Raw genomic sequence first — 55571 nt, 5'->3', positions numbered from 1 at the left:
CTTGTCGTATCAGGGCTTGCCGTATCAAGGCTTTTCGTATCAAGGCTTTCGATATAGTGCGACACGTGCCTCTCCGAGCTTGTAAGGCCGTTGCTATCATGGCCGGCCTGGAGCTGCCTTGATCTGCCGCAAAGGGTTCCCGGCTAATAGTCTCCGGGATTCATGATCATCGGGCTTTTCGTGTCGGCCGGCGCGAGCGCGCTGCTGGCACTGTCACGCAGGAAGCGATCGAGCGTCGCCTGGATCTTCTGCTTGACCGCGTCGGGACCGCGGTCGCTCATATCGGTGTGCTGCGCGCCGGTGTGGACGATGTCGATGCCGAGAGCCTTTGCCTCTTCCGGCGTTGGCAATACGCCGGGGTCGGTCTGGAAGTGCGGATCCTTGGAGCGGAACGACAGGATCTTCATGTTGTCGCTGAGCACGAAGGGCACCCGCAGATTGTCGAGCGTGATCACCTTCGACACCATCTCCGGATGCTGATGGGCGACATACATCGACACGTCGCCGCCGTTGGAATGGCCGACGAGGGTGATGTGGTCGTAGTCGGCGTTCTCCTGCCGGCTCTTCAGTATGCCCAGCACGTAAAGAATGTTGGCCTCGCAGCGCATATAGACCTCGCGCCGACATATTGCTGGCCGACATGGGTCATCAGCGGTGGATCGCTGGGCAGGTCCTGCTGGATGCTGGCAACGAGATAGCCGCGCGCCGCGAGCACGTTGGCGAGGAAGGAGTACTCGGTGGCCTTGACGGTGTTGCCGTTGCTGATGATGGCAAGGGGAAGCTTCCAAAGGCCGAGATTGGCCTTGGTCTCGTAATCGCGCCGCACGGAGATCTCGACCGAGACCGGCCGCTGACGCGAGGCGTCAAACAGGGTCAAAGTCTCATGCCGGATCGCGAGCCGGCTGACGACAAAATATTCGCCGGCGCCGAGGACGCAGAGAAACGCCAGGATTGCAAACACCCTCTTCATGGTTCCGTCCCAGATCACTTTTGACTGAACATGGTCATGCGAGCGATCGTGAGCAGGCTACGGGATTAAATTTAGGCAAGTCTGTGAGCAAGCCCTCAAAAGGGCCGTATGCCGGTCGGTCGCGCGAAGGACAAGGGTTAGAGGCAGCCGGACTTGCCGCGTTCGGGGCAGAGCCGGAGCGCGCTCGACAGTGTGAACGGGAAGCGCGGGCTGCGGCGCTCATTGTCCGGCGCCTGGTAGCTCAGAGGGACGGCCACGCCGTGATCAGCCTGGAGATCCTCCCACAGAAAGAACCGTGCACCGGCTCCGGCTGATGTCAGCGACAGGTCGTCGCTTAGCCGGTAACCGTCGTTTCAGACTGCGCCAGCGTCCCCGAACGCGTAGAGCTGGTAGCCGGTCCAGTAGCGGAAATTGAGCTTCTGGTCGAAGCGCAGTTCGAGCGAGCCGTCGTTGTTGCCACTGATCTCGGCTGCGCTATCGCCCGGGCCGGTGGCGCGCCGCCGGTCGTGGCCGAGGGAATCGAGAATCGCGCCACGGCCGATTTCCTCGTCAGCATGGGATGCGAGAAAGGGCAGGGTTATTTCTTCGGCCGTCCGATGCAAGCGGAAGCATTCGAGCAGTAGTTTCTGGCGGCCGAGCGCGCCGTCGTCGACGCCGCCTGGACTGTCGCGTATCCAGTCACGAGCGCCGGCGCGCCACCGCGACGCCGAACAGGAAGGCCACGAAGAGACTGGCCAAGGGTGCCTCGCGCGTGATCGCCGCGACTGTCGCGAGTGGCCGGCCGGGCTTTCGCGCTTCCTCGATCGCGACTGTGAGACGGTCGACGGCTGCATGCAAACCGCCGGCGACTTCTCCGATCGTGCGGGATACATCCGTCGCCGCATCGATGGCGCGCTCGGCCATGCCGGGTTGGGGAGTGGGCTGCGGTATTTCCGTGCTCAAGCGCGAACTCCAGGTCAGACAATATGATGGAGGCCGGCACCTTTGGCTATCCGCGCGAGCGCTCGTTCTGAACAGCGGGTCTGACGACCTTTGGCTATCCGCTACAGGCGCCGTGGTCTTACGGCGGGTGCCGGCCTTGGATGTGCAATTCGGCGCGCGGGATTTTGTTCCTGCGGGCGGGGGGCGGAGCGATCCCCGTGCGACGACGGATGCGAATCTCTGTTAGGCTGGCTGAACCTTGCTGATCTCGGGAGACAGCCGTGACCGATCGAACCATGACGGATCGAGCCCGGCGCATCGCGTTGCTGGGCGCGCCCATCGATATGGGAGCTTCGCAGCGCGGCACCCTGATGGGCCCTGCGGCGCTGCGCACCGCCGGCCTCACGACACTGCTCGAAAGCCTGGATTTCGAAGTCGTCGACTTCGGCGATCTCTCCGTGGCCGAGATCGCAGACCTTGCTGACAGGCCGCCCGAAAAGGCCAATCACTACCGCGAAATTCAGCGCTGGACGCGCGTGCTGAGCCGCAGAGGTTATGAGATTGCGAAAACCGGCGCGCTCCCGATCTTTCTCGGCGGCGACCACACGCTGTCCATGGGCTCGGCCAATGCGATGGCGCGTCATTGGCAGGAGCGCGGGCGCGAGCTGTTCGTGCTCTGGCTCGATGCGCATGCCGATTACAATACGCCGGAGACGACGATCACCGCGAACATGCACGGCATGTCGGCGGCGTTTCTGTGCGGCGAGCCGGGCCTCGACGGCCTGCTAGGCGACGATCCGCGCTCCTCGATCGATCCTGACAGGCTCGATCTGTTCGGCGCGCGTTCGATCGACAAGCTCGAGAAGGAGTTGATGCGCACGCGCCGGATCAGGGTTGTCGACATGCGCCAGATCGACGAGTTCGGCGTCGCCGTTTTGATCCGGCGCGTCATCGAGCGGGTCAAAGCGAGCAATGGCGTGCTGCATGTCAGCTTCGACGTCGATTTTCTCGATCCATGTGTGGCGCCGGGTGTCGGCACCACGGTGCCGGGCGGGGCGACCTATCGCGAGGCGCATTTGATCATGGAGCTGCTGCACGATTCCGGGGTGGTAGGATCGGTCGACATCGTCGAGCTCAATCCGTTCCTCGACGAGCGCGGCCGCACCGCGCGCACCGCGGTCGAGCTGATCGGCAGCCTGTTCGGTCAGCAGATCACCGACCGGCCCACGCCAAGCAATGCCATCGCGCCGGGCGAGTGAAGCGCGAGCCGTTTGTGCATCGCAAAGAACAGAACTGCTGTCGTGGCCGCCGGATTTGGATCAGTCCCGATCGAAATCGCCTGCTTTTGAAATAGCTGCGAATTGCAAATCCGCTTCGCGGAGGGTTTCATGCGGGTCGAGCTTCAGCCGAGGGCCCGCAATGAGCAGCATGATCGACGCCAACCATAAATCCGCGCGAACAACACGCCGTCGCTTCCTGCAGAGTGGCACCGCGGTGGCGGGAGGCGCCGTGCTGGGCGCAAACGCCGCGGTCGCAGCGGAGACAATCTTCCGCCTGCCGTCCCTGAATGGATGAAAACGCCGGGCGAGCCCATGGGAAGCCAGCCCTACGGCACGCCGTCGCCGTTCGAGAAGGGCGTCGTCAAGAACATTTCGAAGAATCTCAAGCAATACATTTCCGCATCCGGCCGGACGCCGTTGCAGGAGCTCGACGGCATCATCACGCCGAACGGCCTGTTCTACGAGCGGCATCATGGCGGCGTCCCGACCATCGATCCGGCGCAGCACCGGCTGATGCTTCACGGTCTTGTCGAGCGGCCCCTGATCTTCAGCATGGACGATCTGCGCCGCTTTCCGTCGGAGTCGCGCGTCCACTTTCTCGAATGCTCCGGCAATCCCGGTTACGCCAAGCCCTACGGCAAGACCGCATCGGACCTCGTGGGTCTGTTGAGCTGCGCGGAATGGACGGGCGTGAGCCTGAAGCTGGTGCTTCAGGAGGCCGGGCTGAAGCCGGAGGCCAAATGGGTCATTGCCGAAGGCGCCGACGCGGCAGCTCTGACCCGAAGCATCCCAATCGAGAAGTGTCTCGAGGACGCGATGCTGGTCTACAGCCAGAACGGCGAGCGGCTGCGCCCACAGCAGGGCTATCCGCTCCGGCTGTTCCTGCCGGGCTTTGAAGGCAATATGAGCGTGAAATGGCTGCGCCGCCTGCACGTGACCGCGGAGCCGGTCTATTCGCGCGAGGAGACCTCGAAATACACCGACCTCTTGCCGGATGGAACGGCGCGCGAGTTTTCCTTCTACATGGAAGCGAAGTCGATCATCACCCGTCCCTCGGGCGGCCAGCGTCTAAGCGCGCCCGGCTTCCAGGAGATCACCGGCATCGCCTGGAGTGGCCATGGCAAGATCAAGCGCGTCGAAGTATCGGTCGATGACGGCAAGAGCTGGCAGGAGGCGCGATTGCAGGAGCCAGTGCTGACTCGCGCCTTGACGCGTTTCCGATTGCCCTGGCGATGGGACGGCAAGCCCGCCGTGATTCAGAGCCGCGCCATCGACGAGACCGGTTATGTGCAGCCGACGTTGGCCGAGCTGCTTGCAGTACGCGGCGAGAATTATTTCTACCACAACAACGCGATCTGGCCCTGGCGCATCGCAGCCGACGGCGAGGTGACAAATGCGCTGGCGTGAGACCTGCGGCGTTGCCTTTGCGATCCTGCTCGGTGCTTGGGCGAGCGGAGCGCAGGCGCAGAGTCCCTACGGCATCGGGCGGCCGGCGACGGCCGCCGAGATCGCGGGCTGGAATATCGATATCGGACGCGACGGCAGCAATCTCCCGACAGGAAGTGGTTCAGTCAGCCATGGACGCGAGGTGTTTGCGCAGCAATGTGCCTCATGCCATGGCGACAAAGGCGAGGGCGGATTGGGTGACCGGCTTGTCGGTGGTCGAGGTGCGATCGGAACGGCCAGGCCTATCCGCACCGTTGGCAGCTATTGGCCCTATGCGCCGACATTGTTCGACTACATTCGCCGCGCCATGCCGCAGAACGCGCCGCAGTCGCTGAGCGATGACGACGTCTATGCAGTGTCCGCCTATGTCCTGAACCTCAACGGGCTGGTGGCAGCGGATGCCACGCTCGACGCCAAATCGCTTGCGGGGGTCAAAATGCCGAACCGCGATGGGTTCGTCGGCGATGCACGTCCAGACGTGAAATGAATCAGAGGAGACGATCGAGTTCCGCGCGGTAGCTCGGAACTTGCTTGAGCAAAAGCGGAACTCGCGGGACGCATTTGAATTAACCCGCGAGAGGAAAAAGTGTGGGTCCTTCGATGACAACTGATCGCTTCGCAAACTCGATGTCCTCAGCGCTTCGCCATCCCGGCGTGATCGCGCTGATTGTGGCCGGCCTGACGATTGCTGCGATGTTGATCGTCGATCACGGGCCGTGGAGCCGCGCCAAGACGCAGCCGGCCCACGTCGCGATGTATGCGACGACGGGCGAGGCTGCGCACGCGGTCGGCGCCAAGGTGCTTCCGACCGAGCCGAAATCGCCGGTCGAGCCGGAGCGGCCGGGGCCAAAGACGTCCTCGACCGTCAATCCCGTGACGCCGTAGCAGGCCTCAGCTCTTGCGACCGTAGCTCAGAAGCCCGCCGCTCGTCTTCGGCGGATGCGCACGCAAGGCTTCCTCGTTCGGCTCGGTACCCCAGCCGGGCCGATCAGGAATGACCAGATGACCGTTTTGAAACACCGGCTCGTGCGTGAAGAGCTCGCGGTCCCAGGCGAGACGATCGATATCGATCTCCATGATGCGCAGGTTCGGCACCGCGGCGCAGAAATGCGCGTTCATCATCGAGCAGAGATGGCCGTAGAAATTGTGCGGGGCGACGTTGACCTCGAACGCTTCCGCGGCGGCTGCGATCTTCATCGATTGCCAAACGCCGTTCCAGGGCGTGTCGATGATCGCGACGTCCATCGCTTGCTCATGGAAATAGGGTAGAAATTCCCGCAGGCCCAATAGCGTCTCGCAGGATGAGATGGGATGCGGGCTCTGCCTGCGGATATAGCCGAGTGCTTCCGGATTGAAACTGTCGATCTCGATCCAGAACATGTCGAGATCGGCGATGGTGCGCAGGATCTTCAGATAGCCTTCGGTCTTGGCGTTGAAGTTGCAGTCGAGCAGGATATCGACGTCGGGCCCCGCGCCGTCGCGGATTGCCTCGAGATGCACGCGCAGGTCGCGCAGGATCTTGCGATCGACGTTGATCTCGGGCGCGAAAGGTGAGCCGAAGCCAGGGCGCCAGCCGGCCGGCTTGCCGTCGTCATAGGAGAAGATGTTGGTCTTGAGCGCGGTGAACTTCTTCTCGCGCACCTCGCGCCCGATCGCCTTGACGCCGTCAAGGTTTTCGATCGGTGGCTTGTACCAGGACGGGTGATTGATCCGCCACGTCGCGCAATGCGACCAGTAGACCCGGACGCGGTCGCGGATTTTGCCGCCGAGGAGTTCGTAGCAAGGCACGCCAAGGCACTTCGCCTTGACATCGAGCAGGGCATTCTCGATCGCGCCGAGCGCCTGCGCCACCACGCCGCCGGCGGCGGGCCGCGTAGCCGCGAACAACTCGGCGTAGATGCGCTCATGCTGGAAGACGTTCTGCCCGATGACCCGGGCGGACAGGCGCTGGATCGCAGCGCCAACGCCGGGCGAGCCGAAGCCCTCGTCGAACTCGCTCCAGCCGACGACGCCGTCTTCCGTCGTCAGCTTGACGAAGTGGTAGTTTCTCCAGCCGGCATCGCAGGCGAGGATTTCGAGGCTTGTTGCTTTTGATGATTTGGTCATGTCGCTCCCTGTCGTCCGGCCTTGCCTGTTTTTCTTATGGTCCGGTAGCAAGCCCGGCCCCAGCCGCAATTGTTAAGCCAACGGCACTGCTCCGTGAAGCCCGCCAAGTACCGCGGGAAGCGCCATCCGGTCTTTTGCAGCGGAAAGCTCCGTAGAATCCAGTGGGGTTAGCCAATGACGGCACTATCGCCGGTCTAATCAGCCGAACAAGGACGACCCGAGCAAGGCGAGGACAGCGAGCGCCATCAGCGCGGTGCCGAGCCAGCCCAGCGCGATCAGCCATGAGCGAGCCCTGAAGCGGCCCATGATGGCGGCGCTCGAGACGATCAGCATCATCATCGCCATGATGGGAACGGCGACAATGCCGTTGAGCACCGCGCTCCACACCAGCATGCGGATCGAGTCGATCCCGGTGAAGCCGAGACCGAAGCCAATGATCGTCGCCGCGGCGATGATGGTATAGAAGCCGACCGCCTTCTCGGGCTTGGCTTCCAGCGTGGCGCGCCAGCCGAAAATCTCCGCAACGCCGTATGCCGCCGAGCCGGCCAGCACCGGGATCGCCAGGAGGCCCGTGCCGATGATGCCGAGCGCGAACAGCGCGAAAGTGAAGTCGCCGGCGAGCGGTCGCAGCGCTTCGGCGGCTTCTGTTGCCGAATTGATGTTGGTGACGCCATTGGCGTTCAGTACCGCGGCCGTGGTCAGGATGATGAAGAAGGCAATGCAATTGGAGAGCAGCATGCCGACGATGGTATCGGCCCTGATGCGCGCGATCTCGGGATCGCCGCCGCTCTGAAGATCGCGCAGCGGCTTGTCGCGCTTGCCCTGGTTCATCTCTTCGACCTCCTGCGAGGCCTGCCAGAAGAAAAGATAGGGGCTGATGGTGGTGCCGAGCACGGCAACGACCATCATGAAATAGTCGGCGCTGACATTCACCTCCGGCCACACCGCGGCGAGTAGCGCCGTGCCCCAGGGAATCTTCACCGTGAAGGCGGTCGCGACATAGGCGAACAGCGTCAGCGTCAGGAATTTCAGCACTGGTGCGTATCGGCGGTAGGGCAGAAAGACCTGGAGCAGGGTCGAGCCGGCCGCGAAGATCAGCGCATGCTCGTGGTTGAGTCCGCCGATCACCAGCGAGAGCGATTCCGCCATCGCGGCGATGTCGGCGGCGATGTTGAAGGTATTGGCGATGACGAGCAGGGAGACCAGCGCCATCACGATCCAGCGCGGTCCGAGCTGCATGACGTTGGCGGCGAGGCCCTTGCCGGTGACCCGGCCGATCCGCGCGCTCACGAGTTGAATCGCGATCATGAACGGCAGGGTCAGAAACACCGTCCACAGCAGTCCGAAGCCGAATTGCGCGCCGGCCTGCGAATAGGTGGCGATGCCCGACGGATCGTCGTCGGCCGCGCCGGTGATGAGGCCGGGACCAAGCCGCCGCAGCAGTGGCGGCCCGGACTTCGTCGGCGCGTCGGAGCGGTCGTTCTTGGCGGTGCGGTGTTGCGATCGGTTCGACAGGGCTGATGTTCCGGAATTGCGAATTTACGCTTCAATTGCGATCATCGCTGCAAAGTTCCATCGCCGGCGAGCGTCGCGCCGTCTGCTGAAGCGGCCGGTCCGTCATGCGTTTGACACGTCGGGCAAAACACCAGTAGATTTCTATCATCACAGAACTCGTCGAGCCCGCACTGTCACTGGTCGCGTACCAGTCGCGGGCTTTTCTTTTGCAGTTGCCTCGCTCCACCTTGAAACGAGTCTCGCGCCCCTGGCGGGTGCGCGAAGCACTTGCGTGGAGCACGTTGAGATTGTAGGGAGCACCATGAGCCTTAGCGTGCCCCCCACCAAGGTCGATGCGCTGAACGCGGAAGAGGCGGCTGCCCTCGACCGCGACGGCTATCTCCTACTGCGGGGCGCAGTTCCTGCAGGGTGGCGCGATGCGCTGCGCGCCGCCTTCGATGCCGGCGTGGGGACCGGCGACCAATGGGCCGCCCCGCGCGGCGCCGGCTGGCGCCACGCCCTCGTCGATCTGGATCCGACGGTGCAGCGAACCTGCCGCCTGCAGTCGCTGCTGGCGGCGGCCACCAGCCCCTGCATCGCGATGGCGCAGGCATGAAAGCCGTCGCCGCCCTGGTCTTCCTCGACGCTTACGGGCCGGACAACGGCGCCACGCGTATCGTTCCGCGTCATCTCGACGGCGGCGAGCCGGACGAGACCCTGTCCCTGACGACGGCGGGCGAGGCGGGGGACATCCTGGTGTTCGACGCCGATCTGCCGCACGGGGCGACCTGCAATCACTCCGGCGCGCGGCGACGCTCGCTGCTGCTGAGCTTCATGCAGGAAGGCAATCGCGCAAGCATGGAGGCCTGCCGCGCCATTCGCAACGTGCGCATGGACACCGGCGAGGTGTTCATCCCCTGAGCGATCGCCTCCGTCTGCTCGGGACGATTTGCGTCGCGGGAATCGCGAAGGATTGTTGATGACAAGGCCGGTCGCGAGCGAGGCCCGTTGGGAACGGCCGGTTCATCGCGGCGTTTGTCCTGTGCAGAACGAGGAAAGCGCCATGGACAGCCTGACGAAGCGCGAGCAACCGGACCGCAGCAAGATCAACATGGACCAGGCCTTCGAGGTCAAGTACTGGACGCACGCGCTCGGCGTGTCGAAGGACGAGCTGAAAAAGGCCGTCGACAAGGTCGGCAATTCGGCCGCCGCCGTCCGCAAGGAGCTGGCTGGGCAGCGTATTTAGCTGGAGGGTATTGTGGGCCTGGAAGCGTCGTCTTCATCGGTGCCTTCATCCTGCTCGCGGCGCTGATCTATCGCATGCTGCGCAACCACTGCCGCAGCCGCACCGAACGCCATGTCGCCGAGCGCATCGTGCGCGAACGGTAAAGCAGAACGAGAGGTAGGACTTCATCGGCAGCAAGGAACGAGCAAGGCGGAGGGACGTTTGCTCGGCAGGAGGAATCACCGATGAAAGCGACAGCTCTTGTTTTGGCCGTCCTGCTCGCCATCTCCGCCGGCTACGCCTCGGCCCATAGCGCCAAGCGACACCATCATGGCTGGTGGAATTCGATGAACATGATGCGCGGCCCCGGCCGCACCGCCGCGCGAACCGATCCGAACGGGACGGCCAGCGGCCCGACGAGCGTCAGCGGTACCGGCCCGGCGAAGTTCGGCGGCCAGATTCCGGGATCGAGCGGCGCTAGCCGGCAGTAGGCCTGGCGGAAACTTGAACGATGCAGCCCGGCCTCGAGCGGGGGCCGGGCTTCGCCCTACTTGATGCTGACGAACATGCCCCAGGCGGCGGCCAGCGCCGCGCCGGAAAAGACAATCATCGGGTTTTCGCAGAACGAGCTGCCATAGGTGCACATGGTGACGCCGAACGAGCCGATCTCGTGCTGGCTCGCTGAGTAGAACAGTCCCGACAGCACCAGCAATGCAGCGGCGACGTAGTACATCGGTCATCTCTCCGAAATTGTCCCGATTGCGTCTGCGCAAGGGGGATGTCCCAGCATGGCGCGAAGAGATTTCATTTCGCCAAATCCGCGTCGCTGCATTTTAGATAAAGTTTGACCCGTCGGGCAAAACACCGGCAAGATGGCAGCATGGGAGCCTATCCCTCGCGAATGTCGGCTTCCGGTCGCTAGAAGCGGACGAAACGCTGGGCGCGTTCTATAGCTTTCGGCTCGCTTGCGAATGTGCGGCGGGCGGCGGTCAAAAGCAGCACAAGGGCGCGAGGTATGGGGACCAAGCGCCCTTGCACGCCCAATCGTCGGTTGCCCTGAGTGTGAGTTCTTGGGGATCGCGGGGCAACCCACGAACGCCGGCTACCGGAACGAATCACTACCTCACGCTGTTGTCATGATTGCGGCGCTTTTCGATTTTGGCACAAACTGCACATCACCGCGGCCCGATCGCGGAGTACTGTTCGTCCAACGGGCGAAACACCGCGTGATGGTCATTCTTCCGGGGACACTGCCAGTGATCCTCAGGGCGGTCCTCGTTCTGATGTTCTGACAGAACATGCGCGATCCGCATGCAGTTGCCACTATCGTTGATGTGTTGCGGCGGGCGTATGGCGACAGCCATGCGCGCCTGCTGCTCCGCGATGGCCTCAGCGTTGAGGCACTGATCGATGCGCTGCTGTCCGCCCCGCTGAGCGAACGTGATGTGGCGCGGCTGATAACCGCCGCGCTGGAGTCGGGCGACTTCGAGATGACGCCGGATTTCACCACGCGTCCTTCGCATCTGAAGTTTATCTACGATCCGCCAAACTCACTGCGGGTGGTCGACATCATCATGCTGACGGAATCGCGCACATTTTCGAGCGCCGATATCTGGCTGCGTCTGCGGGACGTCTAGCCCGCCGGGCCCTGCACGGAAGCGTTCACGGTCGGTGTCGAGGCAGCTACTGGCCGATGGAAGGTCCTGGCGGCGGTCTTTCCCATGGCAGCTAGTGGACCCGAAACGGACTTCAGCGGTCGGTCTCAGTCTCGGCAGTGTCCGTCCAGACTGCATTGAGCGCCAGTACGAAGACCGTTGCCCCACAGCCCAGAGTCCAGGTCGCAGCGACAGCTATCGGTCCAATTGTCGGTCGATACGGAAACCCGGCGGCGTTGCTGACGAGCGCGACGACGACGAGCATCGAGACTGAGGCGATTGGCATCCAGCGAGCGCGCGGCACTGGGCCTGTCGTGATGGCAGCGCGACGCATTGGATAGGTCGCGCCGAAGCAGAGGAATACCGTTGCTATGATTGCGCTTGAGGTACGCCAAACCGCGGTCTCAGTCAGGCCGCAAAGTGCCAACAATGGAGGCGACATGCAGAATGCCGCCGAGAAGAGTCCAGACTCCAGGTACAATCGGGTCAGAACAAGGTGGAAGCCCGATATACCGTGGCGAGTCGTTTGACGCAGGACGATGACGATTGCGCAGAAGCCGGCAAATGTCATTGCCAGAGTCGCAAGCGTGTACAGATATGCGGATCCAAGTAGTTCCATCGTTTCCACTCCCGTCTCAAGTTAGGATCGCGAAGGCAAACCGCTTGATGGGGGAGATCTCAGATGAAGACCAAGACGCCGCAACAGACGGTCACCTTCAAGGCTTCACCGCGCCAAGTGTACGACATGCTGATGGTTTCGAGGGAGCATCAGTCGTTGTCGGGTCAGCCCGCAAAATCGGCCGCAAGGTTGGCGGAAATTTACGGCCTGGGATTCGCACATCTCGGCGCTCCTCCGACATGCCCACCTCGCTCGACCTCGCGAAGTTCACGCGGCATCAAGCATTGCTGCGTGTCGAGTATAATTTCTAGAAGCTGCTTGCGAAACGTCTGCTTGGGCCCTTAGCGGACGCCGCGTCGATTCCGGTCCATCACTGCTTCTGATCTGAGCACTAGCTGGGGGCCGTCGTGCTTGGCACTATGGGATTTTGTGTTGGGGCACTTCTTGTCGATTCGCCTTTGGCATGTATCGAGCTCCTCGGTCCGGGGCTCTGACGCTGGCTCGTGGCTCGAGAGTGAACGTCGGATGCTTCTGGCATGGCCGCGTCCGGCTGCTGGCGGACCGAAGGTCGCGCGCATTGATTGCGCGTCACCGCCTCGACGAAACACGCCTGAAACATTGCTGAAACCAGATCATCCTGAACGCCCCGCCCGCTCGCCGCGACCAACGGAGCGAAAAGGAGACAAGTCATGATCCAGGTCGGTTCGAAGGAAGAAGTCGCGCTGCTGCTGGCGCTGTTCGGCAGGCAGACCACGCCGGTCAAGCAGCCGAGGCCGAAATCCTCGCGCGGGTGAGAGCCCATGCCGGGTTTGGCAGATTGCCAGAGCCTCTTGAGGCTGTTGATCGCAAGGGGAGATCCGAGAGCAATCCCGCTCGCGGAAGGCGCCATCGATCAATATCTGAACATCACGCCGGTCAGCCTCCGCGGGCGCGGCCTGCGCGTGCTCCAGCGTGATGCGCTCGACCAGCACATTGCCGCGGTCGGCGTGCAGCGATCGTTCGCCGAAACGGTGGACGCCTACATCGCGCGGAAGCTTGCGGAAGAGTGACGCCGGCGTCCTCGCCGCGGCTGTAATCCAGTTCACATGCCGATCCTGCTGGTGCCGCTAGGTTAGAACCGGATCGGGCGCCCTTCAGGCGCACGCTGGAGCTGCCGATGATGACTGCACTTGCAAAGGCAATATCCCGCGCAACGGGAGCCAACGTCGAGGTCGAAACTCTCAAAGTGCTGGTGATCTTCTGGGGGGCGGGCCTGCTGCTCTCCCTCGTGGCCGCGATGATCTACGCAACATATCTCGGGGTTGCACTGGACTGACTTCCGCGCAGCGAGCTGCTGCGCATCTGCTGGCGCTCCGCTGTTTACTCATTCTCGCCCGCTGAACCGGACGATGGCGACGAGGCCATGCGACGCGATCAGTCCGGGAGTTTCAGGTGCAGGAATTGATTGAAGGCGCTCGGCTCGTAATCGGCGAAGGCCTCGCCGTTCACGAAAACCATACTTGCGGTAGAGCGCCAGCGCCGGTTCGAACGCCGGGCCGCTTCCGGTCTCGAGGCTCAGCCGGGTCAGCCCGCGCGCTTTGGCTTCGCTTGCGATGTGGTCCAGCGGCAGCGCCGCGACGCCCCGGCGCAGATGATCGGGATGGGTCCGCATCGACTTCACCTCGGCGCTGCCGTCGCCCAGCTCCTTCAGCGCGCTGATGGCGACCACCTCGAGGCCGTAGCGTACCGACCAGACAGTGACGCCCGGCGTCGTCAGCCCGGAGAGGTCGAGCGCGAACGCGCTGCCGGGCGGCGAGCTCGCGTGCACGCCGGCAAGGTGCAGGGCGAGGAGGCGGCGGGTCGGATCGCTGGTGAGGTCGTCGACGTGGATTTCGAACATGGGTGGCTTGTGTGCGGTCTGTATCGGCATTTGGCACGGCTAAGGATCAGGCGCGGGAAGCATCCTCGTTAGAGCGAATGTGGGTGTCGCGGGCTAGCTCGGCCGGCGCTCGCTCATGAATACCTTGAGCTGTCCGAATGCCTCGATTGCGCCCGCACAATTCGAGCAAAAGTGGGACAGCATTGTCTCCGACACGACGGACAATCCGGTGTCTGCCAATAATTTCATCCAGGCGGGCTATCGGCTCTACGAACCCGAGGTGCCCTGGGCTTGGTCGCATTCGCTTTATTGGCGAAGGTCGCTTCGCTGAGCAATTCGAGCAGGTTTCCCTGATGTGGAACGTCACTTTCGCAAACTGGAACGGCGTGCGAGACGTGGCGTAGCTTCGGTAGCCCCAGAATGCCCAACGGCCCGGCAGCTTGATGGCTGCCGGGCCGTTTTTCCATTTCAGGTGAGGTTAGTGAAGCACTTGCGAAGTCGGCGGCGCCGGGCTTTAAGTTTGCTCCTTCAGGAAATTCGGCGACCATAAGCCGATGTAAGGGAGCGCTGTCGATGTCCACCAAGCCTCAATTGCCGGAACGTTCGTCGCGGGCGACGGGAGGGCCGACTGCACTCGATGGTCTTCTCGTCGTCGACTTTACGCGCGTCGTGGCGGGGCCAGCCTGCACGCAGACGCTTGCCGATTTTGGCGCGCGCGTCATCAAGATCGAAAATCCGGACGGCGGCGACGACACGCGCGCCTATGAGCATGCCGAAATCGGCGGCGAAAGCGCGGCCTATCTCAGCCTGAACCGCAACAAGCGAGGCATTGCGCTCGACCTTGCCGTGCCGGAGGCCCGCGAGATCGCGCTGGATCTGATCCGCAGGGCGGATGTGGTCGTGGAGAATTTTTCGAGCGGGGTCATGAAGAAATTCGGCCTCGACTATGAGGCTGTCGCGCCGCTCAATCCGCGTCTGGTCTATTGCTCGATCTCCGCTTATGGACGGACCGGCCCGTTCGCCTCGCGGCCCGGCTTCGATCCCATCACGCAGGCGGAAAGTGGCTTCATGTCGCTCAACGGGTTCGCCGATGGCCCCGCGGTTCGTACCGGCCCACCCATCGTGGACATGGCGACAGGGATGTCTGCCTGCAACGCCATCCTGCTGGCGCTATTGGCACGGGATCGGCTCGGCCGCGGACAGCATGTCGAAGTCGCCCTGTTCGACATCGCCATGGGGATGACCGGCTTCTACGGCATGGCCTATCTGATCAACGGCGAGAACCCTGGCCGGTTCGGCAATTCGCCGAGCGGGTCTCCCACGGTCGGCGTCTATGAGGCCTCCGATGGGCCGCTTTACATGGCCTGCGCGAACGACCGGCTCTATCGCCGGCTGGTGGTCGAGGTGCTGGACCGGCCCGACCTGATCACCGATCCGCAGTTCGCCACGCGCAAGGCGCGCTCCGAGAACAAGGAACTCTTGCGGGCGGCCATCGCGGAGGTCTTTGCGAGCGATACCCTCGAGAACTGGATGGCGAAGATGAAGCTGGCCAATATTCCAGTCGGTTATCTCCGGACGGTCGAGGAGGGCTTCAACGCGCCCGAGGCGCGTCAGCGCCACCGCCTGAGCCGGATTCCGCACCCTACGGCGGACTGGGTCCCCAATATCGAGACCCCGATTACCATGAGCCTGACCAGCGCGATTGATCCTGTTGCCGCACCTCTTCTCGGCGAGCATACCGAGAATGTCTTGCGCGACACACTTGGTTATGACGAGCGTCAGATCACGGAGCTCGCCCAAAAGGGAGTCTTTGGTTCAGGCAAGCCTTCGCCGGCTTGAACCGGAGAGGTTGATTCCGCGGCACCAAGCATCGCGCGGCTTGCGGATCGCTGCTTCGCGATGCCGGCGTTCGCGACATCGCATCCTTTTGGGCTCGGGGTACAGGGCAACCGCGGCCCGTCAACGCTGCCCCAGCTTGATTTAGCGAGGTTCCCGCCGCATAACTGTGTGAAAGCGAGGGACACAAATGGCGCCTGGTCAAGAGCCAAGCATGGGCCAGCCCACCGGTTCGGAATCCGGCGAACGCGCCTATGCGGCAATGCTCGCGAAGACCCGGGCGCTCGTGCCTCGGTTGCGAGAGCGGGCGGCCCGGACCGAAGAGCTGCGGCATCTACCGCCCGAAACCGAACGAGACATGCACGACGCCGGCCTGTTCCGGTTGCTCCAGCCGAGGCGTATTGGCGGGGCTGAGCTCGACTATGTCGCCTTGATCGATTGCACAGACCTGCTCGGACAGGCAGACGCGTCGGTGGCCTGGAATCTCGCCAATCTGGCAAGCCATCACTGGATGCTCGGTATGTTCGAGCAAAAGGCGCAGGATCTCGTCTGGGGCCGTGATCCGGATACGCTGATTGCATCCTCATTCATCTTTCCTGCCGGCCGCGCCACGAAGGTCGACGGCGGATACCGGCTACGCGGAAGCTGGCCATTCTCCTCGGGCGTCGCGTCCTGCGAATGGAACATGCTCGCAAGCGTGGTCTCCTCTGACGATGAAGCGGAAGGCATCGAGTATCGGATATTCCTGCTCCCGAAAGGCGATTACAAAGTCCTCGACACCTGGAATGTCGCGGGATTGCGCGGTACGGGATCCTGCGACGTCGAAGTGCGGGACGCCTTCGTGGCCGACCACATGACGGTCGCCGTCGGTGAGCTCATCGGTGGTCGGTCGCCGGGAAGCAAGATCAATCCCAATCCGTTGTATGCGTTACCTGTGTTCTCGCTGTTTCCTTACGTGCTGTCCGGCGTCGCGCTGGGGAATGCGCAGGCGTGTCTGAATGACTATGTCGAGGTCGTGCGGCACCGCATTTCCACCTACAACCGTGCCAAGCTGAGCGACTTCCAAAGCACGCAAATCAAGATCGCGGAGGCCTCGGCCAAGATCGACGCTGCGCGCCTGATCATGCGTTCGGCTTGTATCGATGCCATGGAAGATGCCAGGCGTGGTCATGTTCCTGATATGGCGGCCAAGACCAGATATCGACGCGACGGGGCTTTCTCAGTGAACTTGTGTACGGACGCGGTCTCGATGCTGTTTGCGGCGAGCGGGGCGCGCGGCCTGTTCACGACGGGCGTGTTGCAGCGGCAGTTCCGCGATGCTCACGCAATCAACTCGCATCTCGCGTTCAATTTCGATGCGGCCGGTACCAACTATGGACGCGTGGCGCTGGGCCTGCCGTCCGAGAATCTCACGTTGTGAGGCCGGCCGATGAACGATCTGCCGAAGCAGCCGGCCGTCCCTGATCCAGCCAACGAACTTGCGAGCGACAGCTCGCCGATCGATCCCCGTGATTTTCGCAACGCGCTCGGCACCTATGCCACCGGCGTAACGATCATCACCGCCGCGGCCCCTGATGGAAGGCCTTATGGCATCACCTGCAACTCGTTCGCGTCGGTCTCCTTGAATCCGCCTCTGGTCCTCTGGAGCCTCGGAGTTTACTCTTCGAGCCTGCCCGTGTTTCAGAACGCCAGCCATTTCACCGTCCACGTACTCGGCACTTCGCAGCAGGCGCTTGCGAACAAATTCGCAAAATCGTCCGACGACAAGTTCGCCGGAATAGAATGGGCGCCGGGCCTCGGCAACGCGCCGGTGCTCGCCGAGAGCGTTGCCAATTTTCAGTGCCGATCCGTCAACCGCTATTATGGCGGCGATCACGTGATCTTTCTCGGCGCGGTCGAGGCCTATGCCTACAATACCAAGGACGCTTTGCTGTTTGCGCGAGGGACGTACGGCCGGTTTCTTGCTGATGACGAGCGCAAGAAATCGCCGTAACGGGCTTCAGGTCGCCTCGACAGCTTTAGCGCTCTGCCGCTGAAAGCTTGTAGATCTCCAGCGCATCCGCATCCGCCCCTCGCGCGGCCTTGGCGAGCCTGAAAAGCTGTCCTGCAAGCGAGGCCATTGGCACAGGCGTGGACGTCGTCTGCGCGACATCGGCGACCGTATCGAGGTCCTTGAGCATCGTTGCGATGTGACCGAGCGGCGGTGAGTGAATCCCCTGGACCATTCGCGGCACGAAGAGCTGAAGCGGAATGGAATCCGCGAAGCCGCCGGCGAGCGCTTCAGGCAATCGATTGGCGTCGATTCCGGCGTTTACGGCAAGGCGCGTTGCCTCGGCAAGCACAGCCATCGCGCATCCGACGATCACCTGATTGCAGAGCTTTGTGGTCTGGCCGGAGCCGGTAGGACCCATATGGGTGAACCTGCGCGCCATGGCCAGCACATAAGGCCGTGCCCTCTCGATGTCGGCTGCTTCGCCGCCGGCCATGATCGCGAGCGTGCCTTCCTCGGCGCCCTTGGTGCCGCCGGACACCGGCGCATCGATCCAGCCTGCGCCGTTCGCAGTTTTCAGTCGCGTTGCAAGATCGCGCGCGGCGTCCGGATGAATCGACGAGAAGTCGACGACAAGCTTGCCTGCGCCCGGAGCCGCTGCAAGACCCTCAGGCCCGAAGATCACCTCTTCGACGGCAGCGGCATCCGTCACGCACATGAAGACGATCTCCGAGTTCGCCAACAGGTCACGAGGCGTGGCTGCGCGCTTGGCGCCGGTCTTGACGAGCGGAGCGACCTTGCCCTCCGAACGGTTCCAGACCGTGACCTGATAGCCAGCCTTGAGCAGACGCCGGGTCATGGGCGTCCCCATGAGTCCAAGGCCGAGATAGCCGAGCCTCTCGACGCCTTGCGGGTTTGCCTTGCTCACATCAGCCATAGGTTGCCTCCTTCTGCCGCGGTGTAGCGCTGCGCGACCGTTGCTCTACCATACATGGCGCATCCCACCGCGAAACCGCCCGGCTCGCATGGCTTGCCTGACTGTTTGAACCATGAAACATTTGAGGCGGTCGGGTTGGGTGGCGCCGGTCGGCGCCGGAGCAGCGGAGTGGGCACGATGCGAACCGTTTCGAAGTGGATCCTGGCTTTGGGGGCGGCAGCGGCGGTGAGCGCGGGTCCAACCTCGTCGTGGGCGCAGCAAACGATCCGCGTCGGCTGGACGATCCCGGCCGAGGAATCCAAATACTGGATGATGCGCCGCCCGGCTGAATTTCCCGATATCGGCAAGACCTACAATATCGAATGGACCCAATTCCAGGGCACCGCGCCGATGACGCAGGCGCTGGCAGCCGGTGCACTGGATTGCGCCACGCAAGCGCCGCTGTCGCTCGCCAACGGCGTGGTGGGCGGCAATCTCAAGGCCTACATCGTAGCGCAGCATGTCTTCGAGAAGCCCGGCGGCTTCTCGGTCTACTGGGCGGTGAAGGACGACTCGCCGATCAAGACGATTGCCGATCTCAAGGGCAAGACGGTCGGCATTTCCGTCATTGGCGGCGGCACGCAAGGCCCCTTCAACCTGCTACTCAAGCAGAATGGCGTCGATCCGGCCAAGGACATCAAGCTGGTCGAGGTCGGCTTTGCCGTCTCCGAAGATGCGCTGCGCCAGGGTCGCGTCGACGCGGTCAACATGAACCAGCCGTTCGCTGCGCGCGCCGAGGCGAAGGGCGGCACCCGAAAGCTGTTTTCGTTATCGCAGGCCATGCCGAACATCGTGCACATCCTGGAAGCTTGCCGCGCCGATTTCGTCGACAAGAATCCGGAGCTGGTCAAGGCTTACGTTCGCGACATTACCTTGGGCATGAAGAAGGCGCTGGCAAACCGCGAAGAGACCTTGAAGGTCGTGTCCGAAGTGCTGAAGGCGCCCGTTCCGGTGCTCGAGACCTATCTGCTCAAGGATAACGATTTTGGTCGCGAACCAGGTGCGGCGCCAAACTTTCCAGCGATCCAGAAGATGCTGGATATCTATGCGGAGACGGGCTTGCTGCCGAAGCTGGACGCCGCGCAGTTCAAGCATCCGACGATCGTCGCACCGCTGCAATAGGCGACAGAGCCAATTAATCGCAGAAGGAGACCGCGACGTCCCGGTTGGTTCGGGACGTTGCATCAAGAAGACGCACACATGAAGAAGTTGCGATCACGGGTCACGACAGACGGCCTCGACCGGGCCCCGCACCGTGCATTCATGCGCGCAATGGGTCTCGACGACGCTGCGATTGCCAAGCCGATGGTGGGCGTCGTCAGCATGAAGGGCGAACAGACGCCCTGTAACATGACTCACGACTTCCAGGTGGCCGCGGCCAAGACGGGAATCGAGGAGGCCGGCGGCACGCCGCGTGAATTCTCGACCGTGTCGGTCTCCGACGGCATCAGCATGAATCACGAGGGGATGAAGTTCTCCCTGTTTTCGCGCGAGCTGATCGCCGATTCGATCGAGGCCGTCGTCCATGGTCTCGCCTACGACGCGCTGATCGGATACGGCGGATGCGACAAGACGCTACCCGGCGTGATGATGGGCATGGTTCGCTGCAACGTGCCATCCATTTTCATCTACGGCGGCAGCTCGTTACCGGGGCGCGTGGACGGGCGGACCTTGACGGTGCTCGACTCCTACGAGGCTGTCGGCAGCTTCATGACCGGAGAGATCGACGGCGCCACGCTCGAGCGGATCGAGCGAGCCTGCCTGCCGACCATCGGCGCGTGCGCCGGCCAGTTCACCGCGAACACCATGGGGATGGTGTCGGAGGCGATGGGCCTCACCATTCCCAACGTCTCGATGGTGCCAGGTGTTTATGCCGAACGCGCGCAGATATCCCGACGCGCCGGGCGGCTGATCATGGAGATGCTGGAACGTGGCGGGCCACTGCCACGCGACATCGTGACGCGGAAATCCCTGGAGAACGGCGCAGCGATAGTCGCCGCCACGGGCGGCTCGACCAACGCCGCCCTGCATCTGCCGGCGATCGCGAACGAGGCCGGCATCGCGTTCACGATCGATGATGTCGGCGAGGTCTTTGCCAGGACGCCGCTGATCGGAAACCTGCGGCCAGGCGGCAAGTACACGGCAAAGGATGTCTACGACATCGGCGGCGCGGCCGTTGTGATCCGCGAGCTGATCCAGAGCAGGCATATCGATGGCAGCTGCTTGTCCGTCACGGGCCGCACGCTTGCCGAAGAATATGGCGCGGCCAACGCGCCCGATGGCGAGGTTGTTTACGCGGCTCGCGCACCGATCATGCCCGACGGTGGCGTGGCCGTGCTGAAGGGAAATCTCTGTCCCGATGGTGCGGTGATCAAGGTCGCAGGCCTGAAGAGCCAGTTCTTCGAAGGCGTGGCGCGCGTGTTCGAGGACGAGGAGGCTTGCGTAGCAGCGGTGCGCGGCCGCAGCTACAAGGCGGGCGAGGTGCTGGTGATCCGCAATGAAGGGCCGGTCGGTGGCCCCGGCATGCGCGAGATGCTCGGCGTGACCGCGCTGATTTACGGGCAGGGCATGGGCGAGAAGGTGGCCTTGATCACTGATGGCCGGTTCTCCGGCGCGACCCGCGGCATGTGCATTGGTTACGTGTCCCCCGAAGCGTTTGTTGGCGGTCCGCTAGCGCTTGTTCGCGACGGAGACAGGATCCGGATTGATGCCGCAAACCGGCGGATGGATGTGCTGGTCGACGAGCAGGAACTCGGTGCACGCCGGCGTGATTGGAAGCCACGGCCGCCTCGTCACCGCGCAGGTGCGCTCGCGAAATACGCGCGACTGGTCGGCCAGGCTCCGGGCGGAGCCGTTACGCATGAGGGCCCGGCAGAATGGCCCTGGTTCGAATGACGCGCCGTGCCTGTGTGGAAGCAGCCAGTGGTCTGGCAAGTTTCTTGCTAAGCTCGTGCCGCTGAAGAAGGACTTTCAGCAGGCTAACGAAGCGACGTGTGTGCGCGAGTGAAGCGAGAGACGGGATGAAGGTATTGCCTTCGAGATCGAGTGAATGGGTGAGACCGGTGGTATCGCAAAAACCGGCTTCCGCGATTATCGAGATCGACCGCGTCTCGCAGGTTTTTCAGACCTCGACGCGCAAGGATCATTTGGCGTTATCAGACATCTCGCTGACGATCGAAGAAGGAGCCTTCGTCTCCATCCTCGGCCCATCCGGTTGCGGCAAGTCGACATTGCTTTACATCGTCGGCGGCTTCGTCAGCCCAACCAGCGGCGCGGCCAAGATAAAGGGACAGGCGATCACGGGGCCGGGGCCGGATCGCGGTCCCGTGTTCCAGGAGTTCGCTCTGTTTCCGTGGAAGACCGTGCTGGGCAATGTGATGTATGGCCCGCGCCAGAAAGGTGTGCGCGCCACCGAGGCTGAAGCGCAGAGTCGGGCCTTGATCGAGATGGTCGGCCTCAAAGGCTACGAGAACTTCTATCCCAAGGAACTTTCGGGTGGCATGAAGCAGCGTGTGGCACTGGCCCGGACGCTGGCTTACCATCCTGAAGTCCTGCTGATGGACGAGCCGTTCGGAGCGCTCGACGCTCACACCCGGACGCGCCTGCAGAACGACCTCCTGAACATCTGGGAGCGTGACCGCAAGACGGTGCTGTTCGTCACCCACTCAGTCGACGAGGCCGTATTCCTGTCGGACAAGGTCGTGATGATGTCGAAATCGCCCGGCCGCATCCGGCAGGTCATCGACATCGACTTGCCGCGGCCGCGGCGCCGCAACGAGCTTTTGCTCGATCCGCGCTACCAGAAGTATGTCGTTGATATCGAGCGCATGTTCGATGAGAGCGACGAGACCGGATCTCCCTCATGATGTCGGCGGCTGCCTTGACCAGACGGGCTGCCCCGGTGCTGGCTTGCATCGGACTGCTGGCAGTGTGGCAGGTCGCGTCGCTGGCGCTGAAGAATGACAGCTTTCCAACGGCGATCGAGGCGATCCGCGCGATCCCGGACATCCTTGGTGACAAGGAATCGCTGATCAACATCCTGGCTTCGCTTCGCCGGATGGCCATCGGGTTTGGCGTCGCCGTGCTTGTTTCGGTTCCACTGGGCCTCTTGATGGGGCGGAGCCGGGCGGTCGCCGCTTTCTTCAATCCGCTGCTGATGGTGATCTATCCGGTGCCGAAGGCGGCATTGATGCCCATCATCATGCTGTGGCTGGGCGTTGGCGACATCACGAAGACGCTGGTGATCTTTCTCGGCGTCAGTCTGCCCGTGATCTATCACAGCTTCGAGGGCGCCAAGGCGGTCGAAGAGAAGATGCTGTGGTCTGGTGCAGCGATGGGACTCTCGGCTGCGCAACGCCTGGTGCGGATCGTATTGCCTGCGGCGTTGCCGGAGATCCTGACCGGGTGCCGTACCGGGCTGGTGCTGGCGCTGATCACGATGATCACCAGCGAGATGATCGCCCGCCAGTCCGGGGCCGGGAACATCCTGTTCAATGCGCTCGACATGGGCCAATACGACACCGTCTTTGCGATGATCATCATCGTGGGGGCCATGGGGATCTGCCTCGATGCGATCTTTGAGCGGATCCGAGCCAGGCTCGTCCGCTGGTCCGAGCCTCAGTTCGACATGCCGCTGAGCTTCTCATGATATCGCGACTTCTCTCAGTAAACGTCATTCTTGGGCTCGCGCCGATCGTGCTGGTGATCGCTGTGTGGCAGGGCATCGTCTCGTCAGGCCTCGCACCGGCCGTCTTGTTGCCGCCGCCCGGGTTCGTGTTCAGCCGGCTGCTCCAGCAGCTCGTGACGTGGACGTTTCAGCAGGAGATTGCGGCGACCCTGATCCGGCTGTTTGCCGGTTTTGCGATCGCGGTCGTGCTCGGCGTCGGCATGGGCATTGCGGCCGCCGCCAGCCCTGCAATCAATGCTGTGGTTCGGCCGATCGTGCGCGTCCTGGCGCCGTTGCCCAAGGTTGCGCTCTATCCGGCACTCCTGCTGTTGCTCGGTTTCGGCCACGGATCGAAAATCACGCTGGTCGCTGCGGACGCACTCTTTCCTATTCTGCTGTCCACCTATTACGGCGCGTCGACGGTCGAGCAGAAGCTGATCTGGTCGGCCATGGCGGCGGGAACACCGCGCTACGAAATCCTCTTCAAGGTGGTGTTGCCGGCGGCGATGCCGTCAATCCTGACCGGCTGCCGGATCGGCCTTGTCATTTCCTGCATCGTGGTGTTTCTGGCCGAGATGATCACGTCGACGGATGGACTGGGTCATGCCTTGGTCACGGCGGCCCGGACCTTTCAGGCCGTGGACATGTTCGTGCCACTGATTACGATCTCGCTGCTGGGCTTGATCCTGAATGGCCTGTTGGGAGCCGTGCGGTCATATCTGCTTCGGGGTTTCCCCGAGGCGTAACGAATTGAACAAGAAACCACGTACCGGGAGTGAAACATGCTGGCTGATCGCATCGAAGCAAAATGGATCGACGCGTTTTGCGAGATTTTCGAGCGATGCGCCGTCAAAGCTGGCGACACCGCGGCAATCCTCTCGGAGACGCAATCGCGCGCGTTGAATGTTCATCTGGCGGAGCTCGCGCTGCTGCGCATGGGCGCGCGGCCATTTCATGTGGTGATGCCGACCCCACGCAACCGCCACGTCGTGCCGGTTCGCTCGACAGGGGCGAGCGAGGCGATCCAGCGACTTGGTCCAGTCATCACTGCGCTTCAGCAGGCCGGCTTTGTGGTGGATTGCACCATCGAGGGCCTGATGCATGCCGTGGAAACGCCCGAGATACTGAAGGCCGGTGCGCGAATCCTGGTGATTTCCAACGAGCATCCTGAGGCGTTGGAGCGCATGGTGCCGGATCCGGCACTTGAGAAGCGTGTTCGTGCTGCGGCAAAGATGCTGCGCGGGACCAAGCGGATGCGCGTGACTTCGAAGGCCGGTACGGCGCTCGACGTGGATATGGTTGGAGCTTCAACGGTCGGCGTATGGGGCTGGACCGACAAGCCGGGCACGCTCGCGCACTGGCCGGGCGGCATCGTCGTCAGCTTTCCCAAGAGCGGAACGATAAACGGCACGCTGGTGATGGCGCCGGGCGACATCAACCTCACCTTCAAACGTTACCTGGCGTCGCCGGTGAAGATGACGCTGAAGGACGATTATGTCGTCGAGCTGGAAGGCGAGGGCACGGATGCGGCGATGATGCGCGCCTATCTCGCTGCCTGGGGCGATCGGGAAGCCTATGCGGTGTCGCATGTCGGCTTCGGCATGAATCCGGGCGCGCGCTACGAAGCGCTATCGATGTACGATCAGCGCGACACCAACGGCACAGAGATTCGTGCCGTCTCCGGCAATTTCCTGTTCTCGACCGGCGCGAACGAATTTGCCGGCCGCTACACCGCGGGGCATTTCGATCTGCCGATGATGGGAACGACGATCGAGCTCGATGGCGTCGCGGTGGTGCGGGAAGGCGTGCTGCAGGACGTCTTCGGCTAGTTGCCGTCGAGCACGGGCGGGCGAGCCAGGTCAAAGTGCCGGAGCAAGTCCACCATGGCCTGAAGCCGCTTTACCCGATAGGCATCGACGTCCATGCCCGAATAATCAAGAAAGCCTGCGCCCGTTCGCAGGCCGATCCGGCCTTCATGCATGTTGCGGGAAATGACGTCCGGCGCGCGATAGCGGTCGCTGCCAAGCGCGCCCTCGAGATAGCGGCTGGCATAGTACAGGATGTCGCCGCCACCCCAGTCGATGAACTCGAGCAGCCCAAGTACGGCGTAGCGGAAGCCGAATCCGTAGCGGATCGCCTTGTCGATCTCTTCCGCACTGGCGACGCCTTCCTCGACCATGCGCGCGGCTTCATTCATCGCGAGTGCCTGGATGCGGGGGACGATGAAGCCTGGTGTTGCCGCGCAGACGACCGGCACCTTGCCGATGCCCTCGAGCAGCGCCTTTACCTCGTCGATGATGGCGGGGTCGGTAGCCTTGCCGGGCGAAACTTCGACCAGCGGAATCAGATAGGCCGGATTGAGCCAATGCACGTTGAGGAAGCGGCGAGGGTTCACGATCGCGCCGGATAGATCGTCGACGAGGATGGTCGACGTGGTCGATGCAATGATCGTATCCGGGCCGACTTGCCTTGATGCGGACCCCAGCACTTCGCGCTTGAGCTCGACGACCTCGGGAACGCCTTCGAAAATAATTCCCGCGTCGGAAAGCGCTGGACCGCTCTGGCTGGCCGGCACAACCGAGACCCGTGCGATGAGCGGGCCGACATCTGCCTCGGTCAGCAGCCCCAGGTTTGACAGGCTGGCGAACGTCTTCCTGACCTCGCCGAGCCCGTCCGTTTCCAGCCTAACGAAATCCTCCGCAGAACGCGCCTTGACGTCGATCATCGTAACCCGGTGCCCCGCATAGGCGAACGCGACGGCGATACCGCGTCCCATGCGTCCGGCCCCGAGGCAGGCGATGTTGGCGCGGCCGGTCATCGGTCAAAATCCCCTGCGAAGGAGCGTCTGCAGTTCGGTCTTGCCGAGATTGCCGAGTCCCAGCGCCTCGAGCGTTCGGCCGCTTTGCGCAAAATCCTCGCCACAGACTGCACCACCGATGGCCAGGAAAGCCTTCGCAAGCGGTGTGTCCACGCCCGCCAGCCCGGCGACGGAGACCAGTAGCGACAGCCCAAGCCGCAAGTCTTCGCGGATGTAGCGGTGCTCGGTCAGCACGATGCGTTCACGCCAGTCGCCGGAGTCGGTCAGGCGGTCATGCGAGCCGCGGCCATACATCCAGATCTCGCCCTCCTTAGCGTAGTGGTGAGCAAGCGGGAAATGCGGCGCGCCGTATCCGAGCGCCTCGCGCACCGCGATCCGCTCGGCGTCGAGCGCATCGGTCACCCGGCGGATCGCAGCTTGTGTTCCCTCCTTGTGGATGTCCCATTTTTCGAAATGCTCGATCGGGCCCGCATTCATCACGATCAGCGGCGGATGGATGATCGGGCCTGCGTTCATCAGCGCGCCGGATAACGCGTCCCCACAGGGCTCGATCGCATCAGGGAAAGCGCGTCCGATGACTTCGAGCGCGTGCGGCGCCTGGTCGAGCGGGAACACGCCGACCGGGAGCCGCTTGGCGCGGATGGTGATCGCGACCTCGAATGGTCCGTGCTTGCGGGTCAGCCAGGGCAACGTCCCGGTCTCGGCAAAGCTCGCCCTGGCGTGGTTGCCGGCATCCCGCGCAGCTCGGGCGAAGATCATCGAGCCGAATGTGGCCGGCGGCAGAAACACGACCTGGCCATCCCGCAGATGCGGAGCAAGCGAGCGGGCAATGTCCGGCTGTGCGAAGGCGGGGGCAGGGCACAGGATCAACTCGACACCGTTGACGGCCTCGGCAATATCGGTCGTGACCAGTGCCAATTGCGTCTCGTGGCGGCCGTTATGATCCTTCACCACGATACGGGAGCCGGCGGCGCGATGTGCTGCGACCTGATCAGCGTTGCGGCGCCAGAGCCGGACCTCATGCCCCGATAGCGCAAAGTCGCCTGCGGCCGCGAAAGAGCCGTTTCCTCCACCCAGAACCGCAATCTTCAAGATGCTTCTCCTTGCGCGCGCGACTGCGCATCGAGCTGCTTCAGCAGGAAATGCTGGACCTTGCCCAGCGCCGTGCGCGGCAGGTCCGTGACGAAGACGATGTCGCGCGGAACCTTGTATCGCGCGAGCTGCGTCTGCACGTGCACTCTCAGTTCGTCCGCTTCGAGCCGGCATCCTGACCGCTGGATGACATAGGCAACGGGCACTTCGTCCCAGCGCGGATCCGGCCGGCCAATCACTGCGCATTCGCTGACGTCAGGGTGTTCGAGCAGCACCCGTTCGACCTCGGCCGGATAAACGTTCTCTCCCCCGGAAATGATCATGTTCTTCTTACGGTCGCGGACCCAGAAATAGCCATCCGCGTCGCACAAGCCGATATCGCCAGTGCGATACCAGCCATCGTGCAGCGCATCGCGCGTGGCGTCGGCATTGCCCCAATATTCGAAGAACACGTTGGGGCCACGGACCGCGATCTCGCCCGGCGTGCCTGCGGGTACTTCGGTGCCGGCTTGATCGATCACCTTGGCTTCGCAGCACAGGCCCGCAAGTCCGGTCGATCCTGCCCGCGAAAGATCGCCCCCGAGGCGGGTGTAAACGGCAATGGGGCAGGTTTCCGTCGAGCCGTAGACCTGGAGCACCGGAACGCCGCGCGCGACGAAGCGGTCGATCAGGTGTGGCGGCACGATGGTCGAACCGGTGGCGACGGACTTTAGCGACGAGAGGTCGGTCGTGGCCCAGGCGGGGTGCTCGCTCACGGCCTGGATGATCGCCGGAACCATCACGGTCAGCGTCGGCCGCTCTCGCTCGATGGCCGCGAGCGTAGTGTCCGGCGCGAAGCGGGCATGAATCGTGACTGTCGCACCGATCTGGAGCGCCGGCGTAGTCTGGATGTTGAGGCCGCCGACATGGAAGAACGGCAGCACCGTCAGCACATGATCGTCGGACGTCATGTTGTGCATGTGCTGGCTCATGACGCCGTTCCAGAACAGCGCCTCCTGACGGAGCACCGCGCCCTTTGGCCGTCCCGTCGTTCCCGACGTGTAGACGATGAGGAGTGGGCAGGAGAGGTCGGTGTGCGGATTTTGGCTGCTGCCGTCGCCGCGCGCCAGCAAGGTCTCGAATGCGGTGCCACCAGGCGGTTCGAAATCAAGGCCGACGACGGCAGTCCCCGGCGTAGTCCGCGCAAGCTCTGGAAGAACTGCCTCAAGCGCCTGCTCGAGCACCAGGACCTTGGCGCCCGCATCGGTGAGAATGAAGAGCTGCTCGGCGACGGCCAATCGCCAGTTCAGCGGCACCAGCATGGCGCCAAGCCGCGCGCATGCATAGAGCAGAACCAGATAGTCCGGCCGATTGAGGCTCAGGATCGCGACGCGGTCGCCGCGGCCGACGCGAAATTCTTGCTTCAAGGCAGTGGCGGTCTGCTCGATTCGCGCGGCGAATGCGGCGTAGCTCAGCCGCTGCCCCTCGAAGGCGATGGCCGTCTTGTCTGGCGCGAACGCCGCGTTGCGATCGATCAGACTACAGAGGTCCACCGTCAATCGTCCGTTTCGCCGGCCTCGTACAGCGCCTCGCGCCCGATGCGGTCGAGACAGAGCTCGGCTGTCCAGGGCAGCATCAGCGAGCCGCAGCGGCTGTCGCGATAGATACGCTCGAGCGGCAGCGCCCGGAGCATGGCCTGACCGCCGCAGGTGCGGATCGCGAGCGCGGCGAGCTCATTGGCGCCTTCCATCACCGAATATTGCGCGGCATAGGCCCGCAGCACCTGTTCCTTGCTCGGATTGGCGCGCGCCTCCGTGACAGCCTGGAACCAGATCGCCTTAATCTGCTCGAGCTTGATCTGCATCTGCGCGACCGCGATCTGCTTGGTCGGATACATCCGGCGCTTGACCGGCGGCATGCCTGGCACCTCGCCGCGCAAGTAACGCACGGTGAAATCGTAGGCGGCTTGCGCGAGGCCCATATAGGTCGGCGACAGCGTCAGGAACATGTGCGGCCAGCGCATCGCGGCCTGGAAGTAGACGCCGCGCGGCATCAGCGCAGAATCATCCGGCACGAACACGTCCTTGAACAGGAGCGTCCGCGAGACCGTTCCGCGCATGCCGAGTGGATCCCAGTCGCCGACGACCGAGACGCCCTCCGATGTCGCGGGGATCGCCAGGTAAAGGGTGTTGCGGCGCGAAGCCTTTTCGCCTTCCTCGATCTCGGTGCAGAGCACGCCGTAATAGTCGGCGTGGCCGGAGAGCGATGCAAAGATCTTCTTGCCGTTGACGACCCAGCCGCCCTCGACCGGCCTTGCTTCCGTGCCGAAGGCAACGCCGCCTGCCGCTGCCGCACCGCCCTCGGAGAATGGCTGCGAGTAGATCGCACCGTCCTCGATGATGCGCTTGTAGTGGACTGCGCGCCGCTTCTCGTGTTCCGCGCGTGTCTCCGCATCCATGTCGAGATCATCAGCCAGCGGGCCCGACCACAGCGTCGAGCAGACATGCATGTTCCAGGTCAGGGCGGTCGCACCGCAATAGCGGCCGAGCTCGGCTGCAGCCAAGGCATAGGTCTGGTAGTTCGCACCAAGTCCGCCGTGTTTCTTGGGAATGGCGATGCCGAGCAGGCCGACGCGATGCAGGTCGCGATAATTCTCAGTCGGGAAGGTCGCCTCGCGATCGTAAGTCGCGGCGCGACTGGCGAACACGCTCTGACCAATCTCTCTTGCGCGCGTGACGATGCCGGCCTGCTCGTCGCTCAAGCGGAACGCCACGGGATCGAAGATCGGGACATCAAGGGCAACCTTGTCGGTTGCGCCAATGTTCTTGCTGACTTGCATAGTCATTGCGCAGTCACCTTACGCTTTGGTCGCGACGGAATTCAGGAATTGGCCGAGAGCCTCGTCAAAAGCATCGGGGCGTTCAAGGTTGGCGAGATGACCGACACCGGCCAGCTCGACATATTCGGCCGAGGGAATGTAGGTCGCTGTCTTGGCCATCATGGGCGCTGGCGCATTGTTGTCCTTGGAGCCGGACAGCAGCAGCGTCGGGACGGAAATATCCTTGAGCGTGCTGCGCTGATCGAACCCGATCAAGGCCAGCATCATGGCGCGATAGCTCGCCTCGGGCACGCTTCCCATACACTCCCGCGCAAGCTCCATTCCTTGCGGATCCGGATCGTCGCCCACAAGCTCCTTCACCAGGGAGGGCGCGAGCGACTTCATCGTCTCGCCGCGGTCGAGCGGTCCAAGGCGGGCCGAGATGAACGATCTCTGCCAGTCGCCATCAGCTTTGCCGAAGGCAGGGCTGGTCTGCGCCAAGACGACCGCGCCTGCCATTTTGGGGGATTGCACCAGCCACTTCTGGACGATCATGCCGCCGATCGAATGGCCGACCAGAATGGGCCTGCTTGCGCCGATCTGTTCGATGAATTGCTGGAGCGCATCGGCCAGGGCCGCAATGCTGACGCTGGCAAGCGGCGCCGATCCGCCATAGCCCGGCATGTCCCATGCGATTGCGTGGAAGCGATTGCCAAATGTAGCAAGCTGCTGCCGCCAGGCCCGTGCCGCGCCGCCAATGCCATGCAGGAAAATCAGGGGTGTCGCGTCCGGGTCGCCCGCGGCTTCATAGGCGAAGCGTCCGTCCTTTGTTATCATTGGCGCAGGCTGCGACACGCGACATCCCTTTGCTTGGCTCGTCGATGCTAACAGGCCTGTGGGGGATGGGAAGAGATAATTTTATACTTAAAGCAATATTCGGGCCGGTCTCTCGCGGGCGTTCGCAGCGTCGATCGGGCGCTTTCGTTGCAAAAATTTGAAGGTTAAAATATATCGGACTAACGATCAGTAGATCCGAGGGAGCCCGCGCATGTCCGCATTGCCGCTTTCGCCTCACGCGCTGGTGACCGGTGGTGGTCGCGGCATCGGACGCGCGATTGCGGCGTCCCTCGTCGGTGCGGGTGCCACTGTCACGGTGCTTGGCAGGAACGCAGCAACTCTCGAAGAGGCCGTCAGTGCGGGAGCTGCGCATTTTTCGGCCGTCGCCGACGTTTCAGATGAAGCTGCGCTGAAGGCCGTCATCACGGAAGCGAGTGCGCGGAAGCCGATCGATATCCTCATCGCCAACGCGGGCAGTGCTGAATCCGCGCCATTCGCGAAATCGGACAGTGCTCTTTTTTCACGCATGATGGATGTCAATTTCATGGGCGTGGTCCATGCCATCAGCGCTGTGCTGCCGGGGATGAAGGATCGCCCCTACGGCCGTATCGTCGCGATTGCGTCGACGGCGGGGCTCAAGGGCTATGCTTACGTGAGCGCGTACACGGCCGCCAAGCACGCTGTAGTCGGTCTCGTGCGCTCGCTCGCCCTCGAAATGGCCGGCAGTAATGTGACCGTGAATGCGGTCTGTCCCGGCTTCACCGACACCGATCTGGTCGCCGGCAGCATCGAAAACATCATGAAGAAGACAGAACGAACCCGCGAGCAGGCGATCGCCGAGCTTGCGAAGCATAATCCGCAAGGAAGGCTGATCACGCCTCAAGAGGTGGCGGATGCCGTGCTTTGGTTGTGCGGTGAGGGCGCCGGTGCGATCACTGGGCAGGCGATCGCCGTTGCTGGTGGTGAGATCTAGCGTGACGCGGGTTCGGAACAAGAAAGCTAAGGAGATCGCATGAGTAGACCAGCCAATCCCGTCACCGTGCCCCTCGCGGACTATTCGCCGCAACACTTCCTGCTGGCCGTGGTCGACGGCGTTGCCACGGTGACGCTCAATCGTCCCGAACGGAAGAATCCGCTGACGTTCGAGAGCTACCGGGAGTTGACGGATTTCTTCCGCGCCTGCGCCTTCGACGATGCGGTGAAGGCGATCGTCGTCACCGGCGCCGGCGGCAATTTCTCGTCCGGCGGCGACGTGTTCGAGATCATCGGTCCACTCGTGAAGATGGATACAAAGGGGCTGACGGCCTTCACGCGGATGACGGGCGACCTCGTCAAGGCGATGCGCGCCTGCCCGCAGCCAATCGTGGCCGCGGTCGAGGGCATCTGCGCCGGCGCCGGTGCCATCATCGCGATGGCGTCAGACATGCGCCTTGCGGCGAGCGGTGCCAAGGTCGCGTTTCTGTTCAACAAGGTGGGCCTTGCCGGCTGCGATATGGGCGCCTGCGCGATCCTGCCACGGATCATCGGCCAGTCCCGCGCCTCCGAGTTGCTCTACACCGGCCGGTTCATGACCGCGGAGGAGGGGGAGCGCTGGGGCTTCTTCAGTCGCATCGTCACGCCAGAGCAGGTGCTGCCCCAAGCGCAGCTGCTCGCAAAACAGATCGCGGAGGGGCCGACCTTCGGCAACACCATGACCAAGCGGATGCTGGCCATGGAATGGGCGATGTCGGTGGAAGAGGCGATCGAGGCGGAAGCCGTTGCTCAAGCCCTTTGCATGACGACGGCCGACTTCGAGCGCGCTTTCGAGGCCTTCGCCAACAAGGTCAAACCGGTCTTCAGGGGCGACTGAGCCGGCGGGACTTTCCTGCGGGAAGGCCTGCAACAGGTACTTGCGCGAAATTATTTTAGGGTTAAAATAATTTCCGCCGGGTCAATTGGCGAGGCTCCCATGAAAGTCGCGATCATCGGTGGCGGACCTGCGGGTCTCTATGCTGCGATCCTCCTCAAGAAGCAGCGGCCAAGCGCCGACATCACGGTATACGAGCGCAACCGTGCCGACGACACCTTCGGCTTCGGCGTGGTGTTCTCCGACGCCACACTGGACAATTTCGAGAAACACGACCTCCCGAGCTACCGCCGCATCACCCAGGAATTCGCGTACTGGGACGACATCGCCGTACATTTCCGCGGCACCGTGCACCGGGTCGGTGGCAACGGTTTTTGCGGCTGCTCGCGGCGCAAGCTGCTGCTGATCCTGCAGGAGCGGGCGCGCGAGCTCGGCGTCAACTTTCATTTCGAAGTGGACATCGATGACGAGTCCCGCTTCGCCGCCGCCGATCTCATTCTGATTGCGGATGGTATCAACAGCCGTTTCCGCGAGAAATACCTCGATCATTTCCAGCCGGAAGTCGACCTCCGGTCCAACAAGTTTGCCTGGATGGGATCGACCAGGCCGCTCGATGCCTTCACCTTCATCTTCCAGGAGACGGAGTGGGGGCCGTTCATCGCGCACGCCTATCAGTACGAGGCCGGGCACTCGACCTGGATTTTCGAGACTGATCCGGAGACGTTCGAGCGGGCGGGCCTGACGGGGCTGGACGAGGTCCAATCCGCCGCGCGGATGACCGAAATTTTTGGATGGTTTCTCGATGGGCACAAGCTGCTCACCAACCGTTCAATGTGGCGCAATTTCCCGATGATCCGCAGCGAGCGCTGGGTCAAGGACAATATGGTCCTGCTCGGCGACGCCAAGGCGAGTGCGCATTTCTCGATCGGCTCCGGCACCAAGCTTGCCATGGAAGATGCGATCGCGCTGGCCGAGGCGATGGAGAAGGCGCCCAACATCAAGGCGGCGTTGGACGTCTATGAGCATGGCCGCCGTGAGGAGGTCGAGAAAACGCAGCACGCCGCGGACGTCTCGCTGGTCTGGTTCGAGCACGTCGATCGCTTCTGGGACTTCGATCCCGTGCAATTCGCCTTCGGTGTGATGACGCGCTCGAAGGCGATCACCTATGACAATCTGAAGCTACGTGCGCCGGATTTCGTTGCCGAGGTCGAAACGTCGTTTGCCAAGCAGGTTCGCGACAGCGGTTTCGACGTCGACACCAAGAAGCCGATGGTGCCGCTGTTCCAGCCGTTCCGGCTGCGCGAGATGGAGATCGCCAATCGCGCGGTGGTGTCGCCGATGTGTATGTACTCGGCGAAGGAAGGCGTGCCGACTGATTTCCATCTGGTGCACTACGGATCGCGGGCGATCGGCGGTGCCGGCCTGATCTTCACCGAAATGACCTGCGTCAGCCGCGATGCACGGATCACGCCTGGCTGCACCGGGCTGTGGAACGACGAGCAGGAAGCCGCATGGCGGCGCATCGTGGATTTCGTCCACGGCAATTCGGCTGCAAAAATCTGCCTGCAACTAGGCCACGCCGGCCGCAAGGGTGCGACCAAGCTGATGTGGGATGGCATGGATCGTCCCCTGGAGGAGGGCGGCTGGGACGTGTTCTCGGCATCGCCGCTACCTTACTTCCCCGACAGCCAGGTGCCGCGCGAGCTTGACCGCGCCGGCATGAATGCGGTGCGGGATGCCTTCGTCGCGGCGGCCGAGCGCGGCGAGCGCTGCGGCTTCGATATGCTTGAGCTGCACTGCGCCCACGGTTATCTGCTCGCGAGCTTCATCTCGCCGCTGACGAATACCCGTACGGACGAGTATGGCGGCACGCTCGCCAATCGCCTGCGTTTCCCGCTGGAGATCTTCGAGGCGCTGCGGGCGGTGTGGCCGTCGCACAAGCCGATGTCGGTCCGGATCTCCGCGACCGACTGGGCTGACGGCGGCATCACCGGCGACGACGCCGTCGCCATTGCGCGCGCCTTCGCCGAGGCCGGCGTCGATCTCGTCGACGTTTCGACTGGGCAGACCGTGCGCGATGCGCAGCCGGTCTACGGGCGCATGTTCCAGACACCGTTCTCGGACCAGGTCCGCAACGAGGCGCGCGTGGCCACCATGTGCGTCGGCAACATCACGACGGCGGACCAGGCCAACACCATCCTGGCTGCAGGCCGGGCAGACCTCGTCGCGCTCGGCCGGCCGCATCTGGTCGATCCCTTCTTCACCATGAAGGCGGCGGCCTGGTACGGGGCAGACGACGCCTTCTGCCCGCCGCAATATCTGCCAGGCAAGGATCAGATTTTCCGCAACAGCGTGCGCGACCGGCAGGATCTCGAGGAGCTGCGAATTAAGGCTAAGCCCAAGACCCGGGCCGAGCTCAAGGCGGAGGCGACAAAGCCGCTTGCGGCGGAGTGACCGCCCGTGCGACGTTAACTCCATTGCCTGGCGTATTTCGAGTGGAGTAGGGGCGATGAAGGCGATTATCATCGGTGGCGGCATCGGTGGTCTCACCACGGCCTTGATGCTGCGGGCCCGCGGGCTCGCTTGCGAGATATTCGAGCAGTCCGATACCATCCGCGAGCTCGGTGTCGGCATCAACACGCTGCCGCACGCCATGCGTGAGCTCGCCGGGCTCGGCTTGCTGCAGAAGCTCGACGACGTCGCAATCCGCACCGACCAGCTCTATTACCTCAACCGGCACGGCCAGGAGGTCTGGCGCGAAGCCCGAGGTATCGATGCCGGTCACGACGTGCCGCAATTCTCGATTCATCGCGGCCGGCTTCAAGGGGTCATCCATCACGCCGTCGAAGAACGGCTCGGGCCCGAAGCAATTCACACCGGCTGCCGGCTCGGCGCGTTCACGCAGGACGAGGGCGGCGTCACGGCCTATTTCTTCGATCGGACCGGCGCGCACGTCCACACTGCGCGCGGCGATATCCTGATCGGCGCTGACGGCATCCATTCGCGCGTCCGCGACACGTTGTTCCCGAACGAGGGGCCGCCATGCTGGAACGGCCTGATGCTGTGGCGCGGTGCGCGCGACTGGCCGCTCTTCCTCACCGGCAAATCGATGATTGTGGCCGGTGGTCTCAACGCGAAGGTGGTGATCTATCCGATCGCGGAGGGATCGAGCCCGGCGAGCCGTCTTACCAATTGGGCGGTGCTGGTGAAGGTCGGCGAGGGCAATGCTCCGCCACCGCGAAAAGAAGATTGGTCGCGGCCCGGGCGGCGCGAGGAGCTGATGCCGCATGTTGCGCGCTTCTCGGTGCCTTATATCGACGTCAAGAGCCTGATCTCGGCAACGCCCGAATTCTACGAATATCCGACCTGCGATCGCGATCCCTTGCCCTATTGGTCGTCGGGACGCGTCACGCTGCTCGGCGATGCTGCGCATCCCATGTATCCGGTCGGCTCGAACGGAGCTTCGCAGGCCATCCTCGATGCGCGCTGTGTTGCGGACGCGCTGGTGCGCGCTGAGCATCCACGCCAGGCCCTGGTTGAATACGAGAAGAAGCGTCTGCCAATGACGGCGGATATCGTCCGTTCCAACCGCCGTGGTGGCCCCGAGGGCGTCATCGACGCCGTCGAGCAGCTCGCGCCGGACGGCTTCGACAATATCGACAACGTGCTGAGTTATTCCCAGCGCGAAGCGATCGTGCGCGGCTACGCAACCAAGGCCGGCTTCGCCGCAGTGCCGGGACTTGCGGCGGTGCGCGCCTGAAACAGCTGCTAGCCGCCGGGAGGCGGCGGCAAGAAGTGGATGTTGAACTCGGCGGCCAATGCCACCACGTCCTCCGGCTTCTGTTCCTTCATGTTGTGAAGGCCCCAGAACAGGTCGAACAGCTTGCGGCTCGGCGCGACCCAGAACAGCACTTTCGCGGTCTGCTCCGACTTGTTGAAGATGCCGTGCGGCACGCCCATGCCGAGACGGATCAGATCGCCCGCGGTTGCCTGCGACTCGGAATTGCCGAGCATGAAGTCGAGCTTGCCTTCCAGCATGTAGAGATACTCATCCTGGTCGGGATGGATGTGCGGCGGCACGAACGTCCCTGGCGGCAATGTCGCGTGCCAGGAGAAGCTGTTTTCGGCGTAGCTCTTCGGCACATAGGTCTGGCCGAGGATGTTCCAGGAAATGCCCTGGATTCCTTCATTGGCCCGCGTGATGCCGGTGATTTCGCTCTTCATTGCAGTCCTCCCGTAACGCGATGCGGTTTAGTTTGCCGCCTTGCAGTCCTTGGCATAGCGGTCGCCGTAATTTTCAAAAACCTTCTGGACGATCTCGGTCTGGAACTTGCCGTCCGGACGCTTGGCGACCTTGGTCAGGTAAAAATCCTGTATCGGGTAGCCGTTGGTATTGAACTTGAAGGCGCCGCGCAGCGAGGTGAAGTCCGCTTTCCTCAGCGCGGCCGCGACGGCGTCCTTGTTGGAGAGGTCGCTTTTCACGCCCTTGACGGCGCTGTCGATCAGCATCGCGGCATCGTACGCCTGGAAGGCGTAAGTGCCGGGCACGACGTTGTAGGCGGCCTCATAGGCCGCGACGAATTTCTTGTTCTGGGGATTGTCGAGATTGGGAGCCCAGTTCGCGCCGCCGAACATGCCGACGGCTGCGTCCTGCTGCGCCGGCAGGGTCGATTCATCCACCGTGAAGGCCGAGAGCACCGGGATGGTGTCGGCGAGGCCGGCTTGCCGGTATTGTTTGACGAGATTGACGCCGAGGCCGCCCGGCATGAACGTGAAGAGCGCATCGGGCTTCTGCGACGAAATCTTCGACAACTCCGGCTGGAAATCCAGTGTGTTGAGCGGCATGTAGGACTCTTCGACAATCTCGCCCTTGTAGTCGAGCTTGAAGCCGGCCACCGAATCCTTGCCGGCCTGATAGTTCGGCACCATCAGGTACATGCGCTTGTAGCCGCGATCCTGCGCGACCTTGCCGAGGATCTCGTGCACCTGATCGTTCTGATACGACGTCACGTAGAAGTAGGGGTTGCAGTCCTTGCCGGCAAAAGTGGACGGGCCGGCATTGGGGCTGATCAGGAACACCTTGGATTCCGTGACGGGTCGGTGGATCGCCTGGAGGATGTTGGAGAAGATCGGGCCGACCACGAAGTCGACCTTGTCGCGCTCCAGAAGCCCCTTGACCTTCGTCACCGCCGCGTCCGGCTTGAGCTCGTCGTCGGCAACGATCACCTCGACATCGCGGCCGCCCATCTTGCCGCCCAGGTCCTTCACCGCGAGCGCAAAGCCGTCTCGAACCTGTTGGCCAAGCGCCGCGCCAGGTCCCGACAACGTCACGATCACACCCACCTTGATCTTTTCCTGGGCGAAGGCAGGGTTCACTGCGGTGCCGAGCAGCAAGGCGGCGGCAGCCAAGGTCCATTGCGTCTTCATCATCTGTCCCCCGTGACGATCGGGCTTGCGTTGCAAGCCGCGTACTCCAAACCAAGCTTATGCCGATGATGGCTGCCGCGGCAAGCAAAGCTCAAGGCGCGTCGTCATCCTGCAGGAGGCGGCGCATGCAAGCGGCGCGCCAATTATTTGAAGCCTAAAGAAACTGACGTGCGGGCGATTGTTGCAGCTTTGGACTTGCGGCCGGGGCCAATATATTTGAAGCTCAAAATGTTGGGGAATCCGTGCCGGCGCCAATGCCGGCCCTGAGTGATCGCATCCACATGCTCGATTCCGAGACAAAGGCCGTCGAAACCCCGGAGGACCATGCCGAAGAGCTTCGGCTGTGGCTGCGCCTCTTGACCTGCACGACCTTGATCGAAGGCGAGGTCCGCGGCCGGCTGCGGCAGCGGTTCGACGTCACGCTGCCCCGTTTCGATCTGATGGCGCAGCTCGACAAGGCGCCTGACGGCATGACGTTGTCCGACGTCTCCAAGCGCATGATGGTGTCCAACGGCAACGTCACCGGCCTCGTCGAGCGACTGGTGGAATCCGGCCATCTCGACCGGCGCACCTCGGAGACGGACCGTCGCGTCCAGGTGATCCGCCTCACAAAACTCGGGCGCGCCGAGTTTCGCAGGATGGCCGCGGAACACGAGACCTGGATCGCCGATCTCTTCGCCGACCTGACGCCGAAGGATGTGCGCGAGCTGATGCGGCTCCTCGCCAAGACCAAGGCGTCGGCGCAGAAATCGGCTGCGAGCCGCCGGCCTTAAGTCCGCGGGCGGGTTAGCCGCCCAGTCCCACCTTGCCGCAGGAAAAAGCACGGCATGCCCAAAATCCGCTATTGCGCCGAATTGTTTTAAGCCTAAAATGTTTTCCCAGTTAGTGCTGCCGGGTGCTTTCCATGCTGAAAGGAGCGTGCGATGGCCAACGCCGCCAAGGTTCAAGTGTCGAGCTCGTGTGACGGCAATGCTGCGACGGCCCACGTCGATCCATTTGCGCGGCAACATCTGCCGCCGCAGGAGCTCTGGCCCGAGTTCATCTTCACGCGGCCGGAACTGCACTATCCTCCGCGATTGAACTGCGTCAGCTATTTCCTCGATCGTTGGGTCGAGCAGGGGCACGGCGACGCAGCTTGCGTCATCAGTCCCGCCGTCAGCTACACCTATCGCGAGCTGCAGGCGCTCGTGAACCGCATCGCCAATGTGCTGGTCGGCAAGCTCGGTCTCGTCACCGGCGAACGCGTACTGCTGCGCTCGGCCAACAACCCGATGATGGTTGCGACCTATCTCGCGGTGATCAAGGCCGGGGGGATCGTTGTCGCGACAATGCCGCTCTTGCGCGCCAAGGAGCTATCCTACCCGATCCAGAAAGCGGAGATCACGCTCGCTTTGTGCGACGGAAAACTCTCCGAGGAGATGGAGAAGGCGAAATCGGCGGCGCCCGGTCTCAAGCATGTTGTCTATTGGGGCAATGGCGCGACCGACTCGCTCGAGGCGTTGATCGCGGATGCGAGCCCTGAGTTCACTCCTGTCGATACCGCCTCCGACGACATTTGCCTGATCGCCTTCACGTCAGGCACGACCGGCGATCCCAAGGGCACCATGCATTTCCACCGGGACATGCTGGCGGTCTGCGACGGCTATTCGCACAACATCTTGCGGGCCGAGCAGAAGGATCGCTTTATCGGCTCGGCGCCGCTCGCCTTCACCTTCGGTTTCGGCGGCGTGCTGTTTCCCATGCACATCGGCGCCTCCTTCGTCGTTCTGGAGAAGACGACGCCGGATGACATGCTGACCGCGATCGAGCAGTACAAGACCACGGTCTGCTTCACCGCGCCGACCGCCTACCGGGCCATGATTGGCAAGCTCGCAGGCCGCGACATCTCCTCGCTCCGAAAATGCGTCTCCGCCGGCGAGACGCTGCCCAAGCCGACATTCGACGCATGGCTCAAGGCAACCGGCATCAAGCTGATGGATGGCATTGGCTCGACCGAGATGCTGCACATCTTCATCAGTGCGACGGAAGACGAGATCCGCCCGGGCGCGACGGGCAAGCCCGTGCCGGGCTATGAAGCGAAGATCGTCGATGATGCCGGGAACGACGTGCCGCCGGGTACCATGGGCCGGCTCGCGGTGCGCGGGCCGACCGGCTGCCGCTATCTCGCCGACGAGCGGCAACGTAAATACGTCCAGAACGGCTGGAACCTCACCGGCGACACCTATCTGATGGATAGCGACGGCTATTTCTGGTACCAGTCGCGCTCCGACGACATGATCGTGTCATCCGGGTACAATATCGCGGGCACGGATGTCGAAGCGGCGCTGCTCACGCATCCGTCGGTGGTCGAGTGCGGCGTCGTCGGTGCGCCGGACGAGGCGCGCGGGATGATCGTGAAGGCCTATGTCATTGCCGCACCGGGCGTGACGCCGGACGCACAGCTCGCGGCCGAGTTGCAGGAACACGTCAAACGCGAGATCGCGCCGTACAAATATCCGCGCGCGATCGAGTTCGTGACGCAGTTGCCGAAGACCGAGACCGGCAAGTTGAAGCGCTTTGCCCTGCGGCAAATGGCGCTGGCTGCGGCGACGTCCTCGGGCGTCGCGGCAGAATGAGAGAAGGACAAAGAATTGTGACGACGCCGAAAGGCCCGCAGCTCGCGATGCTGCCGACCGACGATGATAAGACCTGCTCGAAGGCGCAGGTTCTCCAGCCGTCCGGTTGGCCGATGCCGAAGGGCTATGCCAACGGCATTGCCGCAGACGGCCGCATCGTCGTCACCGGCGGCGTGATCGGCTGGGATGCCGAGGAGCATCTCGCTGACGGGTTTGTCGCGCAGGTGCGCCAGACGCTGAGCAACATCGTCGAGATCCTCGCCGAAGCTGGCGCCCGTCCCGAGCACCTCGTGCGTCTGACCTGGTATGTCGTCGACATGGACGAATACCTGGCGAACCTGAAGGAGCTCGGCAAGATCTACCGTACCATCTTCGGCGCGCACTATCCGGCGATGGCGCTGGTTCAGGTTGTGCGCCTCGTGGAGAAGGCTGCGCGCGTCGAGATCGAGGCCACCGCCGTCATTCCCCGCTGAACCGCGTTCGGCTCGCCTTTTCAGCTAGCTTTGGCGAGATCGTCGTCCTCGGGCGAATTCAGATAGACGCCCGACATCGTGTCGACCCAGCACAGGTGGTCGTGTACCTTCTTCACGCCCTCGACATTCTCCGCTGCGACAACCGCGGCCTGCCGCGCGCGTTCCTCGGTGATGACGCCGCTGAGATGAACGATGCCGTCGCGGACGATGACGTTCAGCCCGAACGGGCACCAGTCGTTCTTTTCCATGGTGTCGATGATGCGGACGCGAATGTGATCGTCGTCGGCCGTCGGATCCGGCACCTCGCGGGCGAGCCCTGCCACCGCCTGCAACAGATTGGCACGCGAGACGATGCCGACGACCTTGTCGCCGCGGACCACCGGCAGGCGCTTCACGTTGTTCCGTTCCATGAGATCGACGATCTCCGCGAGCGCGGTATCCTCGGTGATGGTCACGGGCGAGTCGGTCATCACCTCCGAGACCTTGCGGCCGTGCTCTTGAACGAAGTCGCTGGCCGACTTGCCGGGGCCGAGGATGAAACTCAGCCAGCGCCCGCGCTTGCGTCCGGTGCCGATCTCGCTGCGGCGGATGAAATCCCCTTCCGAGACGACGCCGACCAGCTTGCCCGCATCGTCGACCACGGTGAGGCCGCTGACGTGCCGCTTCAGCATGATGTTCGCGGCTTCGACGATGCTGGTGTCGGGAGTAACCGAGATGACTGACCGGGTCATGATCTGGTGGGCGCGCATGGGGGAGCTCCGCAGGTTCGACGAATTTCGATGGGCTGAACCTATTTCAGGCTTGGAGGCCTGTTTTGACGCAGGTCAAGCAGGCGGGGCGGCCGATGGTGGTGAAGCAATCGTGATCGGCGTGCGAACTTGACACAGCTCAACGCGTCCGAAACGGACCGCCATATCGTCCGGGGAGGTCAAACCGGAAGTGCGCAGGAATAATCAGCCATGAGCGTTGTGCAGCTTGTCCCACGAATAGAAGGGCCGGCAGGGGAGCCCTCCGTCAACCCGGTTGTGAGCATCGCCCCTCCGACCGGAAAGCCGGCCATGAAGCCAACGCCGGCGTCAGAGCCGTATCCTCTTGACCGCGCATTTCACGCAATGCTGGCACGATTTACAGGCGGGATTTCGCCGGCAGCCCTGTCGCTCGCCTGGCTCGATTGGAGCTCGCATCTTGCGGTAGCGCCGCAGCGGCAAGCGGAGATCGCCCGCAATGTCCTTCGCGATACCGGCCGCTTCCTCGAGGCTTCACTCCATGCTGCGTCCCCGGATCAAAGGCCGTGGTCCGTGATTCAGCCGCAAGGAGGGGATCGACGCTTCAGGGAGCCGCAATGGGAAGCCGCGCCGTTCAATCTGTTCGCCCAGGCGTTTCTGCTCGGAGAGCGCTGGTGGCACGATGCCACGACCGGCGTCCGTGGTGTGTCACGCGCGAATGAGGCCATCGTCGAATTCTCGGTCCGCCAGATGCTCGACGTGCTGGCGCCGTCGAATTTCGCAGCGACCAATCCGGAGGTTCTGGAAAAGGCGTTCCAGAGCGGCGGAGAGAATTTTGTGTTCGGATGGCAGAACTGGTGCAGCGACCTGATGCGCCTTCTGTCTGTCTCAAAGCCAGTGAGCGACGAGCAGTTTGTCGTCGGCAAGACTGTGGCAGCGTCGCCTGGCAAGGTCGTCTACCGCAACGAGCTGATCGAGCTGATCCAGTATTATCCGACGACCGCGCAAGTGCGGCCCGAGCCGATACTGATCGTGCCGGCGTGGATCATGAAGTACTATATCCTCGATCTATCCCCGGAGAATTCGCTGGTCAGATATCTCACCGGCCAAGGCTTTTCCGTGTTTGCGGTCTCGTGGCGCAATCCCGAAGCGAAGGATCGGGATGTTGCCTTCGACGACTATCGCAAGCTGGGCGTGATGGCGGCGCTGGATGCGATCGGCCGAATCATCCCGGGTCGGAAGATCCATGCGCTCGGCTACTGCCTGGGCGGCACGTTACTGTCGATCGCCGCTGCTGCGATGGCGCGCGACGGCGACAAGCGACTGGGCACGATCACCCTGCTTGCCGCTCAGACGGACTTCACCGAGGCCGGCGAGCTGACACTGTTCATCAACGAAAGCCAGGTCGCATTCCTCGAAGACATGATGTGGAAGCGGGGCTATCTCGATACCACGCAAATGGCCGGCGCGTTCGCGCTGCTGCGCTCCAACGATCTGATCTGGTCGCGGCTGTCGCATGACTATCTGATGGGAGAGTCCGCGCCACCGAGCGACCTGATGGCCTGGAACGCCGACGCCACGCGGCTACCTTATCGCATGCATTCGGAATATCTGCGCAAGCTGTTTCTCAACAATGACCTGGCCGAGGGCCGCTATCGGGTCGCAGGCAGCAGTATCTCGCTGTCTGATATCCATGCGCCGATGTTCGTGGTCGGCACGCGTGCCGATCACGTGGCGCCCTGGCGATCGGTCTACAAGATCCACTACCAGGTCGACGCCGACGTGACGTTCTTGTTGACCAGCGGCGGTCACAATGCCGGTGTCGTTGCGCCTCCAGAGGAGTCCTGGCATAGCTATCAAGTGCTGACCAAGGCGGCGGATGCGCCCTATGTCGGTCCCGATGAATGGCTGAAGCTGGCTCCGCACATCGAGGGGTCGTGGTGGCTGGAATGGAGCAGCTGGCTCGCGGCCCGCTCGGGCGAGCCCTGCGCCCCACCGCAGATCGGGATCGGAGACGCCGACAGTCTTCCCGACGCGCCGGGAGACTACGTCCACACCTAGAGCGTTTTGAGCGAAGTGGAGACCGGTTCGCGTAAGGAATACGCGTCAAATTAAGAATCTAGAGCCCCGTTCCGATTCGATCGAAACGGACATGGCTCTAGTCCTCAGGCTCCGCATTCGGCGCGAGATCGGAGGATCGGAAGGGCCTGGCCTTGTCCAGTTTCCGGTAGGCTTCCGAGGCGGTTCGCAGCAGCTTCTTTTTCCGCTTGCGGTTGAGGAAACGAATGCCAGCTTCGGGGCCCGCGCCGTTCAGAGATGCTGCCAGCGTTTGCCCTCGCGCGTCGTCGTTCAATTGTCCGAGGGACTTTTGCGCCTTGCGCAATTGCTTGAGGATGGACTTCTGCTTGGTCAGCGATTTATCGGCGAACAGATCCTGAAGCGACTCGATCGAATAGGTCAGTCGCTTGTTGAGAATCCGCAGGTTGTGCCGCTTCTCGACGTCGAGCTTGCGAAGCTTCCGCGCCTTCTTGAGCAGTGTCTTTTCCCATTCGGTCAGCTGCGCCGTCGCGTGGTCGGCAAGCGGGCAGCGGCGCAGCCTGATGGCCTCCTTGCTGCGTCGGGTCGACCAGGGGCCGCTCTCGATCCAGGTCGAGGTCTGCTCGACCAGGCGGCGATAGCGCACGGATTGCAGCGCCCGTGCCAGCAGGCGGTGGCTTTCGGCGCGCTTCTCATCCCAGTGCTGGAGCTCGGCGATCACGGCAAGCTCGTCGCCGCTCTCTGCGACGACCCGCTCAATCGCCACGTCGAGGTCTCGAACCATGCCGAGCTGGCTATTCAGCCATTTCAGTTCGGCCCAGACATTCGGTCGCAGCGCGTCGTCGACCATCGGCGAGAAGAAGCGGATGGCGGTGCGCAGATGAGTCAAGGCGATCCGGATCTGATGCAGCGCCTCCGGGTCGCCGCCGCACGTGCCCTCATGCTGGGCGAGGACCGCATCGAGGTGACGGCGGGCGATAATCCGGAACGCCGTATCGCAAGCCATGCCGGGGCTGAGGCGGCCGGGCAGGGCGTTGCGCCGCGTCGCCGGCTTGGCGTGCGCGGTCGTCGTCGAACTCGTGGTGGGTCGCGACATCCTTGCCCGCGCCAATCAGATTGCCTTATTTTCCTGCAGCGATCGCGTCGCGGCAGCGCTGGAGCGTCTGCTCTGGTGTCCCGGATGCATCGATGGTCGCCCAACCGACGTGGCCGATATTATAGTGCTCCTGCAGCGCGGCAACCTCTTGCGTGGCGTCGGATGCGTCTCCCTGGCGGCTTCCGATCCGCGCCTGCCGCGTCGTGAGGTCTGCAACCAGAAACAGGCCGCTCAGCGGCACGTTGTGTTCACGCGCCAATGTGGCGACTGCCTTCCGTTCGTCCTCGCGGGCGAATACGCCGTCGATGATCGCCGAATGACCTTGCGCCAGCACGCGCCGGGCGTGTTGGGTCAATGTTTCGTAAACGCGAGCCGTGACCTCTGGTGTGTATGCGGATGGCGGCAGCCGGTGCGTGTCCTTGACCCCGAACATCTGCTTGCGGACAAGATCGCTGCGCAGGACGACGGCTCCCGGCTGCGGCGTAACGATCGGCGCGAGCGCGCGTGCCAAAACCGACTTTCCAGTGCCCGAGAGTCCGCCGACCGCAATCAGGCGCGGGGCAGGAGGATGGATCAACGTCCGCGCGAGGTTAAAATAGCGCTGTGCGTCGTCAAGAATCCCGGGATCATGGGAATGCGGCGGCTTCAGCCGTGCCAGCGCCACCTGGGCGCGGATCCCCGCCCGGATGGACATGAGAAGCGGCAGGGCGGAGAGCCCGTCGAGATTCTCCGGTGACGTCGCAGCAAGATATCGGTTCAGGACGATGTTGGCCGCGAGGGATTGATCGTAGTGCAAAAGATCCATCAGCGTGAATGCGAGATCGTAGAGCACGTCGACAGTTGCCATCTGCGCGTCGAACTCGATGGCGTCAAACAGGACCGGCTGTTCGTCGATCGACACGATGTTCGCAAGATGCAGGTCGCCGTGGCAGCGGCGCACGAAGCCCTGACGGCCGCGCTCCTCGAGCAAGGGACGGGTGCGTAAGAATGCCTCGTGCGAGGCTCTGCTGAGCTGCTCGATCTCTTCGGCTTCGAAATGGCGGCCTTTCCGCAGGCCGTTGCTGTTTCCATCGATCAGTCCGGGGATGGAGGAAACCCATGCCTTGCCGTCGGCACTGGGCGCCGCCGCGTGCGAAGCCACGATCGCGTCGGCGGCAGCCGAGACAAGGTTCGGATTCAGCGAGCCGGCCTTTGCCAGATGGTCCAGCGTCCGGCGTTCGTCGAAGCGAGACATGTCGACTGCATACTCGACCGGCCGGCCGTGACCGTTGACCTTAAGCGATCCGTCCGGCTCTTCCGTGATCGCCACGACGCGGTGATAGATCTGTGGCGCCAGCGGCCGGTTGATCCGGATCTCCTCCTCGCAGGCCGCCTTGCGCTTCTCGAGCGTCGAATAGTCGAGGAACGGAAACCTGACGGCCCGCTTGATCTTCAACGCGCGGGTCCCATCGAGAAACACCGAAGCCGCGTGGGTGTCGATCCGTTTTACGTCGGGACGCGCGCTTAGCGCTTGGAAGACCCGTTCCTGGGCTGCAGAATCGTCCGTCATCTTTGCGGGCATATCCAGATGCATCGGCAAGCGCTCGGGAAGCGGGCTAACTCTTAGAGCGGGAACGCGGCCGGTCCTTGACTTCCGTCAAGGCCTGCCGTCGGCTGCCTGAGCGGTATTCCCGCCTTGAGGAGAATCAAGGGGCCCGGCGAAAGCGGGCCTATCATGATCGGTAAGGAGAACTCCGATGCCCATCAAGGATGTCTTTCTGCCGCTTGTAGGCCAGCCGCGCGGGCCGGCCCTCGCTGCGATCGAGAAATGCGTGGCTGTGGCCGCGGGCCTCGGCGCCAGGATCACCGCGTTCGCACTGGAAGACGATGTTTTCGTGCGCCCGACAGTGGTTCCGGCCGATCCGGAAACCGCCGAAGCCGTGGGCGCGCGGGAGGCGGGCGACATGCAGCAACTCCTGAATGCCTTCGTCAATGCAGCCTCCCGCACCGGCGTTCGCGCCCAAAGCCGCTCCGGCAAGGTGCCGGCCGACCAGATCGCGTCGACCCTGGCCGAGCATGCGCGTTTCAGCGATCTTACGCTGGTCCCTGTCAAGTCGCATGACAGCCGAACAGAGCACATCATCGAAACGTTCCTGTTCGAATCAGGCCGGCCGCTCCTGCTCTGCCCGGAACAGACTGTGGACGAGTTGCGACCGGAATTCGACAACGTCATGATCGCGTGGGATCACTCCGCACGCGCCGCGCGGGCGGTCGGAGATGCGCTGCCGGTCCTTCAGGCCGCCGCCTCTGTCCGGGTGGTGACCGTGGCGGATGAAAACACTGACGCGATCGTGCAATCCGGAACTGCCCTCATCCACCATCTGAGGGAACACGGGGTCTACGCCTCGTTCGAAACTGCGAAGGTTAGCGGCAGCTCGATCGGCAAGGTGCTCGGAAGCTGGGCGAACTCCCATGCCATCGATGCGATCGTGATGGGAGCCTACCGCCATTCGCGCCTGAACGAGACCGTTTGGGGTGGTGTGACAAAGACCGTCATTGGCGAGCCACCGTGCTGGGTTATGATTTCACACTAGCCGACTTCCCGGCCTGGTCTTAACCTTCGGAACCTCCGCCGACGGGGCGCATTTGCTGTCATGTCCACCTATCGCCTGAAGAACCTGCTGTCGCCGCGCTCAGTCGCGCTCGTCGGGGCGAGCGCCCGTCCGGTCTCCGTGGGACGCGCCATTCTGGAGAACATTCACAGGGCCGAATTCAAGGGGCAGTTCGGTCTGGTCAATCCGCGTCACGCCGAGGTCGGCGGCATTGCCGCGGTGAAGAGCCTGGACAGGCTGGACTTCGTGCCCGAGCTCGTGGTCATCACCGCGCCGGCTCGAGAGGTTCCCGGCATCATCGACCAGGCCGGGCGACGCGGCTCGGCGGGCGCGCTCATCGTCTCGGCTGGACTGGGGCTCGGACCGGGATCCCTGCAAGAGGCCGCAATCGCTGCGGCCCGCAAATATGGCATGCGGCTGATCGGGCCGAACTGCCTCGGCATTATGATGCCCGGCGTGAGCCTCAATGCCAGCTTTGCCGCGCACATGCCGGGGGCAGGAAATCTCGCGCTGATTTCGCAATCGGGTGCGATCGCCGCCGGCATGGTGGACTGGGCCGCGCAGCGCGGCGTCGGCTTCTCCGGCATCGTCTCGATCGGCGATCAGATCGACGTCGATATTGCCGACCTGCTCGACTATTTCGCGATGGATCACAAGACCCGTGCGATTCTGCTCTATGTCGAGGCCATCAAGGACGCGCGCAAGTTCATGTCGGCGGCGCGCGCCGCGGCACGCGTAAAACCGGTCGTCGTGGTGAAGTCCGGCCGCATGGCGCAGGGTGCGAAGGCCGCTGCCACCCATACCGGCGCACTGGCCGGTGCCGACGCCGTCTATGACGCCGCGTTCCGCCGCGCGGGTGTACTGCGCGTCTCCGACCTGCGCGAGCTGTTCGACTGCGCCGAGACGCTTGGCCGTGTCGAATCTCCGACTGGAAAGCGCCTCGCCATCCTGACGAATGGCGGTGGCATCGGCGTCCTCGCTATCGATCGATTGGTCGATCTTGGCGGAATTCCGGCGTCCATCTCGGCGGACGCTCGCAAGAAACTCGATGACGTGTTGCCGCCGACCTGGTCCGGCGCAAATCCCGTCGACATCGTGGGCGATGCCGATGCACCGCGCTACGCGGCGGCGCTGGAGGTGCTGCTCAGCGATTCCGATAATGACGCAGTCCTCGTCCTCAATGTGCAGACAGCGATCGCTTCGGCAGCCGACATAGCGGCGAGTGTGACGGAGCTCGTCGGAAAATACCGCGAGCGGCAGCGCCGATGGGCAAAGCCCGTGCTGGCCGCCTGGGTCGGAGCTGACCACAACATCATTCAGGCGCTTTCCGACGCCGGCATTCCGAACTATCCGACCGAAGATGACGCCGTGCGCGGCTTCATGCATCTCGTGAGGTATCGCGAAGTGGTAGAGGAGCTGAGCCAGGTTCCGCCGGCGATGCCAGATAGGTTCGCGCCGGACGCCCGGGCGGCCAGGAAGATCGTCACCGCTGCGATCGCCGACGGCCGCAAATGGCTCGAGCCTGTCGAGATCAAGCATCTGCTCGAGGCCTACGACATCGCGATGGTGCCGACCTATGCCGCGACCGATGTCGAGCAGGCGGTGGTCTACGCCGACGAGATGTTTGCGAAAGGCGCCACAGTCGTGCTGAAGATCATGTCGCGCGACATCGTCCACAAGTCTGACGTTGGCGGCGTCGTCCTCAATCTGACGACGCCAGACGCTGTACGCACGGCTGCCACCGACATTCTCGCCCGCGCGAGGAAGCTGCGTCCCGAAGCCCGCATTGAGGGCGTTATCGTGCAAGCGATGGTCGTCAAGGCGAAGGCACGCGAGCTGATTCTCGGTCTTGCCGACGATCCCACCTTCGGCACCGTCGTCGTCTTCGGTCGGGGCGGGACCGCAGTGGAGATCATCAACGACAAGGCACTTGCGCTGCCGCCGCTCGATCTGCAGCTCGCCCGCGACCTGATCGACCGCACGCGCGTGTCGCGGCTGCTTCGCGCCTATCGGGACGTGCCGGCGGTGAAGCCTGATGCCGTCGCTCTGGTGTTGGTCAAGCTCGCGCAGATGGCGGCCGACATCCCGGAGATACGCGAATTCGACATCAACCCGTTGCTCGCGGACGAAACCGGCGTGACGGCGGTCGATGCCCGCGTCGCGGTGGGACCGCCGGAGCGGAAATTCGCAGGCTCCGGCCCCGCCAATTTCGCCGTTCGCGCCTATCCGTCGCAATGGGAGCGTCGGCTGGCGTTGAAGGACGACTGGCGCATCTTTGTGCGGCCCTTGCGCCCCGAGGACGAGCCGACCATCCATGAATTCCTGCGCCACGTCACGCCGCAAGACCTCCGCCTGCGCTTCTTCGCGCCGATGAAGGAGTTCACCCACGAGTTCATCGCGCGCCTGACCCAGCTCGACTATGCGCGCGCGATGGCTTTCATCGCATTCGACGAGCCCACCAACGAGATGGTCGGCGTGGTCCGGCTCCATTCGGACTCGATCTACGAGAGCGGCGAATACGCGATCCTGCTGCGGTCCGATCTCAAGGGCAGGGGGCTGGGATGGACCCTGATGCAATTGATCATCGATTACGCAAAGTCGGAAGGGCTGAAGGTCATATCGGGCGACGTGCTCCAGGAGAACACGGTGATGCTCGATATGTGCCGGCAGCTCGGTTTCGAGGTGAAGCCGGATCCGAGCGAGCCGGAGATCTGTGACGTCCGGCTGAAGCTCTAAGCGCGGGGTTAGGAGCGCGCGTCGGCCGACGGTGCCGCGGCGGATTGCCTGGCCGACTTCCGCAGGCTCTTGATGATGATGGCGATCAGCGGCACCAGCACCGGCACGACCGTGCTCAGCGGATGATGCACCGCGCCGGACACCTGGGCCTGGAACGCCCGCGCCTCAAGCTGCAGGGCTTCGATGGATGTGCCGTGAATTTCATTGGCGAGCTCAAGGTCGCGGCCGGAGGGGGGACGGCCAGCAATGACGAAGAGAACTCCCGCGATGGCAAAATTGACGGCGCCAAGGATGCCGGCCGCGGCAATTGCGCTCCAGATCTGCACGAGTGCGAAATAGGCCGAAAGCTCCAGCATCAGGAGCCCGAATGCTGCGATCAGCATCGCGAAGGCGCGCAGGCCCAGCCCGACCAGCAGATTGCGCAGCCTGATGTCCGCAATGATCCTGTCCGTGCGCCACAGTGCGCGCAGATGTTTGACGACATTTTCCGTGTTCACCTAGTGCCTCCTCAGCATGAAGCCGACGACCACGCCAAGCGCGAAGGCGGACGCAAGCGATGCAACCGGGCGCTCCGTGATGAGGCCCTGGAGCTGCTCCTGCTCGTCGCTGACGGTCTCGCCAAGTTCGGCAAGCGCTGCCCTGATCTGATCGGCCAGAGCCTCGGCACGATCTTTCGAATTGTCGAACATCTCCTCGCCGGCGGTGCTCAACAGACGCGTGACGTCGACCTTCAGCGCCCGCAGTTCTTCGCTCATCCTGTCGCTATCGAACATGGATTTGTTGTCTCCATTGAATCGAAATGAACCTAAGACCTGCGGGAGCGGTCGCGCTTGACTTGCGTCAAGGGGCGGTGCGTGGTCCTGGTCTTGAGACAGGTCAAACCGATCGCCACATGCTGGCCTAGAAATACCGGCTGAATAGGGGCCAGTTGTCCCGAAGAGGAGGAAGTGTGAACTCCGAACCGCTGTTGCTAGCGACGCCGTCCGGCGATGCGCTGAACTTGCGCCCGGAAGGGCCGTGGACCGCAGCGAATGTGGCGACGCTCGAAACGCTGTCCCGATCGGTCGGGGCGGATGTCGATCAATCCAGAGCCGTGACGCTGGACATGTCAGGCGTCAGCGCGCTCGACACGCTCGGCGCCTGGGTCCTGGAAAAATTGTCGCGCAGGGCCGCATCCGCCGGCAGATCGGCCGAACTCGTCGGCGTCGCCGATCATTTCAGCGGGCTGATGGACGAGGTGCGTCAGGTCAATCGCCATACGCCGGCGCCGGCGGCCGCGCCGAACCCGATTCTGCTCTGGCTGAACGATCTCGGCAAGTCCACGATCGGTGCGCGAGAAGACATCGCGGTCTTTCTCCAAATGCTCGGTGCACTGTTCACGGCCGTGATCGGCGTGCTGCGCCGGCCACGATCGCTGCGACTGACGTCGCTGGTCTACCAGCTCTACCGGATCGGATGGCAGGCGATTCCCATCATCGTGCTGATCACCTTCCTGATCGGGGCGATCATCGCCCAGCAGGGCTTCTTCCATTTCCGCAGATTCGGTGCCGAGTCCTACACGGTCGACATGGTCGGCATCCTGGTGCTGCGTGAGCTCGGGGTGCTGATCGTCGCCATCATGGTCGCCGGCCGTTCGGGAAGCGCCTACACGGCCGAGCTCGGGTCGATGAAGATGCGCGAGGAGATCGACGCGCTCTCGACTATGGGGCTCGACCCTGTCCACGTCCTGATCCTGCCTCGCGTTGCGGCCCTGGTCATTGCGCTGCCAATCCTCGCCTTCATCGGATCGATTGCCGCACTCTATGGCGGTGGTCTGGTCGCACAATTCTACGGCGATATGGGACCTGGGATCTACATTGCACGGCTGCATGAGGCCATTTCCGTCACCCATTTCGAGGTCGGCATCCTGAAGGCACCGTTCATGGCGTTGGTGATTGGGATCGTCGCCTGCAGCGAGGGACTGCGCGTGAAGGGTAGCGCCGAGTCGCTCGGCCGGCAGACGACGACGTCGGTGGTCAAGTCGATCTTCCTGGTGATCGTGCTCGACGGCCTGTTCGCGATCTTCTTCGCCTCGATCGGAATGTGACGATGGAAGGAACGCAGGAAGAGTTCGCGATCCGCGTCCGCGACCTCGTGGTCGGCTTCGGCCGTCAGACAGTGCTCGACCATCTGTCGCTTGATGTCCGCCGGGGCGAGATCCTCGGGCTGGTGGGTGCGTCCGGTGGCGGCAAGTCGGTGTTGATGCGGACCATCATCGGTCTCATCCCACGCCAAGGCGGGACCATCGAAGTCATGGGACAGCCGATCGGCGGCCGCACGCTAGGTGCGGCGACGACATGGGGCATCCTGTTCCAGCAGGGCGCGCTGTTCTCCTCGCTGACGGTTCGGCAGAACGTCCAGTTTCCGCTGCGCGAAAATCTTGTTCTGTCGCAGGAGTTGATGGACGAGATCGCGATTGCCAAGCTCGAAATGGTCGGGCTGCGGCCGCAGGACGCAGATAAATATCCGGCAGAACTGTCGGGTGGCATGACCAAGCGCGTGGCGCTGGCGCGCGCCCTTGCGCTCGATCCGCCGATCCTGTTCCTCGACGAGCCGACCTCCGGCCTCGATCCCATCGCCGCCGGTGATTTCGATGCGCTGATCAGGACACTGCAAAAGACTTTGGGACTGACCGTGTTCATGGTCACCCATGATCTTGCGAGCCTCACCACGGTCTGCGACCGCGTCGCCGCGCTCGCGGACGGCAAGATCGTGGCTATCGGCCCGATGCGCGAGCTGCTGCAATCCGAGCATCCCTGGGTGCGCGCCTATTTCCACGGCAAGCGCTCGCAGATGCTGCAACACCAGATGAGATGAGACATGGAAACCCGCGCTCCCTATGTGCTGATCGGCGCCTTCGTGCTGGCCGCGATTCTCGCGGTGTTCGGCTTCGTCTATTGGCTGAACAACACCGGTGGCATCGGGCCGCGCACGAACTACCACGTGCAATTCCAGGGACCGGTGCCGGGCCTGCTGGTCGGCGCCGGCGTGCTGTTCAACGGCATCCGCGTCGGTGAGGTGACGCAGCTTGGCCTCGCGCCGGACAACCCGCGCTTCGTCAATGCGACGATCTCGGTTGCCGCGACGACGCCGGTGCGCGCCGACACCAAGGTCGGGCTCGATTTCCAGGGGTTGACCGGCGTGCCGGTGGTGACGCTGGAGGGCGGCATGATCGTCGCCAAATCCGGCGAGACCCCGACCTTGATCGCCGAGGCCAGCGCCGGCCAGAGCATGACGCAAGCGGCGCGCGACGCGCTGCGGCGGGTCGACACCGTGCTGGAGGACAATTCCGGGCCGCTGAAGGACACAATCGCCAATTTCAAGACGTTCTCCGACGGCCTCGCGCGCAATTCCGGCAAGCTCGACGGCATCCTGGCGGGCCTCGAGAAGATGACCGGCGGCGGCGCGCCCGCGCAGAAGATCACCTACGACCTGCGCACGCCGCAAAACCTGGGGCCGGCCGGCAAGACGCTCTCGGCGTCACTGGCCATTCCCGAACCGACCGCGGTCGCGATGCTCCAGACGCAGCGAATGCTGTTCTCGCCGGCTGGGGACAATCCGGGCTTTGCCGACTTCCTCTGGGCCGACAGCATCCCAAAACTAGTGCAGGCGCGGTTGATCGACAGTTTCGAGAACTACGACATCGCCCACGCGCCGTTGCGCACGACCGATCTCGGGCAGGCGGATTATCAGCTCCTGATCGACATCAGGCGCTTCGGGATTGTCACGGAAGGCGAGACCAGGGTCGAGATTGGTCTATCGGTGCGGATCGTCGACAAGACCGGCAAGGTGATTGCCTCGCGCCTCGTCGAGACCCGGGAGAAGCTCGACAAGGTCGAGCCGGCCGCAGCAGTCGCAGCGTTCGACGCAGCCTTTGCTCGTGTCGCGAAGGAGCTGATCGGCTGGACCGTGCAGGCGGTGTGACGCCGGCTATTCCAGCGTCTTCAGATAGGACAGCAGATCGTGGATCTGGTCCGGATTGAGCTCGAAGGCTGGCATGTCGGCGTGGCCGGTGTAGATGCCTTCGGCCAGCGCCTCGCCGAGGGTCTCGATCGGATAACGCTGGTGCAGGCTGCGCAGGGGCGGCGCGATCTTGAGCGGGCTCACCGAGGTGCGATCGATCGCGTGGCAGCGTGCGCAATTGGCCCGAGCAAAGGCCTTACCCCTCTGGGCGGCGGTCGGTCCGGCCAGGGCAGGGGTGGCCAGAAGCAGCGCAATCAGGCCTTGGCGGAGCGCGCCTTGCAGCATCGAACGTGATCCCCTTGAACTCCGGAAGCAGAATAAGGCGGGGATACCCGCCAAATTTGATTTGAGTCAATTGGCTTTAGCGCAGTGCAGTAAAATGCAGCCTGCGCGGTAGACTCGGCCCGATGCGGAGGCAACCGGCGCTTGGAGCGGTGGATGAAGCCTTCCGTGGTGACGATTGAGCCGAACGGGCATTTCTGCAGTGATTGCGCGGTCCGCGACTTCGCGGTGTGTTCGTCGCTGGACCAGGCCGAGCTCAGGGAGTTCGAGCATCTGGGGCGTCGAGTCCATTTTGGTACGGGCGAGACCGTCTTCTCCGAGGAAGATATTACGACCTCGTTCTACAATCTCCTCGAAGGCGTCATGCGGCTCTACAAGCTGCTGCCCGACGGCCGGCGGCAGATCGTGGGGTTTGCCCTGCCCGGCGATTTCCTGGGGATGAATCTTTCCGGCCGTCACAATTTCTCGGCTGATGCGATCGGCCCGGTGACCGTGTGCCAGTTCGCAAAGGCGCCCTTCGGCCGTTTCATTGAGGACCGGCCGCATCTGCTCCGACGGATCAACGAGCTGGCAATTCGCGAGTTGAGCCAAGCGCGCGACCACATGGTCCTGCTCGGCCGCCGCTCGGCGGACGAGAAGGTTGCGACCTTTCTGCTCGGCTGGCGCGAACGGCTGTTCGCGCTCAAGGGGCTGCCCGACACGGTGCCACTTCCGATGAGCCGCCAGGACATTGCGGACTATCTCGGCCTGACCATCGAAACCGTCAGCCGCACCTTCACCAAGCTGGAGCGCCACGGCACAATCGAGATCATTCACGGCGGCATCAGCCTGCTTGACCCTGCACGCGTCGAGGCCCTGGCTGCTGCTTGACGCCTGATCCATATGCGGCGCTCCGCGATTTTGATCCCAATCAATGACGCCGTCCACGTGCCGCCGATAGTGCCCAAAACAATCGGGGAGGGTGTATCATGCCCACTGGCGCGTGGCTGGTGACCATTGTCGTCGTAGCGGTCTTCGTCGGTTTTGCCGGAGCTCTAGAGCGTGCTGTGTTTATACGGAAACATAGCCTGAGTTTTTGAGATAGTTGGCGCACTCTTCCTTGGAGAAGACGTCGAGGAGTTCACCGACCTTGCGCCAAGTTGCCTCGACATCGCG

At 63.2% G+C, this 55571-nt stretch carries 55 protein-coding genes and 5 pseudogenes (1 of these 60 running past the window's edge); 36 read left to right on the top strand and 24 right to left on the bottom strand.

The annotated features are described in order from the left end of the window. The 3 genes and pseudogenes from AC630_RS43395 to AC630_RS04435 form a co-directional block, all read right to left on the bottom strand. On the bottom strand, positions 1-65 hold the beginning of the coding sequence (locus AC630_RS43395) for a hypothetical protein (protein WP_143197806.1). The gene continues 127 nt to the left of window position 1, outside the view; the window shows 65 of its 192 coding nt (coding positions 1-65); its start codon is at positions 63-65; the stop codon falls past the left edge of the window. A gap of 78 nt (positions 66-143) precedes the next feature. Further along, a pseudogene (locus AC630_RS04440) lies at positions 144-970 on the bottom strand (alpha/beta fold hydrolase). Between the two features lie 137 nt (positions 971-1107). Continuing rightward, positions 1108-1464 (bottom strand): annotated as a pseudogene (locus AC630_RS04435) (ShlB/FhaC/HecB family hemolysin secretion/activation protein); the annotation flags it as partial. 9 nt (positions 1465-1473) lie between these two features. Between AC630_RS04435 and AC630_RS47990 the strand changes: the two are divergent. Then, positions 1474-1593 (top strand): annotated as a pseudogene (locus AC630_RS47990) (EAL domain-containing protein); the annotation flags it as partial. A gap of 55 nt (positions 1594-1648) precedes the next feature. Here the strand turns inward: AC630_RS47990 and AC630_RS04425 are convergent. Continuing rightward, entirely contained in the window at positions 1649-1912 is a 264-nt protein-coding gene (locus AC630_RS04425) for a hypothetical protein (RefSeq protein ID WP_074117252.1), read from the bottom strand. Between the two features lie 260 nt (positions 1913-2172). On the opposite strand from AC630_RS04425, the gene rocF reads away from it, so the two are divergent. Beyond that, positions 2173-3150: an arginase gene (rocF, locus tag AC630_RS04420; protein WP_074117251.1), complete on the top strand. Its 978-nt coding sequence runs from the start codon at positions 2173-2175 to the stop codon at positions 3148-3150. A 60-nt stretch (positions 3151-3210) separates the two neighbouring features. On the opposite strand, the gene AC630_RS47740 is transcribed toward rocF, so the two are convergent. After that, on the bottom strand, positions 3211-3333 hold the full coding sequence (locus tag AC630_RS47740) for a hypothetical protein (protein ID WP_283808386.1): 123 nt from the start codon (positions 3331-3333) through the stop codon (positions 3211-3213). Here AC630_RS47740 and soxC point away from each other — a divergent pair. The 3 genes and pseudogenes from soxC (at position 3311) to AC630_RS04405 (ending at position 5502) form a co-directional block, all read left to right on the top strand. Beyond that, positions 3311-4578, top strand: a pseudogene (soxC, locus tag AC630_RS04415) (sulfite dehydrogenase). The gene AC630_RS47740 and the pseudogene soxC overlap by 23 nt on opposite strands. Then, a complete protein-coding gene (locus AC630_RS04410) occupies positions 4565-5104 on the top strand; it encodes a c-type cytochrome (RefSeq protein WP_074117250.1) in 540 nt (179 codons plus the stop codon). Before soxC ends, AC630_RS04410 begins: the two are co-directional and overlap by 14 nt. A 113-nt stretch (positions 5105-5217) precedes the next feature. Further along, positions 5218-5502: a hypothetical protein gene (locus tag AC630_RS04405; protein WP_074117249.1), complete on the top strand. Its 285-nt coding sequence runs from the start codon at positions 5218-5220 to the stop codon at positions 5500-5502. 6 nt (positions 5503-5508) lie between these two features. Here the strand turns inward: AC630_RS04405 and AC630_RS04400 are convergent, their stop codons facing one another. Further along, positions 5509-6723 (bottom strand): mandelate racemase/muconate lactonizing enzyme family protein, encoded by a 1215-nt coding sequence (locus AC630_RS04400; RefSeq protein ID WP_074117248.1) that lies wholly within the window; start codon positions 6721-6723, stop codon positions 5509-5511. Positions 6724-6921: 198 nt separating this feature from the next. Further along, a complete protein-coding gene (locus AC630_RS04395) occupies positions 6922-8166 on the bottom strand; it encodes an NRAMP family divalent metal transporter (protein ID WP_074117247.1) in 1245 nt (414 codons plus the stop codon). A 373-nt stretch (positions 8167-8539) separates the two neighbouring features. Here AC630_RS04395 and AC630_RS46715 point away from each other — a divergent pair, with 373 nt between their 5' ends. The 4 genes from AC630_RS46715 (at position 8540) to AC630_RS04380 (ending at position 9933) form a co-directional block, all read left to right on the top strand. Beyond that, on the top strand, positions 8540-8833 hold the full coding sequence (locus AC630_RS46715; protein WP_245330256.1) for a phytanoyl-CoA dioxygenase family protein: 294 nt from the start codon (positions 8540-8542) through the stop codon (positions 8831-8833). After that, positions 8830-9138, top strand: a complete 309-nt coding sequence (locus AC630_RS46710) for a phytanoyl-CoA dioxygenase family protein (protein ID WP_245330255.1) — start codon at positions 8830-8832, stop codon at positions 9136-9138. Before AC630_RS46715 ends, AC630_RS46710 begins: the two co-directional genes overlap by 4 nt. A gap of 142 nt (positions 9139-9280) precedes the next feature. Beyond that, the gene (locus AC630_RS04385) at positions 9281-9463 is read left to right on the top strand and encodes a DUF3606 domain-containing protein (RefSeq protein WP_074117306.1); all 183 of its coding nucleotides are present in this window, start codon (positions 9281-9283) and stop codon (positions 9461-9463) included. Between the two features lie 224 nt (positions 9464-9687). Further along, positions 9688-9933, top strand: a complete 246-nt coding sequence (locus AC630_RS04380; protein WP_074117246.1) for a hypothetical protein — start codon at positions 9688-9690, stop codon at positions 9931-9933. 56 nt (positions 9934-9989) lie between these two features. Here the strand turns inward: AC630_RS04380 and AC630_RS04375 are convergent, their stop codons facing one another. After that, on the bottom strand, positions 9990-10175 hold the full coding sequence (locus AC630_RS04375) for a hypothetical protein (RefSeq protein ID WP_074117245.1): 186 nt from the start codon (positions 10173-10175) through the stop codon (positions 9990-9992). A gap of 565 nt (positions 10176-10740) precedes the next feature. On the opposite strand from AC630_RS04375, the gene AC630_RS04370 reads away from it, so the two are divergent. Next, complete coding sequence (locus AC630_RS04370; protein ID WP_074117244.1) at positions 10741-11079, top strand: hypothetical protein; 339 nt, start codon at positions 10741-10743, stop codon at positions 11077-11079. Between the two features lie 112 nt (positions 11080-11191). On the opposite strand, the gene AC630_RS04365 is transcribed toward AC630_RS04370, so the two are convergent. Beyond that, positions 11192-11716 carry a hypothetical protein gene (locus tag AC630_RS04365; protein ID WP_143197804.1) on the bottom strand — a complete coding sequence of 175 codons (525 nt, stop codon included), beginning with the start codon at positions 11714-11716 and terminating at the stop codon, positions 11192-11194. 800 nt (positions 11717-12516) lie between these two features. On the opposite strand from AC630_RS04365, the gene AC630_RS04360 reads away from it, so the two are divergent. Together AC630_RS04360 and AC630_RS45190 are read left to right on the top strand one after the other, a co-directional pair. Next, positions 12517-12765, top strand: a complete 249-nt coding sequence (locus tag AC630_RS04360) for a hypothetical protein (RefSeq protein ID WP_074117242.1) — start codon at positions 12517-12519, stop codon at positions 12763-12765. 107 nt (positions 12766-12872) lie between these two features. Beyond that, on the top strand, positions 12873-13031 hold the full coding sequence (locus AC630_RS45190; protein ID WP_167561126.1) for a hypothetical protein: 159 nt from the start codon (positions 12873-12875) through the stop codon (positions 13029-13031). A gap of 48 nt (positions 13032-13079) precedes the next feature. Here the strand turns inward: AC630_RS45190 and AC630_RS04355 are convergent, their stop codons facing one another. After that, a complete protein-coding gene (locus AC630_RS04355; RefSeq protein ID WP_245330254.1) occupies positions 13080-13595 on the bottom strand; it encodes a GNAT family N-acetyltransferase in 516 nt (171 codons plus the stop codon). Between the two features lie 172 nt (positions 13596-13767). Between AC630_RS04355 and AC630_RS46705 the strand changes: the two are divergent. The 4 genes and pseudogenes from AC630_RS46705 to AC630_RS04335 all read left to right on the top strand — a co-directional run. After that, positions 13768-13905, top strand: a pseudogene (locus AC630_RS46705) (GNAT family N-acetyltransferase); the annotation flags it as partial. Between the two features lie 242 nt (positions 13906-14147). Next, entirely contained in the window at positions 14148-15413 is a 1266-nt protein-coding gene (locus tag AC630_RS04345) for a CaiB/BaiF CoA transferase family protein (RefSeq protein WP_074117241.1), read from the top strand. Between the two features lie 211 nt (positions 15414-15624). After that, complete coding sequence (locus AC630_RS04340) at positions 15625-16830, top strand: acyl-CoA dehydrogenase family protein (protein WP_245330253.1); 1206 nt, start codon at positions 15625-15627, stop codon at positions 16828-16830. 9 nt (positions 16831-16839) lie between these two features. Then, entirely contained in the window at positions 16840-17403 is a 564-nt protein-coding gene (locus tag AC630_RS04335) for a flavin reductase family protein (protein ID WP_074117239.1), read from the top strand. A 25-nt stretch (positions 17404-17428) separates the two neighbouring features. Here the strand turns inward: AC630_RS04335 and AC630_RS04330 are convergent, their stop codons facing one another. Next, positions 17429-18337, bottom strand: a complete 909-nt coding sequence (locus AC630_RS04330) for an NAD(P)-dependent oxidoreductase (protein WP_074117238.1) — start codon at positions 18335-18337, stop codon at positions 17429-17431. 177 nt (positions 18338-18514) lie between these two features. Here AC630_RS04330 and AC630_RS04325 point away from each other — a divergent pair, with 177 nt between their 5' ends. From AC630_RS04325 to AC630_RS04300, 6 genes are all read left to right on the top strand, one after another. Beyond that, complete coding sequence (locus AC630_RS04325; protein ID WP_074117305.1) at positions 18515-19498, top strand: ABC transporter substrate-binding protein; 984 nt, start codon at positions 18515-18517, stop codon at positions 19496-19498. A 78-nt stretch (positions 19499-19576) separates the two neighbouring features. After that, a complete protein-coding gene (gene ilvD, locus AC630_RS04320) occupies positions 19577-21271 on the top strand; it encodes a dihydroxy-acid dehydratase (protein ID WP_074117237.1) in 1695 nt (564 codons plus the stop codon). Between the two features lie 125 nt (positions 21272-21396). Continuing rightward, positions 21397-22242, top strand: a complete 846-nt coding sequence (locus AC630_RS04315) for an ABC transporter ATP-binding protein (protein ID WP_074117236.1) — start codon at positions 21397-21399, stop codon at positions 22240-22242. Then, complete coding sequence (locus AC630_RS04310; RefSeq protein WP_074117235.1) at positions 22239-23024, top strand: ABC transporter permease; 786 nt, start codon at positions 22239-22241, stop codon at positions 23022-23024. Before AC630_RS04315 ends, AC630_RS04310 begins: the two co-directional genes overlap by 4 nt. Next, entirely contained in the window at positions 23021-23788 is a 768-nt protein-coding gene (locus AC630_RS04305; RefSeq protein WP_074117234.1) for an ABC transporter permease, read from the top strand. Before AC630_RS04310 ends, AC630_RS04305 begins: the two co-directional genes overlap by 4 nt. Before the next feature lie 36 nt (positions 23789-23824). Further along, the gene (locus AC630_RS04300; RefSeq protein WP_074117233.1) at positions 23825-24871 is read left to right on the top strand and encodes a 2,5-dihydroxypyridine 5,6-dioxygenase NicX family protein; all 1047 of its coding nucleotides are present in this window, start codon (positions 23825-23827) and stop codon (positions 24869-24871) included. Here the strand turns inward: AC630_RS04300 and AC630_RS04295 are convergent. Genes AC630_RS04295 through AC630_RS04275 form a run of 5 tightly spaced genes read right to left on the bottom strand, consistent with a single transcriptional unit; the run spans position 24868 to position 30586 of the window. Beyond that, positions 24868-25860, bottom strand: a complete 993-nt coding sequence (locus AC630_RS04295) for a 3-hydroxybutyryl-CoA dehydrogenase (RefSeq protein ID WP_074117232.1) — start codon at positions 25858-25860, stop codon at positions 24868-24870. The genes AC630_RS04300 and AC630_RS04295 overlap by 4 nt on opposite strands. A 3-nt stretch (positions 25861-25863) precedes the next feature. After that, the gene (locus AC630_RS04290; protein ID WP_074117231.1) at positions 25864-26952 is read right to left on the bottom strand and encodes an NAD/NADP-dependent octopine/nopaline dehydrogenase family protein; all 1089 of its coding nucleotides are present in this window, start codon (positions 26950-26952) and stop codon (positions 25864-25866) included. Next, positions 26949-28484, bottom strand: a complete 1536-nt coding sequence (locus tag AC630_RS04285) for a class I adenylate-forming enzyme family protein (protein WP_074117230.1) — start codon at positions 28482-28484, stop codon at positions 26949-26951. Before AC630_RS04285 ends, AC630_RS04290 begins: the two co-directional genes overlap by 4 nt. 2 nt (positions 28485-28486) lie before the next feature. Then, complete coding sequence (locus AC630_RS04280) at positions 28487-29776, bottom strand: acyl-CoA dehydrogenase family protein (RefSeq protein WP_074117229.1); 1290 nt, start codon at positions 29774-29776, stop codon at positions 28487-28489. 12 nt (positions 29777-29788) lie between these two features. Further along, on the bottom strand, positions 29789-30586 hold the full coding sequence (locus AC630_RS04275) for an alpha/beta fold hydrolase (RefSeq protein ID WP_074117304.1): 798 nt from the start codon (positions 30584-30586) through the stop codon (positions 29789-29791). 211 nt (positions 30587-30797) lie between these two features. Here AC630_RS04275 and AC630_RS04270 point away from each other — a divergent pair, with 211 nt between their 5' ends. The 4 genes from AC630_RS04270 to AC630_RS04255 all read left to right on the top strand — a co-directional run bounded on the left by AC630_RS04270 (position 30798) and on the right by AC630_RS04255 (position 36192). Further along, positions 30798-31559: an SDR family NAD(P)-dependent oxidoreductase gene (locus AC630_RS04270; protein ID WP_074117228.1), complete on the top strand. Its 762-nt coding sequence runs from the start codon at positions 30798-30800 to the stop codon at positions 31557-31559. Between the two features lie 39 nt (positions 31560-31598). Continuing rightward, positions 31599-32435: an enoyl-CoA hydratase family protein gene (locus AC630_RS04265; RefSeq protein WP_074117227.1), complete on the top strand. Its 837-nt coding sequence runs from the start codon at positions 31599-31601 to the stop codon at positions 32433-32435. Between the two features lie 99 nt (positions 32436-32534). Beyond that, on the top strand, positions 32535-34886 hold the full coding sequence (locus tag AC630_RS04260) for a bifunctional salicylyl-CoA 5-hydroxylase/oxidoreductase (protein WP_074117226.1): 2352 nt from the start codon (positions 32535-32537) through the stop codon (positions 34884-34886). 55 nt (positions 34887-34941) lie between these two features. Beyond that, a complete protein-coding gene (locus AC630_RS04255) occupies positions 34942-36192 on the top strand; it encodes a flavin-dependent oxidoreductase (protein WP_074117225.1) in 1251 nt (416 codons plus the stop codon). 8 nt (positions 36193-36200) lie between these two features. On the opposite strand, the gene AC630_RS04250 is transcribed toward AC630_RS04255, so the two are convergent. After that, a complete protein-coding gene (locus tag AC630_RS04250) occupies positions 36201-36656 on the bottom strand; it encodes a cupin domain-containing protein (RefSeq protein ID WP_074117224.1) in 456 nt (151 codons plus the stop codon). A gap of 27 nt (positions 36657-36683) precedes the next feature. Further along, positions 36684-37859 carry an ABC transporter substrate-binding protein gene (locus AC630_RS04245; RefSeq protein WP_074117303.1) on the bottom strand — a complete coding sequence of 392 codons (1176 nt, stop codon included), beginning with the start codon at positions 37857-37859 and terminating at the stop codon, positions 36684-36686. A gap of 254 nt (positions 37860-38113) precedes the next feature. Here AC630_RS04245 and AC630_RS04240 point away from each other — a divergent pair, with 254 nt between their 5' ends. From AC630_RS04240 to AC630_RS04230, 3 genes are all read left to right on the top strand, one after another. Then, the gene (locus AC630_RS04240; protein WP_074117223.1) at positions 38114-38632 is read left to right on the top strand and encodes a MarR family winged helix-turn-helix transcriptional regulator; all 519 of its coding nucleotides are present in this window, start codon (positions 38114-38116) and stop codon (positions 38630-38632) included. A 150-nt stretch (positions 38633-38782) separates the two neighbouring features. Beyond that, positions 38783-40474, top strand: a complete 1692-nt coding sequence (locus tag AC630_RS04235; RefSeq protein ID WP_074117222.1) for a benzoate-CoA ligase family protein — start codon at positions 38783-38785, stop codon at positions 40472-40474. 17 nt (positions 40475-40491) lie between these two features. Next, entirely contained in the window at positions 40492-40947 is a 456-nt protein-coding gene (locus AC630_RS04230; protein ID WP_074117221.1) for a RidA family protein, read from the top strand. A gap of 20 nt (positions 40948-40967) precedes the next feature. On the opposite strand, the gene AC630_RS04225 is transcribed toward AC630_RS04230, so the two are convergent. Further along, positions 40968-41696 (bottom strand): CBS domain-containing protein, encoded by a 729-nt coding sequence (locus AC630_RS04225; RefSeq protein WP_074117220.1) that lies wholly within the window; start codon positions 41694-41696, stop codon positions 40968-40970. 210 nt (positions 41697-41906) lie between these two features. On the opposite strand from AC630_RS04225, the gene AC630_RS04220 reads away from it, so the two are divergent. Then, positions 41907-43733 (top strand): PHA/PHB synthase family protein, encoded by a 1827-nt coding sequence (locus tag AC630_RS04220; RefSeq protein WP_074117219.1) that lies wholly within the window; start codon positions 41907-41909, stop codon positions 43731-43733. Between the two features lie 97 nt (positions 43734-43830). On the opposite strand, the gene AC630_RS04215 is transcribed toward AC630_RS04220, so the two are convergent. Next, positions 43831-44805: a CHAD domain-containing protein gene (locus AC630_RS04215; RefSeq protein WP_074117218.1), complete on the bottom strand. Its 975-nt coding sequence runs from the start codon at positions 44803-44805 to the stop codon at positions 43831-43833. A gap of 25 nt (positions 44806-44830) precedes the next feature. Continuing rightward, positions 44831-46354 carry a bifunctional aminoglycoside phosphotransferase/ATP-binding protein gene (locus tag AC630_RS04210; RefSeq protein ID WP_074117302.1) on the bottom strand — a complete coding sequence of 508 codons (1524 nt, stop codon included), beginning with the start codon at positions 46352-46354 and terminating at the stop codon, positions 44831-44833. A 187-nt stretch (positions 46355-46541) separates the two neighbouring features. On the opposite strand from AC630_RS04210, the gene AC630_RS04205 reads away from it, so the two are divergent. Beyond that, positions 46542-47378, top strand: a complete 837-nt coding sequence (locus AC630_RS04205; protein ID WP_074117217.1) for a universal stress protein — start codon at positions 46542-46544, stop codon at positions 47376-47378. Positions 47379-47438: 60 nt separating this feature from the next. Next, entirely contained in the window at positions 47439-50132 is a 2694-nt protein-coding gene (locus tag AC630_RS04200; RefSeq protein WP_074117216.1) for a bifunctional acetate--CoA ligase family protein/GNAT family N-acetyltransferase, read from the top strand. An 8-nt stretch (positions 50133-50140) separates the two neighbouring features. Here AC630_RS04200 and AC630_RS04195 read toward each other — a convergent pair whose 3' ends face one another. Together AC630_RS04195 and AC630_RS04190 are read right to left on the bottom strand one after the other, a co-directional pair. Continuing rightward, complete coding sequence (locus AC630_RS04195) at positions 50141-50629, bottom strand: hypothetical protein (protein ID WP_074117215.1); 489 nt, start codon at positions 50627-50629, stop codon at positions 50141-50143. Then, positions 50630-50905, bottom strand: coding sequence for a hypothetical protein (locus AC630_RS04190; RefSeq protein WP_074117214.1), 276 nt, complete (start codon positions 50903-50905; stop codon positions 50630-50632). It abuts the gene before it with no gap. A gap of 176 nt (positions 50906-51081) precedes the next feature. On the opposite strand from AC630_RS04190, the gene AC630_RS04185 reads away from it, so the two are divergent. Genes AC630_RS04185 through AC630_RS04175 form a run of 3 tightly spaced genes read left to right on the top strand, consistent with a single transcriptional unit; the run spans position 51082 to position 54095 of the window. Continuing rightward, a complete protein-coding gene (locus tag AC630_RS04185; RefSeq protein ID WP_074117213.1) occupies positions 51082-52218 on the top strand; it encodes an ABC transporter permease in 1137 nt (378 codons plus the stop codon). A 2-nt stretch (positions 52219-52220) separates the two neighbouring features. Next, on the top strand, positions 52221-52988 hold the full coding sequence (locus tag AC630_RS04180; protein WP_074117212.1) for an ABC transporter ATP-binding protein: 768 nt from the start codon (positions 52221-52223) through the stop codon (positions 52986-52988). 3 nt (positions 52989-52991) lie between these two features. Continuing rightward, positions 52992-54095: an ABC-type transport auxiliary lipoprotein family protein gene (locus AC630_RS04175; RefSeq protein ID WP_074117211.1), complete on the top strand. Its 1104-nt coding sequence runs from the start codon at positions 52992-52994 to the stop codon at positions 54093-54095. A 6-nt stretch (positions 54096-54101) separates the two neighbouring features. Here the strand turns inward: AC630_RS04175 and AC630_RS04170 are convergent, their stop codons facing one another. Further along, positions 54102-54419, bottom strand: coding sequence for a c-type cytochrome (locus AC630_RS04170; RefSeq protein WP_074117210.1), 318 nt, complete (start codon positions 54417-54419; stop codon positions 54102-54104). A gap of 153 nt (positions 54420-54572) precedes the next feature. Between AC630_RS04170 and AC630_RS04165 the strand changes: the two genes are divergently transcribed. After that, complete coding sequence (locus AC630_RS04165) at positions 54573-55286, top strand: Crp/Fnr family transcriptional regulator (protein ID WP_074117209.1); 714 nt, start codon at positions 54573-54575, stop codon at positions 55284-55286. Positions 55287-55571 lie beyond the last annotated feature (285 nt).

Origin of the sequence: Bradyrhizobium sp. AS23.2, assembly GCF_001908185.1 — a bacterium.
In the GTDB taxonomy this organism is placed as follows: domain Bacteria; phylum Pseudomonadota; class Alphaproteobacteria; order Rhizobiales; family Xanthobacteraceae; genus Bradyrhizobium.
The sequence above is the reverse complement of the archived record's forward strand: the minus strand, read 5'-3'. Positions and strand labels throughout refer to the sequence as shown.

Bases quoted from the DNA above. Each gene is read 5' to 3' on its own strand.
- AC630_RS04410 (WP_074117250.1), top strand. From the start codon at position 4,565: ATGCGCTGGCGTGAGACCTGCGGCGTTGCCTTTGCGATCCTGCTCGGT.
- AC630_RS04405 (WP_074117249.1), top strand. From the start codon at position 5,218: ATGACAACTGATCGCTTCGCAAACTCGATGTCCTCAGCGCTTCGCCAT.
- AC630_RS04400 (WP_074117248.1), bottom strand. From the start codon at position 6,723: ATGACCAAATCATCAAAAGCAACAAGCCTCGAAATCCTCGCCTGCGAT.
- AC630_RS46715 (WP_245330256.1), top strand. From the start codon at position 8,540: ATGAGCCTTAGCGTGCCCCCCACCAAGGTCGATGCGCTGAACGCGGAA.
- AC630_RS46710 (WP_245330255.1), top strand. From the start codon at position 8,830: ATGAAAGCCGTCGCCGCCCTGGTCTTCCTCGACGCTTACGGGCCGGAC.
- AC630_RS04385 (WP_074117306.1), top strand. From the start codon at position 9,281: ATGGACAGCCTGACGAAGCGCGAGCAACCGGACCGCAGCAAGATCAAC.
- AC630_RS04380 (WP_074117246.1), top strand. From the start codon at position 9,688: ATGAAAGCGACAGCTCTTGTTTTGGCCGTCCTGCTCGCCATCTCCGCC.
- AC630_RS04375 (WP_074117245.1), bottom strand. From the start codon at position 10,175: ATGTACTACGTCGCCGCTGCATTGCTGGTGCTGTCGGGACTGTTCTAC.
- AC630_RS04370 (WP_074117244.1), top strand. From the start codon at position 10,741: ATGCGCGATCCGCATGCAGTTGCCACTATCGTTGATGTGTTGCGGCGG.
- AC630_RS04365 (WP_143197804.1), bottom strand. From the start codon at position 11,716: ATGGAACTACTTGGATCCGCATATCTGTACACGCTTGCGACTCTGGCA.
- AC630_RS04360 (WP_074117242.1), top strand. From the start codon at position 12,517: ATGCCGGGTTTGGCAGATTGCCAGAGCCTCTTGAGGCTGTTGATCGCA.
- AC630_RS45190 (WP_167561126.1), top strand. From the start codon at position 12,873: ATGATGACTGCACTTGCAAAGGCAATATCCCGCGCAACGGGAGCCAAC.
- AC630_RS04355 (WP_245330254.1), bottom strand. From the start codon at position 13,595: ATGTTCGAAATCCACGTCGACGACCTCACCAGCGATCCGACCCGCCGC.
- AC630_RS04345 (WP_074117241.1), top strand. From the start codon at position 14,148: ATGTCCACCAAGCCTCAATTGCCGGAACGTTCGTCGCGGGCGACGGGA.
- AC630_RS04340 (WP_245330253.1), top strand. From the start codon at position 15,625: ATGGGCCAGCCCACCGGTTCGGAATCCGGCGAACGCGCCTATGCGGCA.
- AC630_RS04335 (WP_074117239.1), top strand. From the start codon at position 16,840: ATGAACGATCTGCCGAAGCAGCCGGCCGTCCCTGATCCAGCCAACGAA.
- AC630_RS04330 (WP_074117238.1), bottom strand. From the start codon at position 18,337: ATGGCTGATGTGAGCAAGGCAAACCCGCAAGGCGTCGAGAGGCTCGGC.
- AC630_RS04325 (WP_074117305.1), top strand. From the start codon at position 18,515: ATGCGAACCGTTTCGAAGTGGATCCTGGCTTTGGGGGCGGCAGCGGCG.
- ilvD (WP_074117237.1), top strand. From the start codon at position 19,577: ATGAAGAAGTTGCGATCACGGGTCACGACAGACGGCCTCGACCGGGCC.
- AC630_RS04315 (WP_074117236.1), top strand. From the start codon at position 21,397: ATGAAGGTATTGCCTTCGAGATCGAGTGAATGGGTGAGACCGGTGGTA.
- AC630_RS04310 (WP_074117235.1), top strand. From the start codon at position 22,239: ATGATGTCGGCGGCTGCCTTGACCAGACGGGCTGCCCCGGTGCTGGCT.
- AC630_RS04305 (WP_074117234.1), top strand. From the start codon at position 23,021: ATGATATCGCGACTTCTCTCAGTAAACGTCATTCTTGGGCTCGCGCCG.
- AC630_RS04300 (WP_074117233.1), top strand. From the start codon at position 23,825: ATGCTGGCTGATCGCATCGAAGCAAAATGGATCGACGCGTTTTGCGAG.
- AC630_RS04295 (WP_074117232.1), bottom strand. From the start codon at position 25,860: ATGACCGGCCGCGCCAACATCGCCTGCCTCGGGGCCGGACGCATGGGA.
- AC630_RS04280 (WP_074117229.1), bottom strand. From the start codon at position 29,776: ATGACTATGCAAGTCAGCAAGAACATTGGCGCAACCGACAAGGTTGCC.
- AC630_RS04275 (WP_074117304.1), bottom strand. From the start codon at position 30,586: ATGATAACAAAGGACGGACGCTTCGCCTATGAAGCCGCGGGCGACCCG.
- AC630_RS04270 (WP_074117228.1), top strand. From the start codon at position 30,798: ATGTCCGCATTGCCGCTTTCGCCTCACGCGCTGGTGACCGGTGGTGGT.
- AC630_RS04265 (WP_074117227.1), top strand. From the start codon at position 31,599: ATGAGTAGACCAGCCAATCCCGTCACCGTGCCCCTCGCGGACTATTCG.
- AC630_RS04260 (WP_074117226.1), top strand. From the start codon at position 32,535: ATGAAAGTCGCGATCATCGGTGGCGGACCTGCGGGTCTCTATGCTGCG.
- AC630_RS04255 (WP_074117225.1), top strand. From the start codon at position 34,942: ATGAAGGCGATTATCATCGGTGGCGGCATCGGTGGTCTCACCACGGCC.
- AC630_RS04250 (WP_074117224.1), bottom strand. From the start codon at position 36,656: ATGAAGAGCGAAATCACCGGCATCACGCGGGCCAATGAAGGAATCCAG.
- AC630_RS04245 (WP_074117303.1), bottom strand. From the start codon at position 37,859: ATGAAGACGCAATGGACCTTGGCTGCCGCCGCCTTGCTGCTCGGCACC.
- AC630_RS04240 (WP_074117223.1), top strand. From the start codon at position 38,114: ATGCCGGCCCTGAGTGATCGCATCCACATGCTCGATTCCGAGACAAAG.
- AC630_RS04235 (WP_074117222.1), top strand. From the start codon at position 38,783: ATGGCCAACGCCGCCAAGGTTCAAGTGTCGAGCTCGTGTGACGGCAAT.
- AC630_RS04225 (WP_074117220.1), bottom strand. From the start codon at position 41,696: ATGCGCGCCCACCAGATCATGACCCGGTCAGTCATCTCGGTTACTCCC.
- AC630_RS04220 (WP_074117219.1), top strand. From the start codon at position 41,907: ATGAGCGTTGTGCAGCTTGTCCCACGAATAGAAGGGCCGGCAGGGGAG.
- AC630_RS04215 (WP_074117218.1), bottom strand. From the start codon at position 44,805: ATGTCGCGACCCACCACGAGTTCGACGACGACCGCGCACGCCAAGCCG.
- AC630_RS04210 (WP_074117302.1), bottom strand. From the start codon at position 46,354: ATGACGGACGATTCTGCAGCCCAGGAACGGGTCTTCCAAGCGCTAAGC.
- AC630_RS04205 (WP_074117217.1), top strand. From the start codon at position 46,542: ATGCCCATCAAGGATGTCTTTCTGCCGCTTGTAGGCCAGCCGCGCGGG.
- AC630_RS04200 (WP_074117216.1), top strand. From the start codon at position 47,439: ATGTCCACCTATCGCCTGAAGAACCTGCTGTCGCCGCGCTCAGTCGCG.
- AC630_RS04190 (WP_074117214.1), bottom strand. From the start codon at position 50,905: ATGTTCGATAGCGACAGGATGAGCGAAGAACTGCGGGCGCTGAAGGTC.
- AC630_RS04180 (WP_074117212.1), top strand. From the start codon at position 52,221: ATGGAAGGAACGCAGGAAGAGTTCGCGATCCGCGTCCGCGACCTCGTG.
- AC630_RS04175 (WP_074117211.1), top strand. From the start codon at position 52,992: ATGGAAACCCGCGCTCCCTATGTGCTGATCGGCGCCTTCGTGCTGGCC.
- AC630_RS04170 (WP_074117210.1), bottom strand. From the start codon at position 54,419: ATGCTGCAAGGCGCGCTCCGCCAAGGCCTGATTGCGCTGCTTCTGGCC.
- AC630_RS04165 (WP_074117209.1), top strand. From the start codon at position 54,573: ATGAAGCCTTCCGTGGTGACGATTGAGCCGAACGGGCATTTCTGCAGT.